Origin of the sequence: Dactylosporangium darangshiense (assembly GCF_039537565.1) — a bacterium.
GTDB lineage: Bacteria > Actinomycetota > Actinomycetes > Mycobacteriales > Micromonosporaceae > Dactylosporangium > Dactylosporangium darangshiense.
Window position 1 is genome coordinate 1 of sequence record NZ_BAABAT010000056.1, and the last position, 54,355, is coordinate 54,355.

The window sequence follows — 54,355 nt, forward strand, 5'->3', positions numbered from 1 at the left end:
CCGTGGCGGTGATCGGCGCGCGCGCCGCCGCCGGCGCGCTGCTGCGGCCGGGGCCGGTCCCGGTCGCCGGGCCGGCGTCCGGCGGCTCGCCGCCGCCGGTCGCGAGCGCCGACGGGCGGGTGCGCGCCACCCCGGCCGGGCTGCTGCAGCTGCTGCTGGCGCTGCTGCCGCTGGGGGCGACCAGCGGCTACGCGGCCGACCCCGCGCAGCCGATGGTGCAGGTGTACCTCGACGCCGGCGCCGGCCCGGGCATGCTGCGGGTGAGCGTGGCGCGCGTCGCGCCGCACGAGCCGATGTTCATCGGGCAGAGCGAGCCCGGTTTCGAGGTGCACGGCCCGACGGACCTGCCGGGCGGCTACCGCGTGCTGGTCCTGCAGATCGAGGACAACTGCGTGCAGCGCACCGTCGTGGAGGTGCGCCACCCGGACGGCACCCAGGTGCAGGTCGACATCGCCTCCTGCCTGGCGTGGGACGGCGAGCAGAACCGCCCGGCGCCGCAGGCGCTGAGCGTCGCGCAGGCCACCGCGGTGGCGAGCGACCCGCGGTGGGGGCTGCGCATCGACCCCGCCGTCGAGGCGGCCGGCGCCGGCCGCTTCCCCCGGCTGGCGGCGATCGGATGACGCGCGCCGATGAGGAGGAGTTCACCGAGTACGCCCGCGCCGCGGCCGCCCGGCTGCGGCGCACGGCGTTCCTGCTGTGCCACGACTGGCACCTCGCGCAGGACTTCACCCAGACGGCCCTCGCGCGGCTGTTCGTGCATTGGGGGCACATCCAGCGCCGGGAGAGCCCGGACGCCTACGCGCGCAAGGTGCTCCTGCGGGTGTTCCTCGACCATCAGCGCCGGGCCAGCAGCCGCGAGGTGGTCGTGGAGCGGCCGGCGGACCGGCCGGCGCCGGGCGGCCAGCCGGAGCTGCGGGTGACGCTGCTGGAGGCGCTGCGGCGCATCCCGCCGCGGGACCGGGCGATCCTGGTGCTGCGCTACTGGGAGGACCAGAGCATCGAGGCGGTCGCCGACCTGCTCGGCGTGTCGGAGGCGACGGTCAAGACGCAGAGCGCCCGCGGCCTGGCCCGCCTGCGCGCCCTGCTCGGCGCGGAGCAGCTCATCGGATTCTGAAGCCGGTGATGCCCTCGGCCGGCTCGTCGTGCACCGCCACCCCGGTCACCTGCGCCCACTCGGGCCCCTCACCCGCCCAGGTGACGAGCGCGCCGACCGGCTCGTCGCCGCCCTCGAACACCGCCTCGACCCGCCCGTCGGGCAGATTGCGCACCCAGCCGGCGACGCCGCGCGCCTCGGCGACGCGCCGGCACGTGTCGCGGAAGTACACCCCCTGCACCCGCCCGGAGACGAGCACCCGTTTGCGGATCATGCCTCGACCGTACCGCCGGAGACCTGGACCGCGACGTCATGATGCGCAACCCGCTCGTCCCAGCGCGTGAGCACCCGCCGGGCGGCGTCCTCGACGACGGCGGCGCCGGGATCGTCCCCGGCGAACCCGCGCACGTCGGCCATGCTCGCGAAGTAGGTGATCGAGGTGAAGCGCACCTCGTCGCCGTCGTCGAGGCGCAGCAGGCGCGCCCCACGGAACCCGGGCACCCGGCCCAGGTGGTCGCTGACCTCGGTCTCGTAGTGCCGCTGATAGGCCTCGGCGTCCGCGCCGCGGGCCGCCCATCCCTGCCATACGCGTGCGATCACCGGCTCAGCCTATCGCCGGGAGTGAATCGGCAGTGACCGCAAACCCGTTTGTCCGCTTCAGCTGCGGGCCTGCGGCCGCTGCCGTTCCCCCCTTCGCACCATCCTTGTCGTTCAGCACATTGATGTCAACGGGTGTTTCCACGCATACCGAAGGTTGTAACACTGGATTGCCAAGGTCGTGCTCACGGTCAGGTGCCGCGGCGCGGGGTGAGCGCGATGCGCGCCGCCGCGGCGCCGACCGCCTCGGCGACGGTGTGCGCGTCGCCGGTCACCGCGGCCGCCATCGCTCGCAGGCGGCCCAGCGCGGCCCGGTTCGCCGCGTCGGCGACGACCGGCTCCAGGCCGGTGGCCACGGCGAGCGCGGCGAGGGCACGGGTGCGCTCGTCGACGCGGATCGGGAACCCGCCGACGGCGCCGGTGAGGTCGGCCGCGTGGCGCAGCAGGATCCGGGGCGCGGCCGCGGCGAGCGCGTCCGCGGCGACGTAACGCGGGCGGGCCGCGGCGAGGCCGGTGCGCCCGGCCAGCCGCTCGAGGCGCCGCGGCGGGGGCCGGCGCACCACGCCGGCGCGGACGAGGTCGTCGCCGACCATGGCGTACGCCGCCGAGGCCAGCAGCTCGATCCAGCGTTCGGCGCCGTGCTCGGCGCCGCGCAGGGTGTCTGCCGTGGACGCCCCGACCGGGTCGGGCGGCGTGCCGGTGACGCGCACGGCGCCGTCGCCGAGGCGGATGTGCCCGGCGAGGGCGAGCTCGCCCAGCAGGGCGCCCGCGACGCCGGCGCCGAGCAGGGCGGCGTCGATGTGCGGCCGGCCCGAGTACCCGTCGTGCGCCAGCAGGAAGTACTCGGCGAAGAGCGGCGGGCGCGGCTGCATAGCGCTACCGGGCCGGCTCGGGCGCGACCCCGCGCAGGGTGGCCCGCACGACGGGCGAGCGGCGCAGGGCGCGACCCACGAGTACCAGATGCGGGATCGTCGCCGAAGGCGGAAGGTCGGCCGCCAGCAGCGGCTCGGCGGAGCGCTCGGCCGGCGGGGCCACGCCCGGGCCGCGCCGCGCGCGCAGGGCCACCGCGAGGACCGCCGCCTCGACCTGGACGTCCCGGTCGGCGGGCCGGCACCGCCGCTGCGCCTCGGCGCGGGCCACGAGCCACGCCTGCGGCGGCGCCCAGGGTGCCAGCACCGCGTAGGCGTCGAGGATCTCGACCGGCATGCGCAGGGCGGCGAGCGGTGCGTGCCGGGCGAGGGACCGCAGGGCGGCCGGACCGCGGTACCGCGGCAGGAGCTCGATCTCGGGCACCGCCGCCCGCACGCGGCGCCACAGCGGCCAGAGCCGGGCGACCGTGTACAGCGCGTGCAGCCGGTGCCCCGGCCGGCGCCACGCCGACGCCCGCGGCACCGCGTCGGGCACGCCCGGCGGGCCGCCCCCGGCCAGGACCAGCGGCGCGCCGGCGCTCGCGGCGCGCAGGGCGTTGGCGCCGACGCCCGCGTAGGCGGCCGGGTTGGAGCGGCGGAACAGCGGCGCGTAGAGGAACCCGGCGACGGCGCTGAGCGTGAGCAGGCCGGTGAGCACCCAGGCGTCCGGCGAGCCGCGGCCGGCGCCGAGCACCGTGCCGGCGTTGACGACGGTGACGGCCACGATCGGGGCCACGCCGGCGATCGCCAGCGCCGGCGCGTAGCGGGTCCGCCACCGCGACGCGCCGGGCCGGCGGGCGAAGAAGCCGATCACGGCCGCCGAGGTGAGCGCGAGCAGCGTCAGGACGCCGAGCGCGCTGAGGTACGACAGCCAGGCGAACAGGTTGAGCACCGGGTCCAGGCCGAGGACCGCGAACACCACCACCGACACCGCCGACGCGCCGCTCTGCGCGAGCGAGCCGGTGATCGGCGCGGCGTATCGGCGGCCGGTGCGGGCGAGCCGGCCGGGCAGCAGCCGGTCGCGGGACATCGCGAACGCGTAGCGGGCCACGCAGTTGTGGATGCTCAGCATGCACGCGAACACGCTGGTGACGAGCAGCGAGTTGGCGACCGCGGCCGGCACCGCGCCGAACGCGGCGTCGATGATCGCGAACGGCATCCCTGCGCCCGGGTCGCGGGCCAGGGCCACCACGTCGGCCGGGCCGGCGCCGACGGTCATCGCCCAGGCCGTGAGGGTGTACAGCCCGCCGGTGACGATGAGCGCCAGGTAGGTGGCGCGGGCGACGGTGCCGCTGTCGCCGCGGGTCTCCTCGCTGTACACCGCGCCCTGCTCGAAGCCGAGGTAGCCCGTCACCGCGAAGGCGAACACGACGCCGATGCCCGGCTGCAGCAGCTGCCGCGGCTCCAGCCCGGCGAGGCTCGCCGCGCCGCCGGCCGGGTGGGTCAGCGCGGCGGCGTCGAAGAGCAGCACCGCGCCGATCTCCAGCGCCAGCAGAGCGGCCAGGACCTTGGCGTTGAGGTCGATGCCGTACAGCCCGAGCGCACCGACCGCCAGCAGCGCGACGGCGGACCACACCCACCACGGCAGCGCCAGCCCCAGGCGCTCGGCGGCGTAGGCGCGCAGCAGGGCGCCGAACAGCCCGTAGAGCGCCGTCTGCACCGTGCTGTACGACACGACGGCCACGAACGACGCGGCGACGCCCCACCCGCGGCCCAGCCCCAGCGCCACGTACGGGTAGAAGCCCCCGGCACTGCGCACCCGGCGGCTCATCGCCGCGTAGCCGACGGAGAAGAGCCCGAGGACGGCGGCCAGCACCGGGTAGGCCAGCGGCGTGCCGACGTTGCCGCTCACCGCGAACGTGGTCACGAGCCCGCCGACGAGCACGGTCAGCGGGCCGGAGGCGCTGATCAGGATCATCGCCAGCCCCCTGGCGCCGAGCTCGCGCCGGCCGGGCCGGATGCGCGCCAAGATGTCCCCCCGCATCGATGATGTCCCATGCTAGCCTCTGGCCATGGCCACGTTCGCGGAGCGGCTCGATCAGCTGTTCCGCACCGTGTGCAGCCCCGTGACGGGCAAGCCCTACAGCGTGCGGCACGTCGCCGCCGCGTGCGGGCTGTCGCACACCCACCTCAACAAGCTGCGCTCCGGCCTGGCCAGCGACCCGCGCTGCTCGGAGATGGAGGCCCTGGCCCGCTTCTTCGGGGTGCCGATCGACCACTTCGTCAGCGGCGCCGACCGCGAGCCGGCCGCGCCCGACGAGCACAGCGCCGCCCTCGCGGCCGCGCTGCGCCAGCCCGGCGTCTCGCAGGTCATGCTGCGCATGGTCGAGCGGCAGCTGTCACCGCAGGGCGCGGCCGCGGTCATCCGCATCATCGACGAGGTGGCCAGGCTGGAGGCGGCGCAACGCCTCCGGGCGGCCGGCGAGGAAGACGTTCCCGACTGAGGCAGGACATGTCCCGGTACAGCGACGACGCGCTGGTGCTGACCCTGGTCCGCGAGGCCGGGGCGGTCCTGGACGACCTCGGCCTGCCCGGCTCGTTCACGCTCGCCGACCTGCACGCCCGCGTGGAGGCCCGCCGCGGCCGCCCGATCGACGTCCGGCCCTACCGGATGCCGGCCGAGGGCCCCCACGGGCTGTGGGTGATGGGCGAGAACGCCGACTACGTCTTCGTCGACGAGACCGCGCCGCCGCTGCGGCGCGCCCAGATCATCGGCCACGAGTTCGGCCACATGCTCTTCGACGACCGCGGCGCTCCGCTTCCCGGCGACCCGGCCGTGCGCGGCTGCACCCGATCCGGCTACGACGAGCTCATCGAGCAGCGCTGCGAGTGGTTCGGCACCGTCGTGCTGCAGCGCGTGCGCCTGACCTGAGAGTCGGCTCCCCGACCGTTCCACCGGTGCGGAACGCCCTGGAACGCCGTAGTGGGTGCGGCCCCCGATCACGCGGGGGCCGCTTCGCTGTCACTCCAGGGAGAAAAAGTCATGCACATGCGACGCGCATTCAGCGTGGTGGCCGGGCTCGCCCTCGCCGCCGCCGGCGTGGTGGGCCTGTCCGCGCCCGCCTCGGCGGCGCCGTTCTTCGCCACCCCGGCGACCTGCTCCATCCAGACCGTCAACACCCGCAACTTCCTGACCGCGGTCGGGGGCGGCGGGCGCACCAGCGACGTCATCCACAGCAACGCCACCGTGGCCAGTTCGTGGGAGACGTTCACGCTCGTCGACGCCGGCGACGGGGTACACGTCGGCATCCGGACCCTCACCGGCAACTTCCTGACCGCGGTCGGCGGCGGCGGGCGCACCACCGACACGATCCACTCCGACGCCACGCGCCTGCAGGCCTGGGAGAAGTTCAACGTGGTCCGTTTCGGCGGCGACGGCTTCGGCATCCAGACCATCGACGGGCACTGGGTGACGGCGGTGGGCGGCGGCGGCCGCACGAGCGACGTCATCCACACCGACGCCACCGTGGTCCGCTCCTGGGAGCTGTTCTTCTTCAACTGCCGCTAGACGTCGATGTGACTGCCCTGGCCATATATCGGATTTCGGTATATGGTCGGGGCATGCCCCTCAAGGAGTCCGCGTTCCTGATCCTGTCGGCGCTGGCCGCCGAGCCCACGCATGGGTACGGGATCATGAAGGACGTCGAGCAGCAGTCCGCCGGAGCCGTGCGCCTGCGGGCCGGCACCCTCTACGCGGTGCTCGCAGAGCTCGTCGAGGCCGGCCTCATCGAGGTCGAGCGCGAGGAGATCGTCCAGTCCCGCCTGCGCCGCTACTACCGGCTCACCGCCGCCGGCGCCCGGCAGCTGGCCGCGGAGGCCGACCGGCGCCGCGCCGCCGCCAACACCGCGGGCCGCCGCCTGCGCCGCAGCGGCCTGCTCGCCGAGGGCGGTGCCGCATGAGCGGCACGGAGCGAAGCGAAGGTATCGGCATGAGCGGCACGGAGCGAAGCGGAGCTGTCGGCATGACCACGCCGCTGGAGGCCCGCTACCGGCGCCTGCTGCGCGTCTACCCGGCGGCTTACCGCCGCGCGCACGGCCCCGACATGCTCACCACGATGCTCGCCGATGCCGCGCCGAATCAGCGCCGGCCCCGCCTCGGCGACGCCGCCAACCTCGTCTTCCACGGCCTGCGGCTTCGCCTGCTGCGCGCGCCGCGCGGCGGGTTCTTCGACACCGGCTGGGCCGACGCGTGCGCCCTGATCGGACCCCTCGCAGCGCTGCTGCTGCTCGCCGAACGGGTGCCGCTGCTGCGGCCGCACCTGGAGTCGAACTCCTTCAGCGCGCAGGCCGCCGCCTGGGCGCTTGTCGCGGCCGCCGCCCTGTCCGGTCTGCGCCGGATCGCGGCGGTGCTCGGCTGGGCCGCACTCCTCGCCGAGGCCGCTCCATTGATCCGTCTCTATGATTCGGCACCCGTACAGGTCATCGACGGCCTGTGGCGCCCGGCGCTCGCGCTGACCGGCGCCGTCGCGCTGACCGGCGCCGTCGCGCGCTCGGTGTGGTCGGCGTTCGGCCGTCGCCGCCTCGCCACGGTCCTCGTCGCGTTCGCCGTGTTGGATGCCGTCGCGATCGCCGGGAGCACGTCGCCCCGCGACCCCCTGCCGGTGGGCGGCACCAGGTACGTGTTCTCCCCCGGCGACCTCATCGGCACAGGCGGCCCGTCCGGCTTCACGATCGAATCGGCGTCCGGGCTGTCGCTCAGCCTGATGCTCGGCGCCTTTGGCCTATCGCTGGTCGCGCTCGCCGTCGCCGTGCTCACCGTGCCCGGCCGCATCCGCCGCCGGCTCGTGGTCGCGGCACTGCCGGTCGCCACCGTCGTCCTTCTCGTCGACCGCGGCCTGGCCGGCTGGGCGGTGTCCAACGCCAACATGGGCCACGCGATCCCGCTCGTGCCAATACAGTGGCTCGCCCTGGCGCTGCTGCCCCTGGCCGTGTTTACTGCCGGCCTGTGGTGGGTCCGCCGCCGCGACGAGACGCTGCGCCTGGCCGCCCTCGGCGCCACGATCGACAACTCGGACCCGGCCGCCTAGCCTCCGGTGGCGTGACGGATGAGGTGCTCTACCGCGACTTCCGCGGCGACGGGACCCTGGTCCTCGTGCTGCCGCAGCGGGTGGTGTCCGACGACGAGCGCGGCCTGCTGACCTGGCGGCCGATCGGCACGACGGGCCTGTTCCGCCGCACCGCCGACGGCCGCGACCGGCGGGCCGTCCCATTCCGCGAGCGGGACACGGTGGCGTGGCGGCTGGCCCCGCTGACGTGGACCGGGCGGCACGTGCTGCACCTGTTCCGCCCCGGCCGCGCACACTCGGTGTGGTGGATGTTCACGCCGGAGTTCGAGCTCGATCGGTGGTACGTCAACCTCGAGGCCGCGCCGGCCCGCTGGAGCGACGGCCCGGGCGCGCCGGCCGGCGTCGACACGTTCGACCACGCCCTCGACATCGTGGTGCCGCCCGACCGGGCCTGGCGGTGGAAGGACGAGGGCGAGTACGTCGAGCGGATCGGGCACCCCGCCTACTGGAATGCCGAGCAGGCCGCCGGGATCCGCGCCGAGGGCGAGCGCGTCGCCGCCGACGTGGAGGCCCGCCGCTTCCCGTTCGACGGCACGTGGCTGGACTTCCGCCCCGACCCGTCCTGGCCGGTGCCGCAGCTGCCGCCGTCCGGATGGGACCGCCCGCGAGTCCATTCGTCACTATGATTGCCGCATGATCGATGTCGCGCCGCTGCGGGCCGCGATCGACCGGGTCGCGCTGCTGCTGGACCCGCCCGATGAGACCGCGCTGCGAGCGGCGCTGGGCGAGCTCTCGGCGACGGTGATGTGCGAGCCGGCGCGGGCCTCGTTCGCGGTGTACTCGGACTCGTTCGGCTGCCGCTGCGACCTGTTCGACCTGCCCGACGACGAGTTCGAGGAGGCCCAGCGCCGCCTCTACGCCGGCGCCGACGAGGCCGCCGTCTCGATCGCCGCCGCCCTGGACCTCCCGCCCGCCGGTCCGTTGGACGTGGTCCCCCACCTCGGCTACGGCGACGCCGTGCGCCTGCGGGCCGGCCACTGGGTGGTCAGCGTGACCGTGCGCGCCGACGGCGACGACGTGCCGGTGTTCGTCGAGGTCTGCGTCGAGTACGGCGCCGGGCTGGGCGAGCGCCTGCTGGCCTGGGCTCCGCCTCCGGCCTCCCGCCCCGCGCCGGTCGACTGGTCCGCCGCCGGGGCGGAGCCGCCGGCCGAGTACCGCTGGCTGCTCGAGCACTACGGCCTCGGCACGTTCGGCTCGCTGGTGACGCTGACCGCTCCGGCCCCGTTGCGCCCCGCCTCCGCGAGGGGGTTCCTGCGCCTGGACTCCGACGCGACGTTGCCGGTGGCCACGGCCGGCGGCACGACGACGCTGGCGTACGTGGTCGCGTCGCCGACCCCGTCCGTCCGCGTGCACTTCCCGGACGGCGGCGACGGCGACACGGACGTCGGGCTGCTGCAGTTCCTGGTCGCGCTGCTCTGCGGCAACGCCACCATCCCCGGCCTGCCGTCACCCACGCCCGGGTTCACCCCGGCGCCGGCCGATGGCGAGCCGTGACGGCCCATAACCGACGTCATCGAGGACCGGCGCTGCCGTAAGGTCTTGGCACCGCGGACCTGGCAGCGGAGGGCCGCCAGGCCCGCAGCGGTGTCTGGTGGGAACTACGGTCGTCAGTTGGGCGGACCCGAGTCCCTATGAAGTTGTCGCGGCGGCGAGCTCCTTGTCCTCGACGGGCTCGTCCTCGACCCTGGCCAGGCGGCTCGGCCACCACATGCGGCGGCCGACGTCCAGGTTCAGGGCGGTGACCAGGACCGAGCGCACGATGATCGTGTCGAGCAGGACGCCGAACGCGACCGCGAAGCCGATCTCGGCGAAGGCGGTCAGCGGGAGCGTCGCCAGGACGGCGAAGGTGCCGGCCAGGACGAGGCCGGCGCTGGTGATGACGCCGCCCGTCGCGGCCAGGCCGACCAGTGCCGCGCGGCGGGTGCCGTGGCGTGTGGACTCCTCGCGGACCCGGGTCATCAGGAAGATGTTGTAGTCGATACCCAGCGCCACCAGGAACACGAACACGAACAGCGGGAACGAGGTGTCCGCGCCGTGGAAGCCGAAGACGTGGCGGAACACCAGGGCGCTGATGCCCATCGCGGCGCCGAAGGAGAGCACGACCGTCGCGATGAGGATGAGCGGTGCGACGATCGAGCGCAGCAGCAGGATGAGGATGAGCAGTACCACGGCCAGGACGACCGGGATGATGACGTCGCGGTCGCGGCCGGCGGCGCGCTGGACGTCCAGGTTGATCGCCGTGGTGCCGCCGACCTTCGCCTCGGCGCCCGGTATGGCGTGGACGCGGTCGCGGAGGCGGTCGATCGTCGCGTACGCGGCCGGGCTGTCGGCCTCGTCGACGAGGTAGGCGTTGACGTACGCGTGGCCGCCGACCGGCGGGATCGCGGTGACGGTCTTGGGGTCGAGGCCCTCGGTGCCGGCGGCCGCGGCGCGGATCTCCTCGGACTTCGTGGCGGCGCCGATGATCACGACCGGGGTGCCGGCGGCCGCGGCGCCGTGCCGGGCCAGGACCTCCTCGCCGACGACCGAGTCCTGCGTGCCGCGGAACGACTCCTTGTTGGTGAGGCCGGTCGCGCCGAGCTGGACGATGCCGATGGTGGCCACGCCCAGGATGAGGGCGGTGGCGACCCACACCGAGCGCGGGCGGCGGCCGATGCGCGCGCCGATGCGGGCCCACAGGCCGGTCGTCGTCGGCTCCGGCGAGCCGACCTTCGGGCGCAGCGGCCAGAAGATCCAGCGGCCGCAGATGGTGAGCAGCACCGGCAGGAGGGTGAGCATGACGGCCAGGCCGACCGCGATGCCGATCGCGGCGACCGGGCCGAGGCCCTTCGTCGCGTTGGTCTCGGCGAAGAACAGGCACAGCATGCCGAGCACGACGGTGGCGCCGCTGGCCACGATCGCCGGGCCGCCGCGGTGCAGCGCTTCGGTCATGGCCTCGTGCCGGTCGGCGTGGCGGCGCAGCTCCTCGCGGTAGCGCGCGATGAGCAGCAGCGCGTAGTCGGTGCCGGCGCCGAACACGAGCACGGTCAGGATGCCGGCGCTCTGGGCGTTGACGACCAGGCCGGCGTGCCTGGCGAGCAGGTAGATCACGGCCTGCGCGGCGAGCAGCGCCACGCCCGATGAGATGACGGGCAGCAGCCACAGCAGGGGGCTGCGGTACGTCACCAGCAGGATCACGACGACCACGACCACGGTGCTGGCCAGCAGGTTGGTGTCGATGCCGGCGAAGGCCTTGCTCGAGTCGGCGGCGGTGCCCAGCGGGCCGGAGATGTGCACGCTCATGCCGTTGGCGCCGGACTCGGCGGTCGAGCGCAGCTTTTCGGCGTAGTCGCCGGCCTTGTTCCAGCCGTCGCTGCCGAGGTTGATCGGCACGATGATCTGCGCGGCCTTGTTGTCGCCGCTGATCTGCGGCGCGGAGACCTTGCCGTCGATGTCGGGCAGGTTGGCGAAGGCCTCGGCGTCGGCGTCGAGCTTGTCCTTGTCGGGCCCGCTGAGCCCGGCCTCGCGCTCGTAGACGATGACCGCCGGGATCGTGTTCGGTGAGCTGAAGCTCGACTGGACGTCGAGGACCTGCACCGACTCGGCCGCCCCCGGCAGCCACGACTTGTTGTCGTTCTTCTCGGCGTCCGTGAGCTTCTGCGACAGCGGCAGGGCCAGCGCGATGACGGCCAGCCAGAAGACCACGAAGACGTACTTCACCCACCGCCCCGCGATGAGCCCCGCGACAGATCTGGTCATGGATCGATGCTGCCCTTCACCTAGGTAGCGACACTACATATTGTGACACGGGACACTGATCGATCCGTTGACCTGGGAAATGTCTGACGAATGCCGCTCGGCGCACTCCGGGCCGTCTGCGGCGTTTTGTTTCCGTGATCATGTGTTTCGACGCATCCACGGGGCCGCTTTCCATGATCGCGGAAACAAAACGTACCCCCTTGTGCGGTTTGTTTCCGCGTTGGTGCAGAACCGGCCTCCGACGGCCCGGAAGACGCATGATCACGGAAACAAAACGCCGGCCGACCCTGAAACCGCCGCGCCAAGGGCGGCCCTGCGGCATTGGTCCGGATTTATCGCCTGCCGACGGATAAATCGGATAAGTCGTGGCGCGCCAGCGTCCGACTTATCCGGAGAACGCGCGCCGGGACTCGAGGGTTGCGCGCATTTCCTCGATGCCGCGCGAGACCCGGGCGCGGACCGCTGTCTCGCGGTCGTGCGGCAGCACGTCGGTGGTCCAGACGAGGCGCGACCGGCCGCCGTCGTGGTCGAAAACCTGGAACGCGGCGTGGTGGTGCTCGAGCGCGAGGCGGCCCGGGCCCTGGACCGAGTAGGCCATCCGGCGCTCGGCGGGGTCGATCGCGACGATGAGCTCGCGCACCTCGGTGCCGTCGGGCATCGTCAGGATGCGGACGTCACCCTCGAGACGGGCGTCGAGCACCCGGCCGGGCAGGAGCCGCCGGTGTACCGCACCGACGTCCGCGATCGCCGCCCAGACCTCGCCGGCCGGCGCCGCGACGATCGTCTCCACCCGCACGGATGCCACGGCGAAATTCTAGGCGCCGGATGTCGAGCGGCCCGCCGCGGCTCCGACCACCGGGCAAAGACGAGCCGCGAGGGGCCGGACATGCGAAAGATCATCTACTGGGTGCACACGTCGGTCGACGGGTTCATCGACGGGCCCAACGGGGAGTTCGACTGGCCGCACATGGGGCCGGAGCTGTCGGCGTACTCCGAGTCGCTCGACGAGCGGGTCGACACGCTGCTGTTCGGCCGGCCGGTGTGGGAGATGATGGTCGGCTTCTGGCCCGACGCCGAGTCGATCTCCGACGACCCGCACACGAAGGCGTTCGCGCCGTTCTGGCGGGCCACGCCGAAGATCGTGTTCTCCCGGACCTACGCCGGCGACGAGTGGACCGAGCGGGTCATCCGCGACGACCTGGCCGCCGAGGTCGGCGCGCTCAAGGCCGCACCGGGCGCCGACCTGCTGCTCACCGGCGGGGCGGGCCTGGCCGCGGCGCTCACCGAGCACGGGCTCATCGACGAGTACCACATCGCGGTGCACCCGGTCGTCCTCGGCGGCGGCCGGCCGCTCTTCGGCCGGCCCGAAGCGCGGCTCGACCTGCGCGCCGAGGGTTCCCGGCTGCTCGACGGGCAGGTCGTCGTCACCACCTACCGGGCGGCCTGACCCAGCCGCCCGGCGGGCGGTCAGTGCGCGACGGCGACCGCGGGCTCGACGGCCTCGACCGGCAGGCGGCGGGGCCGCACGACCAGCCACAGCGCCAGGCTCGCGGCGGCCATGCCGCCGAAGACCACGATCGCCATGGCGACGGCGCCCACGCCGAGCACGCCGACCAGCGGCGCGGCGAGGGCGCCCACGCCGAACTGCACAGCGCCGAGCAGCGCGGCGGCGGTGCCGGCGGCCTCGCCGTGGCGGGACAGGGCGATCGCCGGCGCGTTCGGCATGGCCAGGCCGACCATGGCCAGGACCGTCCAGAGCGGCACGAGCACGCCGGCCAGGCCGCCGGTGTGTGTCGAGGCGAGCACGAGCATCACCGCGCCGGCGACGACGCCGGCCAGCAGCGCGCCGGAGAGGATGCGCTGCGGGGTGAAGCGGCGCAGCAGCCGCACGTTGAGCTGGGTGGCGCCGATCAGGCCGACCGCGCCGCCCGCGAAGACGACGGCGAACTGCTGCTGGCTCATGCCGAACTCGTCCTGGAACACGAAGCTCGAGCCGCTCACGTAGGCGATGAGCGCGGCCATCGCCAGGCCGGAGACGAGGATCAGCCCGACGTAGACGCGGTCGGTGAACAGCCGCCCGTAGTCGCGGACGGTGCCGCCCAGCCCGCCGGAGCGGCGCCGGTTGCCCGGCAGGGTCTCCGGCAGCGCGACCGCGGTCGCCACGAGGATCGCCAGGCCGGCCGCGCACAGCACCACGAACACGCCGCGCCACTGGGTCAGGCGCAGCACCTGCCCGCCGATCGTCGGCGCGAGGATCGGGGCCACGCCGACGACGAGCATCAGCCGGGAGAACAGGCGTGCCGCGGCGAGCCCGCTGAACAGGTCCCGCACGACGGCCATCGCGACGACGGACGCGGCCGCGGCGCCGAGGCCCTGCAGGACACGCAGCGTGCCGAGCGCGGCCAGGCCGGGCGCGAACACGCACAGCGCCGAGGCGAGCACGTGCACGCCGATGCCGGCCAGCAGCGGCAGCCGGCGGCCGAGCGCGTCGGAGAGCGGCCCGACGATCAGCTGCCCCACCGCCAGCCCGGCGAGGGTGCCGGTCAGCGTCAGCTGGACGGCCGCCGCCGAGGCGTGCAGGTCGGCGGTGATCGTCGGTAGCGACGGCAGGTACATGTCGATGGTGAGCGGCCCGAGCGCGGTCAGGAAGCCGAGCAGGAGCACGAGCCGGAACCGGCGCCCGACCGGCAGGAGCTCGCCGGGTGAACGCTCGGCAACGGGCGGGTTCGTCGTCAGGGTCTCGGCCACGACCAATGACAAGGCATCGCTCCCCCGCGATCTTCCGCCGCCCGGCTATTGGTAACGGTCCTCACTCTTGACCGATAAAGCTTGACAAGCTTCCGGGACAGCGGCGGCGCTCGCATCGTGGGATAGTGCGATGCCATGAACGGGTACCCGTGGGGCGCGCTGCGCGGGCTCGCCGTCGGCATCGTCGCGGGTGTCGCCGCGGTCGTGGTCGCCGCGCTGATCCTGTGGCTCCACCCGGTCGGCGACGGGCCGTGTGGCAGCGACCTCGCCTGCCTGGCGGACCTGGAGGGCGTGCTGCTGGCGATCGCCAGCGTCCCGGTCGTCGTCGCGATCGCCGCGCCGGTGGCGGCACGGCTGCTCGGCGCGCCGCTCGCCGGGCTCTACGCGGTGCCGGCGGTCTGGGTGCTGGTGGTCGCCTGCGTGGGCGTCGGCCCGGCCGACCGGCAGCGGGTGTGGCCGTTCAACTCGTTCGTGAGCAGCCTCGCGATCTACCTGGTGCTGTACGCGCTGCTCGGCCTCTACGGCGCGCGGGCCGGGGCGACGGCGCGCCCCGGCCCGCAGGCCGGCGAGGTTACAGGGTTACCGCCCGGCCACCCAGAGTGACCACCAGGCGGCCGTCCGAGGCGAACGACCAGGACAGGGCGCCCGAGTAGTTCGCGCAGCGGGAGCCGTTGGTGCCGGCGTAGAACTGGTTGGAGCTGTCGGCGTCGCCGACGGTCTTGTCGTTGGAGCCGCTGCCGGAGCGGCACGACGTGTTGTTGCGGAACACCGACGAGCCGCCGTCGAAGGAGAAGTTGCGCTCGGTGTTGTCGATGCTCAGGTTGTTGGAGATCGTCATCGTGCCGAGGTTGCGGTTGTACGTGAACCCGTGCTTGCCGTTGTCGAAGGCGATGTTGCGGCGGATCACGTGATTGACGGAGATGTCCTCGCCGCCGAGCTTGTAGCCATTGCGGTCGCCGTTGCTGTTGACCGTGCCGTTGCTCAGGGTGCCGTTGTTGTAGGACAGCGAGTCCTCGATCGTGACCGGGCCGATCGGGCCGGTGTCGGTCTTGGTGTACAGGTCCCAGCCGTCGTCGATGTTGTTGTGCGACACGGCGTAACGGAACACATTGCCGTTGCCGACGGTGAGCTTGGCCGCGAAGCCGTCCGCGTCCTCGCCGTCGGCGTCGGCGTTGTCGTGCGACTCGGCGCTGAGGATGAGGTTGTTCGACGGCCACTGGCTCTGCGGCGTGTCGGAGGCGATGCGCGAGAGCTGCAGGCCGCTGTCGCGGTTGTACCGCGTGATCGTGCGCTCGATGACGTTGTTGCTGCCGCCGACGAAGATGCCGTTGTCGCCGGCGCGCTCCACGACGATGCCGTACAGGTGCCAGTAGTTGCCGTTGACGGCGAGGCCGCGGTTGGCGGGGTCCTCGGTCTGCGCGGAGAAGTTCAGCACCGGGGTTTCGCCGGGGTACGCCATGAGTGTCTTCGTCGCCCCCGACGTGCCGTTGTTGCCGGGCGCGATGGTGATCGTGCTCGACTGCGCGTAGGTGCCGCCGCGCAGGTAGATGGTCCCGCCGGCGGTGACGCGGGTGATCGCCGACGCGAGCGTGGTCGGGCTGGACTGCGTGCCCGGCGCGCTCGCGCTGCCGCTCGGCGACACGTACAGCGTCGAGGACGGCGGCTGGCTGTTGGACGGCGACGGGCTGGCGGAGGCCGAGGCCGAGCGGGTCGGCGAGGCCGACGCGGACGGCGAAGGCCCGCCGGTGGTCGCCGACGGCGTCGGGCTCGTCCCGCCCGTGGTGACGACGACGTCGTCGAAGCCGGCGGTCGAGTACGCCGTCTGCAGCCCGATGCGCCCCTTGGCCACGACGCTGCTGGTGCCCGAGCCGACCGCGGTGCCGTCGACCGCGGCGCTGATCTGGGTGCCCTTGACGGTGAGCGACAGGGTGTACCACGTGCCGGTCGCCACCGTGCGCGAGGCGCTGGCCAGGACGGTGACGGAGCCGCCGTTCACGGCCTGCAGCTGCACCGCGTTGCCGGGCAGCAGCGCGAGCCGGTAGAACGTGGTGGCGCCGCCGGCCCGGGCGAGCAGGCCGGCGAAGCCGCCGGAGCCGAGCGAGAGCGGCTTGACCCGGGCTTGGACCGTGTAGTCGGTCCAGTTGCTGTCGCCGGCGAAGAAGCGGGCGTTGTTGGTCGTGGCGTTGGACTGCTGCAGCACCTTGCTGCCGTCGGTGACGACGGTCCAGGTGCCGCCGGACTTCGACCAGGCGCTGGTGGACCCGTCCTCGAAGTTGGCGCTGAAGGCGGTGTCGGCGAACGCGGCCTGCGTTGCGGTCACCACGCCCACGGCCAGGGCCGCGGCGGCGGCCGCGACCAGCCACCGGCGCGCGCGCAGCCGGGCTCGGAGCTGGGATGTCATGGAACCTCCTGGGGCAGCATGCGCCGACACGCTTGAGGAAAGCGCGTTCCCGGGCAGGCGGGCCACGGACCGGCACATATCGACGGAACACGATTGTAAGGAAAGCGTTTTCCTGGCGACAAGGCCGCGCGTTTGCAGGTTTGTTGCAGCGCGTTACCGCGGCGGCGCGGTGATGCCGCGCCCGCCGGCCGACGACGAGCGCGTCAGAGGCCGAGCTCCTCGCAGATGTCGGCGTAGCGCTCGATCTCCTCCGGTGTCTGGCGGTGCCGCCCCAGCCCGGCCTCGTCGAACTCGTCGACGGCGCTCGCCGCCTCCTCGTCGCAGGGGGCGGGCAGGATCAGGGCGGTGATGTTGTGTCCCAACGCGCCGATGCTAGTGACCCCGGAACTCCGCGGCGTGCTCCTCGGCCCAGTCCGCGAACGGCCGGGCGGGCGCGCCGGTGAGGCGCTCCACCTCGCCCGTGACCGGCTCGGGGGTCTCGGCCATGGACGCCCAGTGGCGCAGTACCTCCTCGGCGCCGTCGCCGGCCCAGCTCGCCTGGGCGAGGGCCTCCTCGTGCGTGGCCGCCTCGACCGTCACGTCGCGACCGGCGGCCGAGCCGAGGGTGCGGATCTGCTCGGCCTGGGTGATCGCGGCCGGGCCGGTCAACGCGTACGCCCGGCCGGCGTGGCCGGGCGTACGTGCTGTCAGCACGTGCGCGGCGACGGCGGCGATGTCGCGCTCGTGGATGAGCGAGCGGGCCGCCTGCGGGTACGGCACGCGGACCGTGCCGCCGGCGCGGATGTCCGCCGCCCACTGCCGGGTGTTGGCGGCGAACCCGCTCGCCCGCAGGAACGTCCACGCGTCGCCGTGGCGGCGCAGCGCCGCCTCCACCTCACCCCAGACGCCGCTCTCGGCCGGCGGCCGGTCGTCGCGGACGGCGAGGGAGGACACGTAGGCGACCGGTCGCCCGCCGATCGCCGCGGCGATGTCGCCGATGCCCGCGGCGGACTGGAACGGCCAGATCAGCAGGACCGCGTCCACGCCGTCGAGGGCCCGCGCGAGCACCCAGGGGTCGCGCACGTCGCCGACCGCGCGGGACAGCCCGCGCACCTCGGCGCCCCGCTCCGCCAGCAGCTCCACGGCCGGCCGGCCCACGTTGCCGGTCGCGCCGATCACCAATGCCCGCAGTGTCTGTGCCATTCCGGCATCCTGCGACCTCAACCGCGCTTCAGGTCAAACCCGCCGAGCCCGGGCGACGAGGAGCACGGCGAGGGTGAGCGCCTCGGCGGCCGCGGTGGCCTCGGCCGCGCCGGCGGCGCCGAAGGCGGGCACGCCGACCGCGACGCAGACCGTGAGCACCGCGGCGAGCAGGGCGAACGCGCGGGTGGCGCGGCCGTAGTGCGCGTCGCCGATCCAGTCGAACAGCAGCGCGCGGGTGACCGCCATGAACGGCAGGGCGAGCATGAACAGCGCCAGCCAGCCGGCCGCGCCCGGGTGCGGCAGGGACAGCACGGTGCGGGTCAGCACCGGCGCGAGGACGGACACGACGGCGGCCATCGGGACCGCGCAGGCCAGGGCGACCGCGACGGCGAACCACGCCGGGTGGTGGGAGTAGCCGATACCGAGCCGGGCGCGGGCTCGGGCGATCATCGGGACCTGCAGGGCGGACTGCACGACGCCGCCGATGGCCTGGTACGCGGCGGCGACCGCGCCGAAGGAGCCCATGACCGCCGGGCCGGCGACCAGCGAGAGGGCCACCGTGCCGGCGCGGGCCACGTACAGGTCGCCGGCCGCGTACCCGAACAACGGGCCACCGGCTCGATAGGCCGCGGCGACGTCCCGCAGCATCGAGTACCGCGGAAAAATCTGGCGGCGCAGGGAGCCGTCCTTGCCGAGGACGAGCTCGCCCGCCGCGAGCTGGGCCAGGCCGGCGACCGCGAGCGCGACCGTCAGGGGCACGCCGGCGACGACCAGCAGCAGGGACGCCGCCTTGCTGCCGCACTGCAGCAGGGCGTTGGCGAGAAAGCGCATCCGGCGGGTGAAGTCGGCGATCTGCAGCTGCGCGAGGGCGTTGCCGAGCGCGACCACGCCCGCGGCGGCGAGGGCGGACGGGTCGTACCCCCGCCCGGCGTAGAACGCGCCGACCGCTACGGCGCCGAGGAGCAGGCCGGGCACGACGACCAGGGTCCACTGGGCGCGGACGAGGGCCCGCTGCGGCTCGGTGCCGTTGAGGTACAGCATCGCCGAACCGCCGGCGAGGCCGATCTGCACGAACGCCAGGGCTGAGGTGACGACGGTGTACGCGGCGATCTGCGCCGTCTGGCCCATCGCCGCGCACACGGCCAGGACGGCGGCGCTGAGCAGGCCGTTGGCGACGACGGCGCCGCCCGCGATCGCCGAGCTTCGCGCGAGCCCGAGCAGGCCGCGCTGGTCGGCCGGGCTCGGCAAGGTCACCGCCGCATCGTAGCGGCTCGAGGGGCCTGTCCGACCGAACCTGGGGTGAAGTCCCAGTTCAGCTCGCACAGCCGCAGCGTGCGGTCGTAGGCGCCCCACGCGACGGAGGTGCCATCAGTAGCTTCTGCGATAGGCGGTGTGCACGGTCGAACCGACTGCGGCAAGGTGAGGAAGCTCAGCTCTCCTTGTCTGGAGTTCTGGGCTTGGATCGCGTCAGCCGGTGATCGAGTATGCAACATGGCGAAGAAGAAGAGGACGCCGCAGATCACCCATGTGGTTCTGAAGTACGCGTCGCCGGGTAGCTTGCCACTGGACGCCTCGATCACCCAGGCGATGTTCAATGCGAGACCGATCGGCCCGATCAGCCACCAGGCCAGAAACGCGTTGATGGAGGCGACAACTGACGCGACGCTGGTGTCCTCCAAGTCAGCAGACTTGTACAACTGCCTCAAGCTCACGGCCGTCAACATGAGATAGGCGAGGAAGCCGGCAGCCGAAACCAGCGGCAGGCGCGCGAAGAGCGCCAAGCCTGCCGCGGTGACGATGGTCAAGGCGATCGAAACCACGGCTAGGGCGGACACGGGGCCGAGTCGCACTCGCAACCGACGGGCGGACGGACTCCAACCTGACCGCGAGCCCGCAGCACGTCACGGTCCCGTCGGGTTCGTGGGTAGATCAGCCGTCAGTGGGTAGCTTCCCGTCGTGCGGATCTGCGACGCGGTCGTCATTGGCAGCGGGATCAACGGGCTGGTCGCGGCGGCGATGCTCAGCCGTGCCGGTTGGGATGTCGTGGTACTCGAGGGAAACGCAGTGCTCGGCGGTGCGATCCGGACCGCCGAACTCACCGCGCCGGGGTACCGGCACGAGGTCTTCTCATGCTGGCATCCGCTGTTCGTCGGCGGGCCGGCGTACCCGCGACTCAAGGACGACCTGGACCGGCGTGGTCTGGCCTACCGCAACACCGCCACCCCGACCGGCGTCGTGATGACCGACGGGGCGACCGCTGTTTTGAGCACCGACGAGGATGCCCTGACCGCCGAGCTGGACCGGCATGCCGACGGTGACGGCGCGGTGTGGCGGCGGGAGATGGGCGAGTTCGGCGCTCGGTCCAAGCTCGCGTTCGGGGCGCTGGGCACTGAACTATGGTCGACGGCGGGTGTCCGGCTCGGGCTGCGCGCGCTGTTGTCCATGAGGGCCAGTGGGACATTGGCGTTCATGGAGTCGGCTCTTGAGCCGGCCACCGCCTGGCTGCAGCGGACCTTCCGCAGCGAGCAGGCCCGTGCACTGTTCGCGCCGTGGATCAACCACAACGGCATGGGGCCGGACGACGCCGGCTCGGCGTTCATGCTCAAGGTGATCGCGTCGGCGACGGTGCAGGGTGGCATACCGGTGCCGGTTGGTGGTGGTGTCACGCTGGTGGAGGCGCTCGCGTCGATCGTGCGTGACAACGGGGGTGAGCTGCACACCGGCGCCACCGTGGATCGGATCGTGGTGCGTTCCGGCCGGGCGGTGGCCGCTGTGACAGCCGATGGTACGCGCTACGGCGCGCGGCACGCGGTACTGGCCAGCACCACGCCCCAGGCGCTCTACCTCGACCTGCTGCGCAACGCCGAGCTGCCGGCAGTGGTACGCGACGCCGCCCGCCGCTACCGGTGGGGACGCAGCGACATGCAGATCCACGCGGCGCTGCGCGAACCGCTGCGCTGGCGCGACAGCAGGCTCGACAGCGTGCCCCTGGTACATGTGACGCCGGGCCTGGACGGGGTGCGCAAGGCCGTCGGCGAGGCGGGCCGCGACGTGTTGCCCGCACGGCCGTCGATCGCGGCGGGACAGCCCACCGTGCTCGATCCGTCCCGGGCGCCCGACGGCGCCGCCGTGCTGTGGATCCAGCTGCTGGAGACCCCGTACCGGCCGAGCGCCGACGCCGCCGGTGAGATCGATGTAGGCGACGGCACGTGGACGCCGCAGCTGACCGAGGCCTACGCCGACCGGGTGTTGGCCCAGCTCGGCGAGCAGGTGACCAACCTCGACCGGGCGGTGCTGACCCGCGCGGTACTCAGCCCCGCCGACCTGGAGCGGGAGAACCCCAATCTGGTGCACGGCGACCCGTACTCCGGCGCCTGCACCCTCGACCAGTTCCTGCTCTGGCGGCCGATACCGCCCCACCCGGGCCACCAGACACCGGTCGAGCGGCTCTGGCACATAGGGGCCGCGACCCACCCCGGACCCGGGTTGTCCGGCGCGTCAGGTCACATCGTCGCGACCCACTTGCTCCGCCGTGGCCCCCTCGAACGGCTGCGCGGCCTGCTCGCTGCGCGGTAACAGCTCTGAGGGGGAAGGACTGGCATGTCTGCTCGCGATGACGCGGTGGTAAGGCCGCCGGGTGACAGCATCATCCGGACTCCCGACCAGCATCTCCGGGTGTTCGTGAGTTCTACGCTGGATGAGCTGGCTGATGAGCGACAGGCCGTCTCTCGCGCCATCTCGACGCTCAGGCTCACGCCGGTGATGTTCGAGTCCGGGGCGCGGCCGCATCCTCCCCGCGACCTGTACCGGGCATATCTTGCGCAGAGCGATGCCTTCATCGGGCTGTACTGGCAGCGCTACGGGTGGATCGGCGCAGGCATGACGATCTCGGGTCTGGAGGACGAGTTCGAGCTGTCTCGCGCGTTGCCTCGGCTGCTGTACGTCAAGACACCGGCGCCCGATCGTGAGCACCGACTCACCGACCTGCTCGACCGCATCAGGCAGGAGGCCACGGTCTCGTACCGAGCCTTCCGCACGCCCGGTGAGCTCGGCCGGCTGGTGCGCGACGACCTCGCGATGCTGCTGAGCGAACGGTTCGCCGCCACCCGCCCCTCGGCAGCGGAACCTGCATCGGTACCGGCGCGGTCGGCGACCCCGCGCGGCCCGCGTCCGCTGCCCGCGGGCACGACTTCGCTGGTCGGACGGGATCAGGCCATCAGCGAGGTAGCCAACTTGACGGGGCGGCCAGACGTGCGGCTGGTAACGCTGACCGGCCCGGGCGGGATAGGCAAGACCCGGCTGGCGGTAGCCGTGGGCGAGCGCCTGCGTGACCGCTTCGACTCGGGCACCGCGTTCGTCCCCCTGGCGGCGATAAGCCAGCCCGACCTGGTCATGGCCGGCATCGGCCGGGCGGTAGGGGCCGACATGGCGGGAACGAACGCGCCACTGGATGCCTTGGTCGAGCAGTTCGGCGACGGCCGGTGGCTGCTCATCCTTGACAACCTGGAGCAGGTCACCGACGCCGCCACTGAACTCAACGACCTGCTGGCTCGCTGCCACGGCGTTACGATCCTGGCCACCAGCCTGACCGTGCTGCGGCTGCGGGCCGAGAGAGAATACCCGGTGCCCCCGCTGCCGTTGCCGGCTGATCCCAGCACGGTACCGGTCGAAGGGCTGATGTCGTCGTCGCCAGCGGTGGCGCTGTTCGTGGATCGAGCCCGCGCCGTGCGCTACGACTTCGCCCTCACCGAGGGCAACGCCACGGCGGTGGTGGGGATCTGCCAGCGCTTGGAGGGCCTGCCGTTGGCCATTGAGCTGGCTGCCGCCCGCACCCGGGTGCTGGAACCCGCCGCGCTCCTGCGCAGGCTGGGGCGGTCGCTTGATGCACTGGGGCCGGGCATGGTGGATATGCCCGAGCGCCAGCGCACCCTGCGGGCAACGGTCGACTGGAGCATGGGCCTGCTCGACGATGCCGAGCGGTCGCTGCTGGAGATCATGGCCGTATTCGTCGACGGCTGGACCACCGAGGCCGCCGCCCAGGTGGCCGGGCTCGACGAGGAACGGGCGCTTGCGTTGGCCGAGACGCTGGCCCGCCACAGCCTGATCCAGCTTGACCGCACCGGGCTCGGCCCCCGATCGCGGATGCTCGAGACCGTCCGCGAGTTCGTGGCCGAACGGCTGAAGGCCCGGCCCGACGTCGCCGAAGTCGGGCGCCGCCACGCCGAGCACTACCGGGCGCTGGCCGAGCAGGCGGACCGGCCGTTGCGGGGCGTCGGTCAGTACGAGTGGACCGAGCGGCTGGAGTCCGAGGCGGGCAACCTGGCCGCCGCCGTGCGCTGGTACCTGGCCCACGATCCCGCGCCGCTGCCGCACCTGTTCCGGGTCCTGTGGCCCTTCTTGTTCCTGCGGGACCATCTGGGCGAAGCCCGATCCTGGGTCGATCAACTCGTGCCCTCCGCCGACTCCCTGAACCCACAGGCCCGCGCCGAGCTGATGTGGACGGCGGCGGTGACCGCCAGCGACATGGGTGACGACCGGGCGGCGCTGGCGGCCGGCCAGCACCTGGCGCCGCTGCTCGACGGGGTCGAGGATCCCTACCTCCACGCGGTCTGCCAGCTGGCCATCGCGTGGACTTCGCCGATCGTCGGCGACTTCGACAATCTCCTCCTCGAGGCGACGGCGAGCCTGGAGCGGCTCCACAGCCAGGACGAGCCGTTTTTGACCGCCCTGGCCGCGTTCACCGCCGGCGTCGCGGAGACGACCGTCGGCCGCTACGACGATGCCCTGCGCCACCTCCGCGAGATGCGCGACCTGGCAGAGCGATTCGACAACACCTGGCTCGCCGCCTGCTCCCGGGTGCAGTTGGGCGCCTTGGCCGCCCTTCGGGGCCGGCTGGACGAGGCCTCGGCGCTGCTGGATGAGGGGCTGGCCCTGAGCTTGGCGACCCACAGTACCCACAATGTGTCCATATGCCTGATCGCGTTCGCCCGGTTGGCGTTCGTGGAGGGCGACCCCGAGAAGGCGGCGCTGCTGGCAGGGGCGGCCGAGGGCCCGCGTCGGCGGGCCGGCCTGCGGGCGTGGCCGATGCTGCGGCGGGGCGAGGCCGAGCTGAGGGCCCAGATTCGTCAGACGTTGGGCGCGGATCGGTTCGACCACGTGTACGCCGCCGGCTCCCGGCTCCACCAGCGGGAAGCGGCAGCCGTTATCCGGGACCCACGCGCGTCCTCCGTAGCCCCGATCGTTCGCTAACTGTTGATCAAGTTGCCTGGCCATGGGTTGATCGTTTCCGGGTAGCACAGGCCGCCTCTATTATCGACAATCATGAGGTTCCGTGGGTACCGCCGGCCGGGTCGGCACTCCGCGGGCCGGTGGATCGTCGCGGCGCTCGGACTGGGCCTGCTCGTGGCGGCGCTCGTCGTGGCAAACGGTCCATACCGGCAGACCCGGGAGTTCCGCCGGGTCGCGGCGTGCCAGGCGGGCGGCACCGAATGCTTCGCCGGTGAGCCGGGCACCATCCGCGGCCGCGACGAATACACCACCACCGACTCGAACTCCAACGGCAGCACCAGCACGACCACCCACTACGAGGTCACCTGGGAGGAGTCCGGCGGCGGCCGGCAGACCCGCGAGGTGTCCTGGGACCTGTACCGCCACGCGGAGGACGGGGCCCCGGCGACGCTGCGCCGGTGGCGTGGCGAGGTGGTCGCGCTGGAGACGGGCGGCACGACGGAGTGGTTCGTGCCACGTGCCGGCCAGATGCTGTGGTTGTGGCTGATCCTGGCCTGGTTCGGGCTCGGCGTCACGCTGTGGGGGCTGCTGTTCGGCTGGTGGGACGGGTTCTTCTTCCTCGGCTACCGCACCTTCTGCTGGATGTTCGTCAGCCTCGTCCCGGTGGCCATGACCGTCGATGCGCTGGCGTACGGCCTCCACGTAGGCGCCATCTTCGTTGGCGAGCTGCTGTTCGGAATCTTTGCCACGGCCATCGGCGGCTGGATGCTGGTCTCGACGTTGAAGCGATGGTGATGCGACGGCCCCCGATCGCGCAACGCGGCGTGCGCGGGTTGGGTACGGTATGCCGGGTGGTCGATCCGGAGCAGGCGATGAACCGGCTGAACAAGGATGTCGGCGCGGTCGTGCGGCCGCTGGGGTTCCGCGGCTCGCGCGGCAACTGGGTGCTCGTGACGCCCGACGGGGTCGCGCAGGTGGCCACGAGCCGGCGCAGCCTTTCCGGCACCATCTTCGCGCACGTCGGGATCGTCGTGGTGCCGGTGGCATGGTGGGAGTACGTCAACTGGCGCAACGCACACTGGGGCCGGCCGTCGGTCGCGTTCGGCAAGGACGCGCTGCGGCACGACATCGGCTTCGTCGAGACCCGCCGCCGCCCGCCGACCGCCTACTACCACATGCGCGTCGACCCGGGCGCGTACCCGGCGAACGTCACCACCGCCGAGGAGCTCGAACGGGCCGCGGCCGCGCTGAGCGGCGCCGCCGGCGTCCTCGCCCGCACCGCGATCGACCTGCTGCCGCCCGGCCGCTACCTCGACGCGCTGCTGTCCATTCCCGACATCGGCTACGGCATGTGGGAGCCCGTCGTGGTGCTCCTCGCCGACCGTGGCCCCTCCGACGAACTGGAGCAGGCGATCGACGACATGTGCGCCTCCTACGCCGAGCACGGCGCAGAGCGACCCGACCTGGTCATCGAGTACGCCCGGGCACGCGCCGCGGACCGGGTGAGCGCATGAACGGCGAGTGGCACACCGGCGCGATCGTCGCCGGAACGTACGAGGTCCTCGGCGAGCTCGGCCGCGGCGGGATGGGCGTCGTGCACCGCGTCCGCCACCTCGGCTGGGGGGTCGACCTCGCCGTCAAGGCGCCCTTGCCCGGCACGGCCACCTCACGGGACCTCTTCGTCGCCGAGGCCGAGACCTGGGTGTCGCTCGGCCTGCACCCCAACGTGTGCGCGTGCCATTACGTGCGCAACCTCGGCGGCGAGCCGCGGCTGTTCGCCGAATACGTGCCCGGCGGCACGGTCAAGGACCAGATCAAGAGCCGGATGTTGTACCGCGGGAGCTCCGACCGAGCGCTGGCGCGCGTCCTCGACCTCGCCGTGCAGGCCGCGTGGGGCCTCGCGCACGCGCACGGCCGTGGCCTTGTGCACGCCGACGTCAAGCCGGCCAACGTGCTGCTCGACGACGACGGCAACGCCAAGGTGACCGACTTCGGCCTGACCCGCGCGGCCGGCCTCGCCGTGGGCGGGCTCACCCCGGCGTACGCCTCACCCGAGCAGGCGGCCGGCCGCCCGGTCGGCCCGCCCGGCGACGTCTTCAGCCTCGCCGTCTCCGTCCTGGAGATGCTGGTCGGCGACGTCACCTGGCCGGCCGGCTCGATCGCCGGCGCCGCGCTGCGCGAGGAGATGACCGACCCGGGCGGCACCCTGCCGATCCCTCCGGCGCTGGGCGAGCTGCTGCTGCGCTGCCTCGACGACGACCCGCAGCGCCGCCCGTCGGACGGCGCCGCGTTCGCCGCCGCCCTCGTCGAACTGTGGCCGGCGGTCGTCGGCGCGGCGTACCCGCGAACGGCACCGCGCGAGGCGGACCTTCGCGCCGACGGCCTCAACAACCGCGCACTGTCCGAAGTGGACCTCGGCCGCCTGACCGAGGCGTCGCGCAGCTTCGCCGGCGCCCTGGACGCCGACCCGCGCCACCCGGCGGCGGCCTACAACGCCGGCCTGCTGCACTGGCGCGCCGGCAACACCACCGACGTCGAGCTCGTCGACGCCCTGACGGCCATCAGCGGCGAGTCCTCGGTCTCGTCCGAGGCCCGCGAGCTGCTCGGCCACGTCCACCTCGAGCGCGGCGACGTGACCGCGGCCCGCGAGTGCGGCGTCGAGCCCCCCGACGGCCTCCCCGACGCCGCGCTGCTCTTCGAGGAGCGCCTGCCGTGGCGGCCGCCGCCGCGCAACAACCGGGAGCTGCCGGACGTGGCGGTGGCGTACGACCGCGAGGGCCGCCGCGCCGTGTCCGGCTACCACGACCGGGTCCTGCGCGTGTGGCGCGACGGCGCTGTGGAGCGCGAGCTGACCGGCCACACCGCCGAGATCCGCGCCGCGCTCATCCACCCCGACGGCCGGCTGGCGATCTCGGGCGGCCGCGACGCCGTCATCCGCCTGTGGGACCTCGACACGGGTTCGCCGGTGGGCGAGCTGCACGGCCACGCCCGCGACGTCATGACCCTTGCCCTGAGCCCGTCCGGCGACCGCCTGCTCTCCGCCGGGTACGACGGCACGCTGCGCCTGTGGTCGCTGCCCGGCGGCGCGCCCGGCCCGGTCATCGAGCAGCCCGACGCGATCCAATGCGTCGCCCTGTCCGACGACGGCCTGGCACTGTCCGGCGCCGGCGACGGCTTCCGCGTCTGGCGCGTCGACACCGGCGAGCTGCTGCACCACTGGCCGACCAACGGCCGCATGACCCGCGTGGCCGCGCTCACCCCCGACACCCGGTACGCGATCGGCGGCGACTACACCGCGCTGTACGTCTGGGACGTCCGCGACGGCCGCACGCTGCGCACCATGCGCGGCCACGCCAACGGCCCGAGCTCGATCGCCGTCGCACCTGACGGCCGCCACCTGCTCACCGGCGGCACCGACGGCACCGCCCGCTACTGGGACCTGGCCGCCATCGTGGCCGGCGACGTCCAGGCGGCCCGTTGCGTGCGCACGTACAAGTGCGGCGGCGAGGTGACCGCCGCGTGGATCTCCGCGGACGGCCGCACCGCCCGCACCGGCTCCGTCACCGGCTGGTCGCGGCACTGGCGCCTCCCCGAGCCGTACCGCGCCCCCGCCCGCCTCACCCGCCCGCGCTCGGCGGCGTCGCTGGCGGCCGGCTCGGCCCTCTTCGAGGAGCTCCTGACCGCCGCGACCCGCCCCGGCGCCGACACCCTGGAGGTCCTGCGCGCCGCACGGGCCGTCCCCGGCCACGAGCGCGACCCGCGCGGCCTGGCCGCCTGGCAGCAGGTCGGCCCATGCGTGCGCACCGGCCTGCGCGCCGCCTGGACTTCGCGCACCCTCACCGGCCACACCGCCGGCATCTCGGCCGTCGCCCTTGGCCGCCACTGCGCCGTGACGGGCAGCCGGGACCGCACCGTGCGCATCTGGCACCCCGGCGGCGTGCACATCCTGGAGGGCCACGAGCACACGGTGGAGTCGGTAGCCCTGGGCCCCGACCGCGTCCTGAGCGGCGCCGCCGACCGCACCGCCCGCTTCTGGTCGATCGCGACGGGCGAATCCCAGGCGGTGCTGGAGGGCTTCGACCACGGCGTGTCCGCGGTCGCCCTGAGCCCCGACGGCCGCCTGGCCCTGATCGGCACCGCCTTCCGCAAGCTCATCCTGCTCGACGCCGTGGCGATGCGCGTCCTGGCCGACCTGGAGGGCCACCGGGACCGCATCACGTCGGTCGCCTTCAACCCGGACGGCCGCTACGCCCTGAGCGCCTCCTACGACGGCACCATGCGCCTGTGGTCGATGCCGTCGGGCGAGCTTGTCCAGGTGTACCAGGGCCACAAGGGCGCGGTGACTTCGGCCGCTTTCGGCACCGACTTCCTGGTCTCCTGCGGCCACGACCGCACGGTGCGCCGCTGGGCCCCCGTGTCCGGCGAGTGCTCCCTGCTCTTCGACGCCCCATCGTTCGGCGCCAACGCGGTACGCGTAACGGGCGACGGCCGCTACCTGATCACGGCCGGCATCGACCCGATGCTCCGCGTATTCTCGACCATCGACGGCACCCTGCTGCGCACCGTGCCCGGCCACACCGACGGCGTCCAGGACATCACCCTGTTGCCGGGCGACTGGCAGGCCCTGTCGGGCGGCTTCGACAAGGTGGCCCGGCTCTGGTACCTGGACTGGGACCTGGCCACACACCGTCCGTGATGGGTTGCTACGGTTGGTTACTGCTCCGCCTGGCGATTTGGTGACGTGGGGTAGGGTGGGTTAGACGGAGCGCCCGCCGCCGAGGTCCGCGACGAACGCTCATGGCGCAGTCGCTCGCTGACGCCAACGGCAATCCGGCAACGCATTGAGCCCGGCCACGTCACGGCGCATCGCGGCCGCGCCCGCGCGCGGGGCCGCGGCCACGGCCCGGGACGGTGACAATGGCCCGGGCGCTGTGCCGATGGCTCGCCGTCGCGCGGGACCGGATCTCAGACGGGACTGCTTGGGCGCGGTGGATGCGGGGCGGTCCGGGGCGGACGCGGGCGGTGGGTCGGGGATAGCATTCGGTCAGGCACTCGGTTCGGCAACGGCGCTGCGGTCGGGGTTCACACACTGCACTCGGTCGGGCGCGGCACTGGAGTCGTGGGCGCATGTCGGAGCGGGCGACGACGGCGGACGAGTATCGTTTCTTCGCCACGGCGATGGCGCGCGGGAGTTCGCCGTTGTACGAGCGCTTGGCCCTCGGCGTCGCCGACGACCCGAAGATGCTCCAGATGCTCGACGGCCTGCCGGTCGCCAAGCGCCAGCCCAACCTGCTGCTCGCGGCGGCGCGGTACGTGGGTGGGACGCCCGACGGGTACGCTCACTTCCGCGACATCGTGTTCGGCAACCTCGACGCCGTCGTGGGCATCATGCTTTCGCGGCGCACGCAGACGAACGAGCCAGGGCGGTGCGCGGGGCTGTACCCGGCGCTTGCCTCACTTCCGCAGCCGCTGGCGCTGGTGGAGGTGGGTGCGTCGGCGGGGCTTTGCCTGCTGCCGGATCGGTACGCGTACGAGTACGTCCGCGCGGACGGCGCCACGGTACGCGCGGGCGACGAGGCAAGCCCGGTGCGGCTGCGGTGCCGCGTCGACGGGCCGGCACTCGCCGTCGGGCCGGATGCGGTGCAGGTGGTATGGCGGGCCGGGGTCGACCTCAATCCGCTGTCCGTTGTGGACGAGGACGACGTGCGGTGGCTGCGGACGCTGGTCTGGCCCGAGCAGCACGATCGGCTCGCGCGGCTCGACGCGGCCCTCACCGTCGCGCGGCGCGATCCGCCCCGGGTCGAAGCGGGGGATCTCAATGAGCGCGTGGACGAACTCGTCGGGCAGGCGCCGCGTGGGGTCACGCTCGTGGTGTTGCACACAGCGGTGCTCGACTACGTGCCGGAGCCCGGCCGCGGGGCGTTCGTGGACCGGATGCGGCGGCTTGACGGGCACTGGCTGTCGCAGGAGCTGCCGAGCGTGTTTCCGCAGTTCGCGGGCCAGCTGCCAGCCGAGCCGCCGGGCGGAGTCGTTGCGTACGCGCTGATGCTCGACCGTCGGCCGCTTGCCTTCACCGCGGTGCACGGCGCGTGGATGCGCACGTTGAGGTGACCTCAGCCAGATAGGTGATCATAGGCGGTCGGACGCTGCCGGTGAGGGCGTGAGGCCTCGGTTGATCAGCCGGTGTGACCGCTCCTGCGTTTCGCCTGGAGGCGGCGCCGCAGGTACAACACCGGGCTGAGGCGGAGGTCGACTCGGCGAGGTCGTGGTCCACCTCCCTCGGTGTCAGCGGACGGCGTCGGTGAGTCGGGTGGCGAGGTCGCGGATGTGTGCGATGAGTTCGGGTGGTTCGTGGATCTGCAAGCGGAAGCCGAACGATGCGACGTAGATGGCGAGTTCGTCGAGGGAGTTGGATCCGGTGTGCAGTAGGCAGGTGTGCGGGTCGACTGCTTCGATGACACCGACTGTGGGCGGGATCCGTTCGGCGGCCGTCGCGGCCGGCACGTCCAGAGTGATCCGAGCGCGGTAGCGGTAGGGGGCGGTGGAGACGCCGTGGTTGAGGTAGCCGGCGAGGTCGACGTCGGGTGCCGGTCGGGGGGCGAAGCGAGGGCCGGTCGGGATGCGGGGATGCATTCGGTCGACCCGGTAGGTGCGCCAGTCGCGCCGGTCGGTGTCCCAGCCGACCAGGTACCAGCGCCGGCCGGTGTGGACCAGCCGGTGGGGTTCGGTGTGGCGTACCGAGTCGGTGCCGTCGTGGCTGCGGTAGTCGAAGCGGAGCCGCTGGTGGTCGCGGCAGACGGCGGCGAGGACGGTCAGCACGTCCGGGTCCACGGTGGGGCCGGCGGCGGGGACCGTGACGGTGACCGAGTGCAGCAGGTTGACCTGGTGGCGTACGCGCGACGGCAGTACCTGTTCGAGCTTGGCCAGCGCGCGTAGCGAGGTTTCCTCGATGCCGGTGACCGTGCCGCTGGCGGCGGTACGTAGCCCGATGGCGACGGCCTCCTCGTCGTCGAGCAGCAGCGGCGGGAGCTTCGTTCCGGCGCCGAGCCGGTAGCCGGCCGCGCCGGGGGTGGCGTGCACCGGGTAGCCGAGGTCGCGCAGTTTCTGGATGTCACGCCGCACGGTCCGCACATCGACATCAAGGCGCTGCCCGAGCTCAGCGCCGGTCCAATCACGCGGGGTCTGCAGCAGTCCGAGAAGCCGCAGCAGTCGGGCGGAGGTTTCCAACATGCCCGAAAGTTTGCCAGGCACCTAGGACGGGACCTGTCCTAGGTGCGTCATAGCGTGGCTGCCATGAGCGAAGAGATCGCCCCATTCCAGATCAGCATCCCGCAGGACCACCTGGACGACCTGCGTCAGCGGCTCGCCCACACCCGTTGGCCGGGCGAGGTGCCCGGGGCCAGCTGGACGGCCGGAGTGCCGCTGGACTACCTGAAAGATCTGGCCGACTACTGGCAGACCAAGTACGACTGGCGCGCCCACGAGGCACGGCTGAACGAATTTCCTCAGTTCACCACCGTCATCGACGAACAGACCGTGCATTTCCTGCACGTGCGTTCGCCCGAGCCGGACGCGCTGCCGCTCATCCTCACTCACGGCTGGCCCGGCTCGGTCGTGGAGTTCATGCAGATCATCGGTCCGCTGACCGATCCCGCCCGGCACGGCGGCGACCCCGCCGACGCCTTCCACGTCGTGGCCCCGTCACTGCCCGGCTTCGGCTTCTCCAGCCCACTCGCCGCCCCGGGCTGGAACACCAACCGGGTGGCCCGCGCCTGGGCCGAGCTGATGAACCGCCTCGGCTACCACCGCTACGGCGCGCAGGGCGGCGACACCGGCGCGATCGTCTCCCCCGAGCTCGGCCGCGTCGACCCTGCTCATGTGCTTGGCGTGCACGTCAACAACCTGGGCACCTTCCCGTCCGGCGATCCGGCCGAGCTGGTCGGCATCACCGAGGCCGACCAGGCCCGCCTCGCGCTGATGACGACCTGGGGCCGGGACATGAGCGGATACGCCATCGTCCAGTCGACCCGCCCGCAGACAATCTCCTACGCCCTCACCGATTCACCCGTCGGCCAGCTCGCCTGGATCGTCGAGAAGTTCAAGGAGTGGACCGACCCGGCCGCCGCCCTACCCGAGGACGCTGTCGACCGCGACCTGATCCTCACCGACGTCTCGGTCTACTGGCTGACCGGCACCGCCGGATCCGCCGCCCGCCTCTACTACGAAGACGCCCGCACCTGGGGCCAGGCCCAGCCGCGCTCCTCAGTACCGACCGGGGTGGCGGTGTTCCCCAACGACATCACCATCCGGCCCCTCGCCGAACGCGACCACAACCTGGTGCACTGGACCGAGTTCAGCCGCGGCGGCCATTTCGCCGCCATGGAAGCACCCGACCTCCTCGTCGGCGACGTGCGCGAGTTCTTCCGCAAGGTCCGCTGACCGCACTCAGCCGGGCCAGCCGTCTCGTCGCCCGGACGCCTGAACCGGGCGACGAGACGGCACGTTCCGCGGGCATCCGAGCCTGGGAACGGCCGCGCGGTTACTCGGCTCTGGGTATCGCCGAGATTAGGGCCATCCGCCGGCGTGCCCAAGGGCAGCTTCTGGCCCATGCACATCTCGGCGGCAAGCGCGCCAGCGGTCCGCCCGGCGATGGTGGCGTCATGGCTCACCGCGCGCCGTCGTCGGCCCGGCCGGGATCGTTGGGGTGGGACTCCAACGGGGTGACCCTGACGGTCATCCAAGGACGCAGCGGCTGACCGGCGTCCTCGCTGCTGGTAGGCGCAACCTTCCACCCTTCGTAACATGGCTGACGTGGAGCTGCGCCAACTCCGGTACTTCGTCGCGATCGCCGAAGAGCTGAACTTCGGCCGGGCCGCCGCCCGGCTGCTGATCGCCGGGCCGTCGCTCTCCCAGCAGATCAAGGCCCTGGAACGGGATCTCGGCGTGCTGCTGTTCGACCGCGACCGGCGCTCGGTGTCACTGACTCAGGCCGGCGCGGCCCTGCTCCCTTCCGCCCGTGCGCTGCTGGCACAGGCCGACGAGCTGCGCGGGCAGGCCCAGCGGTTGGCCGGCTCGAAGCCGGTCCGCCTAGGGTACGTCAACTGGATCCCGCCCGACCTGGCGGCCCGGACCGCGGCACTGGCGCAGGTGCACGTCGACGCGTGGGTGGCCCCGTCCCACGCTCAGGCCGCGCGGGTCGCCGACGGCAGTCTGGACCTGGCGATCTGCTGGGTCCGGACCGAGGACCTGGACCGACTGGGCCTGAAGGCCCGGCTCCTGGGCGCCGATCGCCTGCACGCCGTGAGCGTCGGCGACGCTTCCGATAGCGGCCGCGAGGTCGCCGCCCGGGACACCGTCGTCCTGCTCGACGACGACACCACCTCGTGGTCGTCCTGGAATGCCTACGCCGAACTGCTCGCCCGCGAGACCGGCGCCCAGGCCGCGCGCATCGGGGATGGCGGTATCACCGGACCGGCTTTCCACGACCACGTCCGCCGCAGCGGACGTCCCGTCGTGAACTCCCCCAAGGGCCAAGCCGCGCCGCTGCCGCCCGGCCTGATCCGGCGACCGATCGTCGCGCCCGAGGTCTACTGGACCTGGTCGCTGGTCTGGCGGACCCGCCGCCTCGCCGACGACGTCCTCCTCGCCTACCTGCACGTCGACTTCTCGTTCACCGACCGCCCGATGCTCGGCGTCAAACTCAGCGTGCTGCTCCAGCGCGAGGCCGACGGCTGGGCCATAGGCCACTACCAGGTCTCCAAGCTCGACTGAACAGGCCGCGGGATACGCGAACCGTGCACTCGTACCTTCGCCGCCTTGGCTTGTCGCTCAGGCTGGCCGTTCCTGGTCTACCCGACGGGCTGCGGCAACGCGATCCAGGTCGCCCGGGCCGTGGCCAGGATCGTGCCCTGTGGACCGTACACAGTGGACAGAACCTCGGCCTTCCGGCCCTCGCCGCCGGTGTAGACGCCCATCACGACGCACGTGTCGTCCGGCGACGGCAAAGTGTCGAGCCAGACCGCGAGGCGGCCCAGGACGTACGGGCGGCCGCCGTTCGGGGCGATCACCGACCAGCCGCCGGGGCAGTCCAGCGCGGCCCACATCGTCACCGGGGACACGTCCGCGGGGACCCGCCACGGTGCGGCGGTCCGGCCGTCGGGCAGGACGCCGGGGAACAGCGCCAGGCCGTCGTCGCGGGCGGGGCCGCACACGTAGCAGGTGGGGAACGGGTGGTCGGTGAGGCCGGGGTACCGCGTCGCGGCGTCGGCGGCCTCGGGCAGCCGGGCGGGGGGTACCGGGGAGGGGCGCTCGCCGACGACCGGGCGCGCCTCGGCGATCAGGTCGTCGCCGGCGAGCGCCCGGACCGAACCGGTGGCGTCGCGGACGATGGTCAGCTCGGTCTCCAGCGGGGGCGGGCGGCGCAGCGTCACCTCGGCGGGCGCGCCGCCCAGCTCCGCGGCCACCAGGCCCGCACTGTAACCGCCGTTGCCCGAGCCGGGCGGACCGTTGAACCGCGCCGCGATGCGCATCCCCAGCCTCCATTCGTCCCCTACGGTCTATCAGACTGGTATTTCACCTCGTAGGAGCGCTCCGCGAACCGCCATCCGGCATCGGTACGCCGGTAGCGATCGTGGTACACGGAGTAGTTCGCGTGGAACTCGCCGGTGCGGAAGCGGCCGAGCTCGCTGACGTACACGCGCGCGGTCGCGGTGTCGCCGGTGATGCTGATGCCGCCGGGGTGGACGTTCTGGATGAAGAACTCCCAGGCGGACTGGAGGCGCTCGATGCCGGCGCGGATCTCGGGGCGGCCGTGGAAGTCCACGCCGGCGCCGGGGATGCGCCAGATGCCGTCGTCGGTGAACAGGGCGGCGAAGCGGTCGTAGTCGCGGACCGAGGCCGCGTCGGTGAACTCGCCGGGCAGGGCGGCGATCTCGACGCGGTCGGACAGTGCCTGCAGGTCGGTCATGACGCGCTCCTCAGAAGCGGCCCGCCGCCACGAAGGCGGCGAGGGCGAGCAGGGTGACGGTGACGGCGATGCCCTGGGTCTCGCGCCGGCGGACGTGGACGATGAGGGCGCCGGCCATGAGCAGCACGAGGCCGACGGCGGCGACCGGCACGAGGACGGGGGCGATGTCGAGCGCGGCGGGCAGGATCAGGCCGACGGCGGCCAGGATCTCCAGGACACCGATCGCCTTGACGGCGCCGTCGCCGAAGTCGTCGGCCCAGCCCATGCCGGACGCGGCGAGCTGGGCGCGGGAGCGTGCGAGCTTCAGCACCCCGCTGCCCAGGAAGGATACGGCCAACAGGCCGCCGAGGATCCACAGCGCTAGGTTCATACACAGTCCGACGACACAGCGCCGCGGACTGTGAGGCTCACAGTTCGGTGGGCTGTCTCGTCGTACCGGATGACGGAAGCAATGCGGACGGGGGCGGCATGAGCCTGAGCGCGATCATGAACGAGCGGCGGCAGCTGATGAACCTGGCGTACCGGCTGCTCGGCTCCCTCGCCGACGCCGAGGACGTGGTCCAGGAGACGTACGCGCGCTGGTACGCCATGTCCCGCGCACAGCAGGACGCCGTGGAGTCGCCGGGTGCCTGGCTGACGACGGTCGCCAGCCGGATCTGCCTGGACCTGCTCGGCTCGGCCCGGGCGCGGCGGGAGCGCTACGTCGGCGAGTGGATCCCGGAGCCGCTGCCGGAGCGCTCCGACGGGATCAGCGGCGACCCGGCCGACCGGGTGACGCTGGACGAGTCGGTGAACATGGCGTTCCTGGTCGTGCTCGAGTCGATGACGCCGGCCGAGCGGGTCGCGTTCATCCTGCACGACGTGTTCCGCTACCCGTTCCCGGAGGTGGCCGAGATCGTCGGGCGCACGCCGGCGGCGTGCCGGCAGCTGGCGACGTCGGCCCGCCGGCGCATCCGCGAGGCGCACGCGCCGGCGATCCCGGCCGGGCGGCGGGCCGAGGTCGTGCGGGACTTCAAGCGGGCGTGGGAGGCGGGCGACATCGCCGCGCTCATCGGCCTGCTCGACCCGGACGCGACCATCGTCAGCGACAGCGGCGGGCTGGTCCCGGCCGTGCTGGTGCCGATCGTGGGCGGCGAGCGGATCGCGCACGCCGCCGTGGAGCTGCTGTCGGTCGCGCCCGGGTTGCGGTTCGTCGAGCGGATGGTCAACGGCGAGCCGGGGCTCGTCGCCGAGCACGAGGGCGCCGTCGCCACGGTGTTCGCGTTCGGCTTCGCCGGGGACCGCATCACCCACATCTGGGCGGTGCGCAACCCCGAGAAGCTCCGGCCGTGGACGGTCTAGAAGATCGCGGTGGGGTCGCCGGTGTACCAGACGTTGTCGATGCGGACGCGGCGCATCACCCAGCGGGCGCCGTCGCGGACCAGGCCGACGTCGTAGCGGTTCTTCAGCAGCGCGAACGTGGCGTGGTCGGCACGCAGCAGGTGCTGTGCCTCGACCAGGGCGGTCAGGGCCGCGGTGTCGCCGTCGAGCGCGATGCGCGGGTTGGTGACCTGGTGTGTGGTGTCGACCCGGCCGGCGAACCCGGCGAGGATCTGCTCGACGATCGCGTCCCGGCCGGTCATGAGCGGCGGCGCGCCGCCCCAGCGGGCCGCGGCCGGGCGGAAGTCGAGCTCGGCGTCGGCGGCGAACGAGGAGGCGAAGAGCTCCCGGTCGGCGAGGTCCTGGCCGAGGCCGAAGCGCAGCAGGGCGTCGACGATCTCGGTCCGGTCGCGCAGCTCCTCCAGTGAAGCGCTGGTCAGGGCGCGGTGCGTGGTGACGTACATGACGGCAACTCTTCGCCGGCCGGGCGGGCCGATCAACGCGGGATCGTGCAACGATCGTGAAGCGAGGGTTCACGATCGGGGGCGGCGATGCTGGAGCGGCACGAGGTGGAGGCGTTCCTGGCCGTCGCCGAGGAGCTGCACTTCGGCCGGGCCGCGGCGCGCCTGCGGGTGTCGACGACCCGGGTGAGCCAGATCATCCGCGGGCTGGAGCGCCGCGTCGGGGCGCCGCTGTTCCGGCGCACGAGCCGCAGGGTGCTGGCGACGCCGATCGGGCTCCAGTTGTACCGCGACATCTCCCCGGCCTGGACCGAGCTCACCGCCGCCGTCGAGCGGGCCGTCGCGGCACGCCCGCCCCGACGTCGCCTACGAGTTCCTCGACACTGCGCCCCCGGTCGAGTGGGGTCTGCTCTGGCGGGCGGACGCGGCGACGGCCCGGGTGCTCGCGTTCAACCGCGCCGCGCTCGACCTCGTCGGCGCCGGAGCATCGACGGCGGCAGCGCCACGGCCATGAGCCGGACCCGGCGGGACGCGTGCGCGGCGAGGCCGGCGCGCACGGCCGCGACGGCGGCGCGCAGGTCGATGGCGGCGAGCGGGCGGGCGGCGTACCGCGCGTGCTCCTCGGCCCTCGTCAACGCCCGCAGCCCGTCGCGGCCACGCTCCCCCAGCGCCGCCACGGCGGCGACCCACTCGGCGGTCGCCCGCGGCGTCGCGGAGCGCGCGACCGGCACACGGTAGTCGGTCAGGACGTCGAGCAGCTCGTCCCAGGCGTCGTGGGCCCCGCCGCGGGCGTCCGCGCCGACGACGGCGAGCCGTCGGCGGCGGACGCGGGCGCGGGCCAGGGCCGGCAGCGCCAGCAGCGTGAGCAGCAGCCCGCCGAGCGTCCACGGCGCCGCATCGAGCAGCGCCGGCTCGGTGGCCGGGCCGGCGCCGTCGGGAGGCTCGTGGCGCGCCGGTCGGCTCGCGGAGGACGCGAGCGCGGCCGGGCCGGCGCCCAGGGCCGGCGGGGTCGGGCTGGGAAGGGTGGAGGCGGCCGGTGTCGGCTGGGCGGCCGGGCCGCCGATGGCGCCGGGCGGGGTGGCGTCGAAGGGCAGCCAGCCGAAGCCGGGGAAGTACACCTCCGTCCAGGCGTGCAGGTCGTGGTTGGTGAGCGTGGTCGTCCGGCCCTGGTGTGCGGTGCCGCGGGAGAAGCCGATCGCGACGCGGGACGGGATGCCGGCCTCGCGCAGCAGCCAGGCGAAGGCGGCGGCGTACTGGGCGCAGAAGCCGCGCCGGTTGCGCAGGAAGTCGGTGATGGCGGCGCCGCCGGTGTCGGGGCCGGTGCTGGTGTCGTAGGTGAAGTGGTTGGCCGGGGAGAAGAAGCCGAGGACGGCCATGACCTTGTCGTACTCGGTGGTCCGGCCCTCGACGAGGCCGCGGACGGTGTCGCGCACGACCAGGTTCGGCGGCGCGGCGAGGACGTCGCGCAGCGCGGGGTCGGACGGGTCGACGGCCGCCGCGCGGCGCAGGTCGTCGGGGGTGGGCTCGGCGCGCACGTAGTCGACGGTGTAGCGGCGGTTCGCCGTGGTGCGCAGGCCGGAGTACACCGCCTGGGTCCGGGTGTCGAAGGCCGAGTCGCGCTCGACGCCGCCGACGCGGGTCGGCCAGGTGTAGATGGGCAGCCGGTCGGCCGTGAACCGGTCGCCGATCTCGATCTCGGCGTGGTGCGCGGCGGCGGGGACGCCGGGGCCCCAGCCGGGGCGGGGCAGGGCGGTGAGCGGCGCAGCGGCGCCGGGCGGCAGCGGCTCGAAGCCGCGGGCGGTCAGCTGCTCGAGGGCGTCGAGGCGCAGGTAGTGCGGGCGGGGGTCGTCGAGGTCGGTGACCTTCAGCAGGTCGATCGTCGCGCCGCGGTTGAGCTCGCCGGAGAGCAGGGCGAGGAGGCTCACCGGGCCGGCCTGCCCGCCGAAGCCGCCGGGTCCGGTGCCGCCGCGGCCGAGCACGCCGGAGGTCAGGGCGGCCGGCACCAGGAACGGCAGCGTCACGGCGAGGGCGACGCCGGCGAACCCGAGGCGCCGGCCGGCGACCGCGAGGGACGTCGGGCGGCGCGGGTCGGCGGCGCGGCCGTCGACGGTGAGGCGGCGGCCGAAGCGGCGGATCATGGCCTGCCGGTCGGCGACGAGCAGCCACACGAAGCCGAGCGCGCCGAGCGCGAACGGCGCCCAGCCGGTGCTGTCCGGCATCACGGCGACCGGCACCGTGTACACGGCGAGCATCGGCAGGCCCGCGAGGGCGGGGCGGCGCAGCTGCACGACGAGGGCGTCGACGAGCAGGGCGAGGGCGGCGACGCCGGCCGCGGCGAGCAGCAGCAGGCCGTCGTGGTCGCCGACCGGGGCGGCGAACCGCCGGGCCTGCGCGACGCCGTCGGCGAGCAGGGCCGCGAGGTGCCGGGCGCCGCCCGGGAACAGCAGGAGCAGCGCGAGCAGCGCCGAGGCGGCCATCGCGGCGCTGGGCGCCCACGCCGGCGCGCGCACCAGCCGGGTCAGCACGCCGGCCGTGCCCATCAGCGCGAGGACCAGCGCCGTCTGGGCGGTCCAGGTGTACCGCGCGAAGACGTTCAGCAGCGGCAGCGCGGCCAGCGCCGAAGCGCCGAGGGCGATGAGCGTGAGCCGGGCTCGCTCGTTCATATCGACTCAACGCTCGGTGCACCGCGGCGGGTTGCCGCGCTCGAGCGGTCAGGCGACGCCGGGGCGGACCAGGCCGCTCTCGTAGGCGAAGGCGACCGCCTGGACCCGGTCGCGCAACCCGAGCTTCGTGAGCATCCGCGACACGTAGGTCTTCACCGTCGCCTCGCCGAGGAACAGCGCGGCGGCGATCTCGGCGTTGGACAGGCCCCGGGCGACCAGCCGCAGCACCTCGGCCTCGCGTTCGGTGAGCTCGCCGAGGCGGGCCGCGGCGCGCGGGTCGGCGACCGCGGCGCCGGCGAAGGACTCGATGACCCGCAGCGTCACCGCCGGGTCCAGCAGCGCCTGCCCGGCCGCAACAGTGCGCACCGCGTGCACGAGCTGCTCCGGCGGGGCGACCTTGAGCAGGAACCCGCTGACCCCGGCCCGCAGCGCCTCGCGCACCGCGTCGTCCTCGTCGAACGTGGTGAGGACGATGACCTTGGCGGCCGACTCGGCGAGGATGTGCCGGGCGGCGGTGATCCCGTCGGTCCTGGGCATCCGCACGTCGAGCAGGACCACGTCGGGTGCGGCGCGGCGGACCTCGGCGCGGGCCTGCTCGCCGTCGGCCGCTTCGCCGACGACCTCGATGTCGCCCTGGTGGTCCAGCAGCATCCGCAGGCCGGCCCGGATCATCGCCTCGTCGTCGGCGACCACGACCCGGATCATGCCGCCACCGCTTTCCAGGCCCCGGATTCGGTACCGAGGGGGAAGACGGCCTGCACCGTGAACCCGCCCGGGCGCGGTCCCGCGCTCAGCGTGCCGGAGAACGCGGCCACCCGCTCCCGCATGCCGATCAGCCCGTGGCCGCCGGGGGAGGCTCCCGCCGTACCACCGGCGGGGTTTTGGGCTTCGTTGTCGACGAGGACGGAAACCCGGCCGGGTTCGCGGCGCAGGTAGACCGTGGTCGGGGCGGGCCCGGCGTGACGCAGGACGTTGGACAGCGCCTCCTGCAGCACGCGGTACGCCGAGATGTCCTGCGGCCGCGGTATCCCGCCCAGCTCGCCGTCGACGGTCAGCTCGATGGGCAGCCCCGCGGCGCGGACCTCGGCGACGAGCTCGGCGGCCCGCCCCAGCGTCGGCTGCGGCGCCGGCCCGGTGGCCTCGGCGTCGCGCAGGATGCCGACGAGCGCGCGCAGCTCGTGCACCGACTCGCGCCCGAGCCGCTCGATGCCCTCCATCATCTCGGCCTGCGCCGTGCCCGCCGCCAGGGTGCTGCGCACGGCCCCGAGCTGCAGCACCATGACGCTGATCGAGTGCGCGACGGCGTCGTGCATGTCGCGGGCGATGCGGCGGCGCTCCTCGGCGACGGCGGCGTGCTCGCGGGCCTCGCGCTCGGCATCGAGGGCGGTGTTGAGCCGGGCGAGCAGGTCGGCGCGCTCGCGTAGCCGCCGGGCGAGCAGCCCGACGCCCCATGCGCCCCAGCACAGCAGCCCGAAGAACAGGTTCTCCCACGCCTGGCTGCCGAGCCCGGCGACGCTCGAGCCGGCGGCGCGCCCGGCGACCCACGTGCCGAGGCTCGCCATGAGCTGCACGGCGAGCGGCGCCGGCCACGACGCCTGCGCCTTGCGGTAGCCCGCCCAGCCGGGCGCCACGAAGAACCCGAGGACCGCGGCGCCCGTCGGCCCGTCGAGCCCGCCGACGACGGAGATGGGGAACGCGAGGCTGACGACGGCGGCGCCGGTGATCGGCCGCCAGGCGCCCAGCAGCATGCCGCCGGCCACCGCGGCCAGGGCCGCGGCCGGTGTGGCGGGCGCGGCCGAGAACTGGGCGTCGAGGAGGATCTCGGCGGTGCCGATGAGGGCCAGCGCGGCGGCGAGGACTGCCGCGACATTCGGGCGGTGCATGCCGGCGATCGTAATCGGTGCTGGTCAACCGCCGGGTCGGCCGCACGACGGACAGCGTGACGGCCCCGCGTCCACCGCGCGGCGGACGGCGTTTTCCGACGTGCGCAGGCAGCGTCGCGGTGGCCTCCGCCCATAGCGTTCAGGCCATGACGAACACCAACTCCCCCGCCAAGCGGGTCATGCAGATAGCCGCCGGCACCGCCCTCATCGCGGGCGCCGCCTCCTTCTTCGCCGGCCTCGCCACCTCGCCGCCGCAGGGCGACGACAGCAAGGCCACCTACCTGCACTCCCTGGCCGCCGACCCGTTCACCACCCAGCTGTCGGCGCTGCTGCTGCACTACGGCAACCTGCTCATGGGCGTCGGCCTGCTCGCCGTGCCGCTGCTGGTCCGCGGCCGCCGCGGCGGCGTGCTCACGGTGCTCGGCGCGCTGCTCGGCGCGCTCGGCCTCATCGAGATGTCCGGCGCGCTGATGTCCGACTGGTTCCACATGGAGCTGGGCCGCAACCTGCCGATCGAGCAGGCCGTCGTCGTGTCGGACAAGGTCCTCGCCCACCCGGCGCTGCAGCTGGCGTTCAGCCCCGGCCCGCTGGTCTCGCTCGCGCTGCTGCTGACGTTCGTCGGCCTGTCCCGTGCCGGTGTGGTCGGCTGGTGGACGGTGCCCGCCATCGTGGCCGGGTACGCGGGGCTGCTGTTCATGCCGTACGACACCCCGGTCCTGCCGGCCGTGGGCACCCTGCCGATGCTGGCCACGCTGGCCTTCGCCGGCACCCGCGTCCTCGGCCGGGCGCGCGTCGCCGAGCCGGCCGAGCCCTACACGGTCTCCCTCGCGTCGTAGTCCTCGCGGGCCTGCAGGATCTCGCCGATGTTCGACTCCGACCAGCTCTTGAGGGCGGCGAGGATCGGCACCAGCGTGTGACCCAGCGCCGTCAGCTCGTAGTCGACCCGCACCGGCACCGACGGGGTGACGGTGCGGGTCACGAGCCCGTCGCGCTCCAGCGTCCGCAGCGTCTGCGTGAGCATCTTCTGGCTGGCCCCCGCGATGCGCACGCGCAGCTCCCCGTGCCGCCGCGGCCCGTCGGCGAGGGCGTTGACGACCAGCCCCGCCCACTTGTCCCCGATGGTGGCGAACACCTGCCGGGTCGGGCAGGCGGCCATGAACGCGTCGTACAGCACCCGCTCGTCGAGGCGTCGCTGCTCGGCCGTCTTGGTCACGTTCGGGGCTCCTCCCGGTGGGATAGGCACTAAAAGGTACCTACTTACCGACAGTACCTGCCCCGGTGGACGCTTGGCCACGTAGCCCACTGGAGGAGGAACGATGTTCGTAGTCGAGGTCTCGCGGTTCGGCGACGCCGGCGTCCTGGTCGGCACGCAACGCCCCGACCCGGCACCGACCCCAGGCCGCGTCCCGGTCCGCGTGACGGCGGCGGTGGTCAACCCCGTCGACGTGGTGACCCGGGCCGGCCTGATCCCCGGCCTGACCCCGCCGTTCGTGCTCGGCTGGGACTTCGCGGGCGTCACGCAGGACGGCACCGCGGTGGCGGGCCTGGTCCCGTGGTTCGCGGAGGCCGGCGCGACCGGCACCTACGCCGACGTGGTCCTGGCCGACCCCGCGTGGCTCGCCCCGATCCCGGCGGGCGTGGACCCGGCCGAGGCGGCGACCCTGGCCCTGAACGGCCTGACGGCCCAGCAGGCCCTGGCGCTGGCGGCCCTCCCAGCGGGCACCCGCCTGTTGATCACGGGCGCCAGCGGCGGCGTCGGCGGTTTCGCGGTCCAGCTGGCGGTCGCGGCGGGCCTGTCGGTGACCGCGATCGCCTCCCCCGGCGACGAGTCCTACGTCGCGTCGCTGGGCGCGAAGGAGGTCCTGACCCGCGGCACCGCCCTGCAGCCGTCCTCGTTCGACGCGGCGCTGGACGCCGCCTCGTACGGCGGCGTGCTGCACGCGGTCCGCGACGGCGGCACGTGCATCTCGGTCACCGACCCGAGCACGCCGCCGTCGGAGCGCGACATCCGGGTCGCCAAGGTCGGCGTGGTGCCGTCCTCGGAGGGCCTGGCGGCGCTGCTGTCGGAGCTGGCGGCGGGCCGACTGGTGACCCGCGTCGCGGATCGCCTGCCCCTGTCGTCGGCGGCCGAGGCGCACCGCCGCGCCGAGGAAGGCGGCCTGCGCGGCAAGCTCGCCCTGCTCCCGTAGCGCCCGGGAGCGGCTTCCGTTCTTTCTCCCTAACGCTAGCAGACCCCAAAAAGTTAGATCTTGCGATGCGACTCAGCGTAGTCACCACGCTACAACGTGGGGCCGCGGGCGATCAGCGGGGGGTCGCCGCCGAGGAAGACGACGATCGAGCGCCAGTTGCCGTACAGGACGTCGGCCAGGCTCACGTGCTCGTTGCGGGAGAGAGCGGCCGCGACCGCCGGGACGTTCTCGGTCAGCTCGTCCAGGCGGGCGGATTTCGCCAGGGAAGGGCCCAGGCTGCCGAGCCACAGCGTGATCTCGGTGCCCTGGGTCAGGGCCGCGGACAGGTCGTCGCGCAGCGGGCCCGGCTCCGCCGAAGCGATCAGGTGGTGGAGGCGCTCCTGGGCGCTCGGGCGCTTCGGGGCGGCGGCGACCAGCTCGTCGCAGCGGGGGCAGGGACCGGGCCCGTAGTGGTGGAGGTAGACCTCCAAGGCCTCCTCGGGGAGGCCGCACAACGAACCCGTGCCGTCGTAGGCGTGGAACACGCGGTCTGCCGAGGACGCGGCCGCGAACACGGCCGGCTCGCGGGCCGACTCGAAGCTCCAGCCGGGTGCGAGCGGGCGGGCGCGGCGGCGCGGCGAGCTACGGACGACCGCCGGGCGGCCGGTCTCGGGGATGATGGCGACGAAGGTATGTGACTCGGTGCGCACCATGGCCACGCCCACCGGCGACGACGACTGCAGGGCGGCCTCGGCCTCGGCCAAGCCCTCCAGGGCCTCATGCAGGCGCGCCGAGTGCCGCGCTCTGGCGGAGGTGGCGCCGTGGGTCCACGGGTTCACCGGGGCGCCGGCGAGCAGGGCGGCGGACAGCTCCTCGCGCAGGTGAGCCGGCTCGGCGCCGGCGATCTCGTCGCGCAGCCGCTCGGCGACCGTCCGGCGGGGTGGCGCCGCGGCGGCCAAGGCGACGCAACGCGGGCAGGCGTCGGGTGCTTCGGGCGCGAACGAGCCGGCCATGAAGGTCATCGGGGGTAGGGGCGTGCCGCACAGCAGGACGGTGCCGGTCTCCGTGGCGTGGGCCACGCCGTCGACGAGCTTCCGGTAGAAGCTCACTGCGGCCAGCCGACGAAGGCGCGGGCGATCACGGGTGGCCGACCGTCGCGGAGCACGATCGTTGAGCGCCAGTCGCCGTACAGGACGTGGGCCAGGCCGACCCGCCCGTCCGACTCCAGGGCCGTGACCACCGCCTTCCGGCCCTCGGTCAGGCGCTCCAGCCGGCCGTGGTGCTTGATGAAGCCGGACCCGGGGCCCTCCATCCACAGGCTGATCTCGGCGCCGCGCTCCAGGGCCGCGGCCAGCTCGTCGCGCAGCGGGCCGGGGGCCGCGGCGGCGATCAGGCCGTGCAGGCGCTCCTGGGTGCTCGGCCCGGAAGGAGCATCGGCCGACAGGTCGCCGCAGCGGGGGCAGGAGCCGGGTTGGCCGGGGCGGAAATGGTGGCGGTACAGCTCGACGTTGCGCCGCGGAAGGCCGCACAGGGTCGCGCCGGCATTGCCGAGCGCGTGCTCCACGCCGTCGGGCGACTCGGCCGCGGCGAACGCCGCGGGCACGCGGGCCGACTCGAAGGACCAGTCGGGCGGGAAGGGGGCCGCGCAGCGCTCGACCGTGCTGCGCACCACGGCGGGGCGGGCCCCGTCGGGCAGGATCGCCACCAGGCGCGAAGTCTCGAGCGCAACCTCGGCGATCCCGACGTTCTTGGCCGGGGCGGCCAGGGCCGCCTCGGCCTCGGGGCGGCCCTCGACGACCTCGTGCAGGCGGACGGCCGGCGCGGCCTGCGAGGCGGGCACGACGCTCCATGGGTGCACGATCGCGCCGGAGCGCAACGCGGCCGCCAGCTCCTCGCGCAGATGGGCGGGCTCAGCGCCGGCGATCTGGAGCAGCAGGCGCTGGGCGGACGAGGAGGCACTCACCAGGCAGTTCTACACCAACGACGCCTCACCGGCTGCCCGGTGCGCCGCCGCGGGCGGGGGTGGTGCGGGTGTCGACCGGCACCGTCAGCGACACCGCGTAGCCCGACGACACCGAGCCCGTTGCCGTTCCCAGCTGATGTGCGGCGCCGTCGTCGCCGAAGACGTTGTCGTTCTGCAGCGACACGCGCGCGAGGTTCGTCACCGATGCCTCGTAGCCGGACTGCGCGTACACCGTCTGGCACGTCTCCTTCGGCAAGGCGACCTGGGACGTGGCGATGGCGTTGGAGGCGGACGAGATCGCGTCCTGGTTGCGGTACACCTCGAAATGGATGTGCGGCCAGCGCCCGTCGTAGCAGGCGGGGAAGATGCTGGTGAACCGCACCTTGCCCGACGCGTCGGCGACCTGCACGCCCCGCAGGTAGTTCTGGTCGGTGACCGCCTGCGAGTACAGCGAGTAACGGCCCGCCCGGTCGCAGTGCCACACGTAGACGGCGACACCGGCGAACGGGCCTCCCCCGCCGGCAAGGTCCACGATGGACAGTTCGAGCGTCATCGGTACACCCTCAGCCATCCCGGTCGACCCGCCGAAGCTCGACGTGATGTCGCTGCGCACGATCCCGCTCTGCGTGAGCACGTTGGGCCCGTTGGAGCCGTCGCCCGGGTAAGGCCCGGCGGTCTCGTCGGGAATCTCAGCCGACGACGAAGACGGAGTCGAGGACGAACCGGACGAATCCGAAGAATCCAAAATATCCGAAGAGTCTGAAGTGTCCGAACAGGCCGCGAGGCCGGCAACGGTGACCGCGCCGAGCCCGAACGCCCGCAGCAGGTGCCGCCGGCCCAGCACCGTCTCCAGGTCGAAGCCGAGCCCCTGGTCCTCGATGTGCGCATCGGGCCGCCGGAGCGGCCGCCCTTCGTAAGTGTCCGTCATGCACGTCAGCGTCCAGGGCTCGCCTGCGCGCCCGCTCCACCCAACCTGTGAGCCACCTATGGGGCAGAATGCTGGGATGCGTCGCGCCGCCGCCCTGCTGATCGCCGCCCTCGCCCTCGCCGGCTGCGGCGGCGGCACGCCCGCCGGGACCCCGACACCGCCGGCCGTGCGAATCCTGCCGCTCGGGGACTCCATCACCGACGGGCGCACCGTGCCCGGCGCCTACCGCACGGCGCTGTGGAAGGAGCTGACCGGCGCCGGCGCCCGGATCGACTTCGTCGGGTCGCGGCAGAGCGGGCCGGCGGACCTGCCGGACCAGGACAACGAGGGCCACCCGGGCCTGCGCATCGACGAGATCGACGCCGACGTCACCAAGTGGGTCAACGCCACCGACCCGCGGTTCGTGCTGATCCATCTCGGAACGAACGACGTGTTCCAGGAGTACGAGCTGGCCGGTGCGCCGCAGCGGCTCGCGAAGCTCGTCGAGCACGTGCAGCGCACGGCGCCCGACGCCGACGTGTTCGTGGCCACGCTCATTCCGTTGCAGGACGCCACGGCGCAGACGCGCGTCGCGGCGTACAACGCGGCGCTGCCGGACGCGCTGCGGGCCCTCGGGCCGAAGGTGCACCTGGTCGACATGCACGCGGCGGTGACCGTCGCCGATCTCGCCGACGGCGTGCACCCGAACGAGGCCGGCTACGCGAAGATGGGCGCCGCGTGGGCCGCCGCGCTGCGCCCGCTGATGCCGATCACTCGTCCAGCCACGTGATGACCCGGGTCTCCGGCTCGGGTTCCGGCGGCGGCGGTCGTTCGGCCCGGGCGTGGCGGGGCTCGGGCTGCCGGTAGTTCTCGTAGCGGAACTCGGCGACCGGCTGGGCCGGGCGGTGGAAGATCCCCGCCGCGGTCTCCCGGTTGGCGTACCAGGCGGGCTCGCGAGGCTCGGGGCGCCGATCTTCGCGGTCGTCCTCGCCGCGCCGTCTCCTTCGGGTCACGATGCACCTCCCGCCCGGTTGTACGGGCGGGACCGCCGCCGGGATCAGATCGGCTGCTCCCAGGGGACCAGCTGGTGGGACGCGCGGCCCAGGATCCGGCGCAGGCCGGCCGCCTGCCGGTTCAGGTGCGGCAGGAGCGGCGCGCCGGGCCGGGGCGGTTCCGGCAGCTCCGCCGGGTCCAGATCGCACAGCCGCAGCAGCGGACCGGGCCCGGCGGCCGGGTCGTCGAGGGTGGCGAGCGCCGCGCGCAGCTCGTCCGGGTCGGGCGGGGCCGGCCGCTCCCCGTCCCACCATTCGATCGTCAGCCAGTCGCCGGGGAACCACGGCAGTGCCTGGCGGAGCAGGTCGGCGTGTGCGGACACCGGCGGGCCGAAGAGCCGGTCGAGCGCCGGCACGGCGGCGGCGAGGTTCGCCAGGGCGCGCTCCCGGGTGGCGAGCGGCGCGGTGCCGGTCGCCTCGTCCTCGCTCAGGTCGGCCGGGCGGAAGAGCGCCAGCCACAGCAGCGGTACCGCACCGTCGGCCTCGGCCACGACGTTCTCCGCGTCGAAGCCGGCACGCCGGTCCGACGGGTAGACCTCCGGCCATGAGCTCACGCACAGGAACGGCCTCAAAACCAGGGCTCCAGGTCGACGCCGGTGCCGGGGGCGGGCGGCAGGGTGACGGCGTCGCCGGAGTAGCGCAGGCCGCCCGCGATGATGCCCGGCGGCATGAACAGCGGCGTGTCGAGGTCGACGTACACGCACAGTGGCTGCATCGCCTCGGCGAGCGCGGCCGAGAAGGACATCGACGCGGCCGTCTCCACCATGCCGCCGATCATGCACGTCATCCCGGCCGAGCGGGCGATCGCCAGCACGTCGAGGGCGTCGACGACGCCGAACTTCATCAGCTTGACGTTCAGGGCGCTCACGCCGCCCATCGCGGCGATGCGCAGGGCGTCGGCGGGGCTGCGCACGGACTCGTCGGCGCACACCGGGACGCCGAACTCTGCCTCCAGGTCGCGCAGCCGCTCCGGGCGGTCGGCGGGGACCGGCTGCTCGAACAGCTTCAGGCGGACGCCGGCCCGGGAAAGGGCCGCGAGGAAGACGCGCGCCTCATCGAAGGTGTACCCGCCGTTGGCGTCGACGATCAGCCCGGCCTCCGGCGCCGCGTCGCGGATGGCCAGCAGGCGCGCGACGTCGGACTCCCAGCCGGCGGCGCCGGTCTTGACCTTCAGCGTGGCGAAGCCCTCCGCGGCGGCCCGCCGGGCCGAGCGCCGCGCGTGCTCGGCGTCGCCGGCGGGGATGGTGACGTCGGTGCGCAGCGGTCCGGCCCGGCCGCCGAAGAGGTCGACGAGCGGCAGGCCGGCGTGGCGGGCGAGGGCGTCGAACAGCGCCTGCTCGATGCCGCACAGCGCGGCGGGCGCGCCGGCCAGGCGCGGGCGCAGCTCGGCGTGCAGCGCCCGCCACTGCGCCACGTCGCGCCCGGGCAGCAGGCGCGCGGCGGCCTCGGCGGCAGCGAGGGTCCCGGCCTGGGTCTCGCCGGAGACCGCCTCGAACGGCGCGGCCTCGCCGTAGCCGACGGTGCCGTCGCGCAGCGCGACGCGGACGAACACGTTGCGGGCCGCGGAGGGCGCGCCGCCGGCGATCGCGAACGGCTCCAGCAGCGGCACCTCGACCGCCCGGAACCGCACGTCCTCGATGAGCCGGCCGTCACGCACCGCGGCCACCCGCAGACCCGATCTGGCGGCGGATGTCGGGGTCGGTGATGGTGTCGTCGGCGGCGAGCAGCAGCGCCTTGGACAGGATCAGCGACAGCATCGGGTCGTCGTCGAAGGGCAGGTGGATCGTCCCGGTGGCGCGGCCCGGCGCCGCGACGATGCACAGATACGTGTCGCCGGGCTCCATGAGGATGTTGCCGGAGCCGAGATGGATCCGGTACGCCCGCAGCTTGCCCCGCACGCACAGGTACCGCTGCTGCAGCTCGCACCGCTCGGCGATCCGCAGCCGGGGCACGATGCGGGCGAGGGCCTCGCGGCGCACCTCGGCGATCGGGGTCAGGTCCCGGAATCCGGCGCGCTCGCGCCGCTCGGCGAAGCGCACCGGCCAGGCGTCGTCGGTGCCGATCGAGGTCACGCCGACGAACAGGTCGACGTCGCGCATCGCCTCGCTGAACACCGCCGGCGGCACGTCGGCGAGCGCCGTGCGGGCCCACAGCGCGCCGTCGCGGCGGTCGAAGGCGACCGTGCCGGCGGTGCAGAACTCGACGTCGTACCGCGGCGCGACCACGTCGCCCGCGCTCTCGTGCTCGAACGTCGCGCGCCACCGCCCGGCGCCGAACACCTTCGTCGCGTCGGTGTCGGCGCCGCTGGACCAGGTGCCGAGGTAGGTCGCCTGCCAGCCGCGGGCGCGCATGAGGGCGCTGGCCTGGCGGTACCGCAGGACGTGCCCGGCGAAGCGCATCGACCGCTCGCCGGCCTGCTCCTCGGCGGGGGTGACGATGTACGACTCGCGGTATGCCTGCTTGAACGGCTGGCGCAGCCCGCTCCCGGCGACGTGGTCGCGCCACGCGGCGACGTCACCGGGCCGGGCCGCGAGGGGGCTCCACAGTGCGATGCGGGCGCTGGGCGTCGCCTCGGCCGGCTCGCCCGCCGGGTCGAGCAGCACCCAGGCGCCGTCGCGCCGTTCGGGCAGCCCGGCGGCTCCGCCGGCGGTCCAGATGAGGCGGCGCCCGTATACGCCGGTGACGGGGTGCTCGAGGTAGCGGCGGGCCCAGTCGGCGGGGTCCCAGTCGCCCCCCTGCGACAGCAGCCCCTCGACCCGGCCCTTCTCGGCCGCGAGGGTCGCCGCGACCCGTTTGCGCAGCTCCTGGGCCTCGGCCAGCGCCGGGGTGCCGCGCACGGCGGCGGGTGCGCTGCGCAGCGGGGCGCCGGCTCTCTCGTACCGTATCCGCGGCTTGTCCTCGGCGATCTCGAGGACGATCGCGTAGTCCTCGTGCGCGAATCGGCGCCGCCGGTCGCGGTCCAGGCCGTGGTCGTCGACGGACAGCTCGGCGGCCTGGCCGGGGTCCCAGCCGCGCAGGGCGCCGAGGCGCTGCAGGGCCTCCTGGACGCGGCCGAGCAGGGCCTTGTTCTTGACGGTGAGCGACAGCGCGGCGAGCACCCGGACGGGTTCGTCGCCGCCGCGGCCGGCGAGGATGTGCACGGCGGCGGCCGCGGTGCGGGGCGCGCGCGGGAACCCGAGCGACTTCGGGTGCGCCGACCCGGCGGCGCGGGCGACGGCCCCGACGAGCGCGGTGGTCTCCGCGGCGTCGTCGAGGGCGAGCATGCACGTGAGGCCGCGCACGAGCCGGTCGGTGCTGTCGTGGAGATATCCGTGGTACCGCGAATAGCGCTCCAGAATCCCCCGCACGGCCGCGCGGGCCGGTGGCAGCAGCCGCGCGGCGGTCGCGGTCCAGCCCGCCGGCGGCACCGGCCGGCTCAGCGTCACGGCGTGCAGCAGCGCGTCGGCCACGCCCGGGACGGCGAGCTCCGCGCGCAGGTCGCGGCGGGCGGCGGGCCCGAAGGAGTCGCCGGCGTGCAGCAGGTCGCCGGGGATCGGGTCGGCGGTCGCCCGGGCGATCGCCGCGCCGTAAAGTGCGGCGATCTCGGTGCGCGCCGCGACCGGGATGGCGTTGATGCCGCGCCGGTTGACCGCGGCGAGGACCGCCCGCAGCGCGTCGGCGAGCCCGTCGAGCGCCTCGGCGTCGAGCGCGGCCGCGACGACGCCCGGCACCCGGAACGCCTCGCCGTCGTACAGCATCGCGCCGGTGAGCCGGTGCAGGCACCAGACGAGCTCGTCGCGCGACCACGCCAGCCCGCCGGCGCCGAGCTCGTGCAGGGCGGCCATGACGTTGGAGTAGCCGGAGGTCGGCGGCCCGAGGTCGTCGACGGCGTCGGCGTGCACCCGCAGCGCGGCGGCGCGGCGCCGCTCGTCGTCCCAGCCGGCCGGGTCGATGTGCGGCGCATAGGGCGGGGTGGCGGCGACGATCGCTGCGAACCGGTCGTCGGCCGGCGGCAGCAGTCGCGTCCAGGTCGTCTCGCCCATGCTGAAGATCAGAACACAGGTTCGGCGACAATGCGGTGGTGTATCCGCCGATCGAACCGTATGACTCGGGGCTGCTGGACGTCGGCGACGGGCAGCTCGTGTACTGGGAGGCCGGCGGGAACCCCGCCGGCAAGCCGGCGCTCGTCGTGCACGGCGGCCCGGGCTCCGGTAGCGCCGCCGGCTCGCGCCGGCTGTTCGACCCGCAGCGGTACCGCGTGGTGCTCTTCGACCAGCGCGGCTGCGGCCGCAGCACGCCGCACGCGAGTGACCCGGCCGCGGACATGCGCCACAACACCACCTGGCACCTGGTCGCCGACATGGAGCGGCTGCGCGAGCACCTGGGCGTCGAGCGCTGGCTGCTCCTCGGCGGCTCGTGGGGCTCGACGCTGATCCTCGCCTACGCCGAGCGGCATCCGGACCGGGTGTCCGAGGTCGTCATCCCGGCGGTGACGATGACCCGGCGGGCCGACACCGACTGGCTGTACCGCGGCGTCGGCCGTTTCTTCCCCGAGCAGTGGGAGCGTTTCGCCGCGGGCGCCGGCGTGCCAGGCGAGGGCGACATCGTCGGCGCCTACGCCCGGCTCATGGAACACCCCGACCCCGACGTGCGGTGGCGGGCCGCGCAGGACTGGTGCGCGTGGGAGGACGCCGTGCTGTCCGGCGAGACGCGCGGCGCGAGCAACCCCTACGGCGACCGCCCCGCCCTGGCCCGCCTGGCGTTCGTGCGGATCTGCGCGCACTACTTCGCCAACGGCGCCTGGCTCGACGAGGGCGTGCTGCTGCGCGAGGCCGGCCGCCTCGCCGGCATCCCCGGGGTGCTGATCCACGGCCGGCTCGACCTGGGCGGACCGCTGCGCACGGCCTGGGAGCTGCACCGCGCCTGGCCCGGCTCGCGCCTGCACGTCGTGGAGGCCGGTGGCCACCTCGCCACCGACGAGACGCGCGAGCACGTGCTGCGGGCCCTGGCCGAGTTCGCGTCGTAGCGGCTACGTCCGGCCGGTCCAGGGCGTCGCACCGCGCGGCTTGTACACCGACAGCACCAGCGCGACGAGCAGCAGCCCGATCGCGGCGGCGGCGTGCACGACGGGCGACGCGCTGCGCAGCGCCGCCGTCGCGACGCCCGGGTCGCGCGCCATGTCGGCGAGCATCCCGAGCGTCTGCATGTACAGCAGCAGGACCCCGGTGGCGAACAGGTTCATCACCAGCTTGACCAGCACCCAGTAGTGCCGGGCGAGCCCCCAGCTCGTGCCGAGCGACTGGACCAGACCGGTCACCAGGCCGGCCACGCTGAACGGCAGCAGCGTCCACCAGCCGACCGGCTCCAGCACCAGGTACGCACCGCGGACCACGCCCGGGTCGGTGGCGGCCAGCCCCACCACCCCCAGTGCCAGCGAGGCGGACACGGCGCCGAGCCAGCCGACGGACGCGCCGACATGCAGCACCAGCCCGATCCGGCGCACCGGCGGGCGCATCGTCACCGCGCACCGCCGTGGTGCATGTGCTGCCCCGGCCCGTGCCCGCTCACGAGCATCACGACCACCAGCACGGCAACGACGATCCCGGCGACCACGAACGCCTTGACCCAGCGAGGGGTCGGTTCTCTCATCACGGGCTCCACTTTGCAATACACATTGTCTTTTTACAAGACAGAGTGTCGCGGTCGAGTCGCGGTGTACGATGAGCGGGTGCCGAGGCTGTGGAACGCGACCATCGACGAGCACCGGCGCACCGTGCACGCGGCGATCCTGGACACCACCGCGGCGCTGGTCGCCGAGCAGGGGCTGGCCGGCGTGACGATGTCGCAGATCGCCGCCCGGGCCGGGATCGGCCGGGCGACGCTGTACAAGTACTTCCCGGACGTGGAGGCGATCGTCGTCGCCTGGCACGAGCGGCAGGTGGGCGAGCACCTGGCGCAGCTCACGCAGGCCGCGTCGGCCGACGCCGAGCCGGGCGAACGGCTCCGGACCGTGCTGAGCACCCTCGCCGAGCTGACCGGCGGGCGGCACCAGCCCGGCACCGCCCCGGTCGGCCACGGGCCGGACCTGGCCGTGCCGTTGCACCGCGCCGAGCACCTGCACCACGCCCGCCACCAGCTGCACGCGCTGCTGACGGGCGTCGTGCGGGCCGCGGCCGAGGCCGGCACCGTGCGCACCGACGTCTCCGCGGCCGAGCTCGCCGCGTTCTGCCTGCACGCCCTAGGCGCCGCCGCCGACCTGCCGGCCACCCGCGCGGCCCGCGGCCGCCTCGTCGACGTGACCCTCGCCGCCCTGCGGCCCGCCTGACCGTCGCCGGGTCGCTCAGGCGCCGGCCGGCTGGAACAGCTCGACCGGGTTGCCGGCCGGATCGTCGAAAACGATCTGCCGGCCGCCCGGCCCGGTGACCACGTCGCTGCGGAACTCGACGCCCTCGGCGCGCAGGCGGGCGACCTCGGCGTCGATGTCCGCGACGAGCAGGTGGATGCGGTTCCAGCCGCCGGGGTGGGGCGTGCGGCCGTCCGGCATCGGGCGGCCCGCCGAGCTGGCCGGACCGGACAGGAGAAGGCGCAGGTTGCCGCGGCGCACGTCGGCGAAGGCGGGCAGGAACACGGTGCCGGCCGTGAAGCCTAGGTGCGCGGTGTAGAAGTCCAGCGCGGCCCGCACGTCGTCGACGAGGTACCGGACGTGGACGGTGCTGTCGGTGATGCCGGTCGTCATGATGCCTCCAATGCGAAGAGCAGGAAACCGATCCGCTCGGCGAGCTCGTCGGCGACGCGGTCGAACGCCGGGCGGCCCTCCGGGTCGGCGGCCGGGTCCGGGACGCTCCAGTGCACGGCCGCCGGCTCGCCGGGGAACTCCGGGCACACCTCCCGGACGCGGTCGCACAGCGTGATCACGTGGTCGAAGCGCTGCCCGGCGAGCTCGTCGAGGTGCTTCGGCCGGGCGATGGAGAGGTCAATGCCGCGCTCGGCCAT

General features: G+C 73.7%; 57 protein-coding genes and 1 pseudogene (1 of these 58 cut by a window edge). 26 read left to right on the forward strand and 32 right to left on the reverse strand.

The genetic code is table 11. The features are described 5' to 3' along the window. The coding region (locus ABD901_RS50635) for a hypothetical protein (RefSeq protein ID WP_345140795.1) at positions 1–620 on the forward strand (620 nt) is incomplete at its 5' end. After that, complete coding sequence (locus ABD901_RS50640; RefSeq protein WP_345140798.1) at positions 617–1,114, forward strand: SigE family RNA polymerase sigma factor; 498 nt, start codon at positions 617–619, stop codon at positions 1,112–1,114. The genes ABD901_RS50635 and ABD901_RS50640, both read left to right, overlap by 4 nt. On the opposite strand, the gene ABD901_RS50645 is transcribed toward ABD901_RS50640, so the two are convergent. From ABD901_RS50645 to ABD901_RS50660, 4 genes are all read right to left on the reverse strand, one after another. Continuing rightward, a complete protein-coding gene (locus tag ABD901_RS50645; RefSeq protein ID WP_345140801.1) occupies positions 1,101–1,367 on the reverse strand; it encodes an acylphosphatase in 267 nt (88 codons plus the stop codon). The genes ABD901_RS50640 and ABD901_RS50645 overlap by 14 nt on opposite strands. Continuing rightward, positions 1,364–1,693: an antibiotic biosynthesis monooxygenase family protein gene (locus ABD901_RS50650; protein WP_345140806.1), complete on the reverse strand. Its 330-nt coding sequence runs from the start codon at positions 1,691–1,693 to the stop codon at positions 1,364–1,366. Before ABD901_RS50650 ends, ABD901_RS50645 begins: the two co-directional genes overlap by 4 nt. Positions 1,694–1,881: 188 nt before the next feature. Then, positions 1,882–2,562, reverse strand: coding sequence for a GOLPH3/VPS74 family protein (locus ABD901_RS50655; protein ID WP_345140809.1), 681 nt, complete (start codon positions 2,560–2,562; stop codon positions 1,882–1,884). Positions 2,563–2,566: 4 nt separating this feature from the next. Further along, a complete protein-coding gene (locus ABD901_RS50660) occupies positions 2,567–4,582 on the reverse strand; it encodes a DUF6545 domain-containing protein (RefSeq protein WP_345140812.1) in 2,016 nt (671 codons plus the stop codon). Between the two features lie 28 nt (positions 4,583–4,610). On the opposite strand from ABD901_RS50660, the gene ABD901_RS50665 reads away from it, so the two are divergent. The 7 genes from ABD901_RS50665 (at position 4,611) to ABD901_RS50695 (ending at position 9,158) form a co-directional block, all read left to right on the forward strand. Further along, positions 4,611–5,042 (forward strand): hypothetical protein, encoded by a 432-nt coding sequence (locus tag ABD901_RS50665; protein ID WP_345140816.1) that lies wholly within the window; start codon positions 4,611–4,613, stop codon positions 5,040–5,042. 8 nt (positions 5,043–5,050) lie between these two features. Next, entirely contained in the window at positions 5,051–5,470 is a 420-nt protein-coding gene (locus ABD901_RS50670) for a M78 family metallopeptidase domain-containing protein (RefSeq protein ID WP_345140819.1), read from the forward strand. A 117-nt stretch (positions 5,471–5,587) separates the two neighbouring features. After that, on the forward strand, positions 5,588–6,106 hold the full coding sequence (locus ABD901_RS50675) for a fascin domain-containing protein (RefSeq protein WP_345140822.1): 519 nt from the start codon (positions 5,588–5,590) through the stop codon (positions 6,104–6,106). A 53-nt stretch (positions 6,107–6,159) separates the two neighbouring features. Further along, on the forward strand, positions 6,160–6,498 hold the full coding sequence (locus ABD901_RS50680; RefSeq protein ID WP_345140825.1) for a PadR family transcriptional regulator: 339 nt from the start codon (positions 6,160–6,162) through the stop codon (positions 6,496–6,498). 62 nt (positions 6,499–6,560) lie between these two features. Continuing rightward, positions 6,561–7,625 carry a hypothetical protein gene (locus tag ABD901_RS50685; RefSeq protein ID WP_345140828.1) on the forward strand — a complete coding sequence of 355 codons (1,065 nt, stop codon included), beginning with the start codon at positions 6,561–6,563 and terminating at the stop codon, positions 7,623–7,625. 11 nt (positions 7,626–7,636) lie between these two features. Continuing rightward, entirely contained in the window at positions 7,637–8,290 is a 654-nt protein-coding gene (locus tag ABD901_RS50690; protein WP_345140831.1) for a ribonuclease FAU-1 family protein, read from the forward strand. Positions 8,291–8,297: 7 nt separating this feature from the next. Then, positions 8,298–9,158 (forward strand): hypothetical protein, encoded by an 861-nt coding sequence (locus tag ABD901_RS50695; RefSeq protein ID WP_345140834.1) that lies wholly within the window; start codon positions 8,298–8,300, stop codon positions 9,156–9,158. Positions 9,159–9,293: 135 nt separating this feature from the next. Here the strand turns inward: ABD901_RS50695 and ABD901_RS50700 are convergent, their stop codons facing one another. Further along, the gene (locus ABD901_RS50700; RefSeq protein ID WP_345140837.1) at positions 9,294–11,402 is read right to left on the reverse strand and encodes an MMPL family transporter; all 2,109 of its coding nucleotides are present in this window, start codon (positions 11,400–11,402) and stop codon (positions 9,294–9,296) included. Positions 11,403–11,787: 385 nt separating this feature from the next. Continuing rightward, positions 11,788–12,207: an SRPBCC family protein gene (locus tag ABD901_RS50705; RefSeq protein WP_345140840.1), complete on the reverse strand. Its 420-nt coding sequence runs from the start codon at positions 12,205–12,207 to the stop codon at positions 11,788–11,790. An 81-nt stretch (positions 12,208–12,288) separates the two neighbouring features. On the opposite strand from ABD901_RS50705, the gene ABD901_RS50710 reads away from it, so the two are divergent. Next, on the forward strand, positions 12,289–12,849 hold the full coding sequence (locus ABD901_RS50710; RefSeq protein ID WP_345140843.1) for a dihydrofolate reductase family protein: 561 nt from the start codon (positions 12,289–12,291) through the stop codon (positions 12,847–12,849). Between the two features lie 20 nt (positions 12,850–12,869). On the opposite strand, the gene ABD901_RS50715 is transcribed toward ABD901_RS50710, so the two are convergent. Next, positions 12,870–14,150: a multidrug effflux MFS transporter gene (locus ABD901_RS50715; RefSeq protein WP_380139629.1), complete on the reverse strand. Its 1,281-nt coding sequence runs from the start codon at positions 14,148–14,150 to the stop codon at positions 12,870–12,872. A gap of 135 nt (positions 14,151–14,285) precedes the next feature. Between ABD901_RS50715 and ABD901_RS50720 the strand changes: the two genes are divergently transcribed. Then, entirely contained in the window at positions 14,286–14,753 is a 468-nt protein-coding gene (locus tag ABD901_RS50720; RefSeq protein WP_345140850.1) for a hypothetical protein, read from the forward strand. On the opposite strand, the gene ABD901_RS50725 is transcribed toward ABD901_RS50720, so the two are convergent. The 5 genes from ABD901_RS50725 to ABD901_RS50745 all read right to left on the reverse strand — a co-directional run bounded on the left by ABD901_RS50725 (position 14,722) and on the right by ABD901_RS50745 (position 19,538). Further along, positions 14,722–16,551 (reverse strand): 3-keto-alpha-glucoside-1,2-lyase-like domain-containing protein, encoded by a 1,830-nt coding sequence (locus tag ABD901_RS50725; RefSeq protein WP_345140853.1) that lies wholly within the window; start codon positions 16,549–16,551, stop codon positions 14,722–14,724. The genes ABD901_RS50720 and ABD901_RS50725 overlap by 32 nt on opposite strands. 203 nt (positions 16,552–16,754) lie before the next feature. Then, positions 16,755–16,913, reverse strand: a complete 159-nt coding sequence (locus ABD901_RS50730) for an SGNH/GDSL hydrolase family protein (RefSeq protein WP_345140856.1) — start codon at positions 16,911–16,913, stop codon at positions 16,755–16,757. A 10-nt stretch (positions 16,914–16,923) separates the two neighbouring features. Then, entirely contained in the window at positions 16,924–17,733 is an 810-nt protein-coding gene (locus ABD901_RS50735) for an SDR family oxidoreductase (protein ID WP_345140858.1), read from the reverse strand. A gap of 33 nt (positions 17,734–17,766) precedes the next feature. Beyond that, positions 17,767–18,987, reverse strand: a complete 1,221-nt coding sequence (locus ABD901_RS50740) for a hypothetical protein (protein WP_345140861.1) — start codon at positions 18,985–18,987, stop codon at positions 17,767–17,769. Further along, positions 18,984–19,538: a hypothetical protein gene (locus ABD901_RS50745; protein ID WP_345140864.1), complete on the reverse strand. Its 555-nt coding sequence runs from the start codon at positions 19,536–19,538 to the stop codon at positions 18,984–18,986. The genes ABD901_RS50740 and ABD901_RS50745 overlap by 4 nt, the downstream gene beginning before the upstream one ends. Before the next feature lie 151 nt (positions 19,539–19,689). On the opposite strand from ABD901_RS50745, the gene ABD901_RS50750 reads away from it, so the two are divergent. The 6 genes from ABD901_RS50750 to ABD901_RS50775 all read left to right on the forward strand — a co-directional run bounded on the left by ABD901_RS50750 (position 19,690) and on the right by ABD901_RS50775 (position 30,072). Further along, entirely contained in the window at positions 19,690–21,309 is a 1,620-nt protein-coding gene (locus tag ABD901_RS50750) for a phytoene desaturase family protein (RefSeq protein ID WP_345140867.1), read from the forward strand. Positions 21,310–21,333: 24 nt separating this feature from the next. Continuing rightward, entirely contained in the window at positions 21,334–23,982 is a 2,649-nt protein-coding gene (locus ABD901_RS50755) for a DUF4062 domain-containing protein (protein WP_345140870.1), read from the forward strand. A 72-nt stretch (positions 23,983–24,054) separates the two neighbouring features. Continuing rightward, a complete protein-coding gene (locus ABD901_RS50760) occupies positions 24,055–24,756 on the forward strand; it encodes a hypothetical protein (protein WP_345140873.1) in 702 nt (233 codons plus the stop codon). A gap of 56 nt (positions 24,757–24,812) precedes the next feature. Continuing rightward, positions 24,813–25,475, forward strand: coding sequence for a hypothetical protein (locus tag ABD901_RS50765; protein WP_345140875.1), 663 nt, complete (start codon positions 24,813–24,815; stop codon positions 25,473–25,475). Next, complete coding sequence (locus tag ABD901_RS50770; protein WP_345140878.1) at positions 25,472–28,657, forward strand: protein kinase domain-containing protein; 3,186 nt, start codon at positions 25,472–25,474, stop codon at positions 28,655–28,657. Before ABD901_RS50765 ends, ABD901_RS50770 begins: the two co-directional genes overlap by 4 nt. Positions 28,658–29,088: 431 nt before the next feature. Further along, entirely contained in the window at positions 29,089–30,072 is a 984-nt protein-coding gene (locus tag ABD901_RS50775; protein ID WP_345140881.1) for a DUF2332 domain-containing protein, read from the forward strand. A 174-nt stretch (positions 30,073–30,246) separates the two neighbouring features. On the opposite strand, the gene ABD901_RS50780 is transcribed toward ABD901_RS50775, so the two are convergent. Next, positions 30,247–31,191: a helix-turn-helix transcriptional regulator gene (locus tag ABD901_RS50780; RefSeq protein WP_345140882.1), complete on the reverse strand. Its 945-nt coding sequence runs from the start codon at positions 31,189–31,191 to the stop codon at positions 30,247–30,249. 75 nt (positions 31,192–31,266) lie between these two features. Between ABD901_RS50780 and ABD901_RS50785 the strand changes: the two genes are divergently transcribed. After that, positions 31,267–32,400 carry an epoxide hydrolase family protein gene (locus ABD901_RS50785; RefSeq protein ID WP_345140983.1) on the forward strand — a complete coding sequence of 378 codons (1,134 nt, stop codon included), beginning with the start codon at positions 31,267–31,269 and terminating at the stop codon, positions 32,398–32,400. Between the two features lie 363 nt (positions 32,401–32,763). Continuing rightward, positions 32,764–33,732 carry a LysR family transcriptional regulator gene (locus ABD901_RS50790; protein WP_345140885.1) on the forward strand — a complete coding sequence of 323 codons (969 nt, stop codon included), beginning with the start codon at positions 32,764–32,766 and terminating at the stop codon, positions 33,730–33,732. A gap of 77 nt (positions 33,733–33,809) precedes the next feature. On the opposite strand, the gene ABD901_RS50795 is transcribed toward ABD901_RS50790, so the two are convergent. From ABD901_RS50795 to ABD901_RS50805, 3 genes are read right to left on the reverse strand one after another with little or no spacing between them, the layout of a single operon-like run. Further along, entirely contained in the window at positions 33,810–34,490 is a 681-nt protein-coding gene (locus ABD901_RS50795; RefSeq protein ID WP_345140888.1) for a hypothetical protein, read from the reverse strand. A 20-nt stretch (positions 34,491–34,510) separates the two neighbouring features. Next, entirely contained in the window at positions 34,511–34,927 is a 417-nt protein-coding gene (locus ABD901_RS50800; protein ID WP_345140892.1) for a nuclear transport factor 2 family protein, read from the reverse strand. Positions 34,928–34,937: 10 nt separating this feature from the next. Beyond that, positions 34,938–35,297: a DoxX family protein gene (locus ABD901_RS50805; protein ID WP_345140896.1), complete on the reverse strand. Its 360-nt coding sequence runs from the start codon at positions 35,295–35,297 to the stop codon at positions 34,938–34,940. Between the two features lie 98 nt (positions 35,298–35,395). Here ABD901_RS50805 and sigJ point away from each other — a divergent pair, with 98 nt between their 5' ends. Next, on the forward strand, positions 35,396–36,268 hold the full coding sequence (gene sigJ / locus ABD901_RS50810; protein ID WP_345140899.1) for an RNA polymerase sigma factor SigJ: 873 nt from the start codon (positions 35,396–35,398) through the stop codon (positions 36,266–36,268). Here sigJ and ABD901_RS50815 read toward each other — a convergent pair. Continuing rightward, complete coding sequence (locus tag ABD901_RS50815; protein ID WP_345140902.1) at positions 36,265–36,750, reverse strand: nuclear transport factor 2 family protein; 486 nt, start codon at positions 36,748–36,750, stop codon at positions 36,265–36,267. The genes sigJ and ABD901_RS50815 overlap by 4 nt on opposite strands. Positions 36,751–36,837: 87 nt before the next feature. Between ABD901_RS50815 and ABD901_RS50820 the strand changes: the two are divergent. Further along, positions 36,838–36,963 (forward strand): annotated as a pseudogene (locus ABD901_RS50820) (LysR family transcriptional regulator); the annotation flags it as partial. 233 nt (positions 36,964–37,196) lie between these two features. On the opposite strand, the gene ABD901_RS50825 reads toward ABD901_RS50820, so the two are convergent. From ABD901_RS50825 to ABD901_RS50835, 3 genes are read right to left on the reverse strand one after another with little or no spacing between them, the layout of a single operon-like run. Beyond that, on the reverse strand, positions 37,197–39,410 hold the full coding sequence (locus ABD901_RS50825; protein WP_345140905.1) for a transglutaminase TgpA family protein: 2,214 nt from the start codon (positions 39,408–39,410) through the stop codon (positions 37,197–37,199). A 48-nt stretch (positions 39,411–39,458) separates the two neighbouring features. After that, the gene (locus tag ABD901_RS50830) at positions 39,459–40,115 is read right to left on the reverse strand and encodes a response regulator transcription factor (RefSeq protein WP_345140907.1); all 657 of its coding nucleotides are present in this window, start codon (positions 40,113–40,115) and stop codon (positions 39,459–39,461) included. Next, a complete protein-coding gene (locus tag ABD901_RS50835; protein ID WP_345140910.1) occupies positions 40,112–41,293 on the reverse strand; it encodes a sensor histidine kinase in 1,182 nt (393 codons plus the stop codon). Before ABD901_RS50835 ends, ABD901_RS50830 begins: the two co-directional genes overlap by 4 nt. A 146-nt stretch (positions 41,294–41,439) precedes the next feature. Here ABD901_RS50835 and ABD901_RS50840 point away from each other — a divergent pair, with 146 nt between their 5' ends. After that, positions 41,440–42,129, forward strand: a complete 690-nt coding sequence (locus ABD901_RS50840) for a hypothetical protein (protein ID WP_345140913.1) — start codon at positions 41,440–41,442, stop codon at positions 42,127–42,129. Here ABD901_RS50840 and ABD901_RS50845 read toward each other — a convergent pair. After that, positions 42,105–42,449, reverse strand: coding sequence for a winged helix-turn-helix transcriptional regulator (locus ABD901_RS50845; RefSeq protein ID WP_345140986.1), 345 nt, complete (start codon positions 42,447–42,449; stop codon positions 42,105–42,107). The genes ABD901_RS50840 and ABD901_RS50845 overlap by 25 nt on opposite strands. A 160-nt stretch (positions 42,450–42,609) precedes the next feature. Here ABD901_RS50845 and ABD901_RS50850 point away from each other — a divergent pair, with 160 nt between their 5' ends. Beyond that, positions 42,610–43,482, forward strand: a complete 873-nt coding sequence (locus tag ABD901_RS50850; RefSeq protein ID WP_345140917.1) for an NADP-dependent oxidoreductase — start codon at positions 42,610–42,612, stop codon at positions 43,480–43,482. An 89-nt stretch (positions 43,483–43,571) separates the two neighbouring features. Here ABD901_RS50850 and ABD901_RS50855 read toward each other — a convergent pair whose 3' ends face one another. From ABD901_RS50855 to ABD901_RS50865, 3 genes are read right to left on the reverse strand one after another with little or no spacing between them, the layout of a single operon-like run. Next, a complete protein-coding gene (locus tag ABD901_RS50855; RefSeq protein ID WP_345140920.1) occupies positions 43,572–44,570 on the reverse strand; it encodes a hypothetical protein in 999 nt (332 codons plus the stop codon). Then, a complete protein-coding gene (locus ABD901_RS50860; RefSeq protein ID WP_345140923.1) occupies positions 44,567–45,424 on the reverse strand; it encodes a hypothetical protein in 858 nt (285 codons plus the stop codon). The genes ABD901_RS50855 and ABD901_RS50860 overlap by 4 nt, the downstream gene beginning before the upstream one ends. A 25-nt stretch (positions 45,425–45,449) precedes the next feature. Beyond that, on the reverse strand, positions 45,450–46,352 hold the full coding sequence (locus ABD901_RS50865) for an intradiol ring-cleavage dioxygenase (protein ID WP_345140926.1): 903 nt from the start codon (positions 46,350–46,352) through the stop codon (positions 45,450–45,452). Positions 46,353–46,428: 76 nt separating this feature from the next. On the opposite strand from ABD901_RS50865, the gene ABD901_RS50870 reads away from it, so the two are divergent. Continuing rightward, positions 46,429–47,121, forward strand: coding sequence for an SGNH/GDSL hydrolase family protein (locus ABD901_RS50870; RefSeq protein ID WP_345140930.1), 693 nt, complete (start codon positions 46,429–46,431; stop codon positions 47,119–47,121). On the opposite strand, the gene ABD901_RS50875 is transcribed toward ABD901_RS50870, so the two are convergent. From ABD901_RS50875 to ABD901_RS50890, 4 genes are read right to left on the reverse strand one after another with little or no spacing between them, the layout of a single operon-like run. Further along, positions 47,102–47,344, reverse strand: coding sequence for a hypothetical protein (locus ABD901_RS50875; RefSeq protein WP_345140933.1), 243 nt, complete (start codon positions 47,342–47,344; stop codon positions 47,102–47,104). The two genes, ABD901_RS50870 and ABD901_RS50875, sit on opposite strands and share 20 nt — an antisense overlap. Positions 47,345–47,388: 44 nt before the next feature. Beyond that, positions 47,389–47,937, reverse strand: a complete 549-nt coding sequence (locus ABD901_RS50880; RefSeq protein ID WP_345140936.1) for a hypothetical protein — start codon at positions 47,935–47,937, stop codon at positions 47,389–47,391. Between the two features lie 14 nt (positions 47,938–47,951). After that, positions 47,952–49,049: a dipeptide epimerase gene (locus ABD901_RS50885; RefSeq protein WP_345140939.1), complete on the reverse strand. Its 1,098-nt coding sequence runs from the start codon at positions 49,047–49,049 to the stop codon at positions 47,952–47,954. Then, entirely contained in the window at positions 49,033–51,405 is a 2,373-nt protein-coding gene (locus ABD901_RS50890) for a DUF4132 domain-containing protein (protein ID WP_345140942.1), read from the reverse strand. Before ABD901_RS50890 ends, ABD901_RS50885 begins: the two co-directional genes overlap by 17 nt. Before the next feature lie 38 nt (positions 51,406–51,443). On the opposite strand from ABD901_RS50890, the gene pip reads away from it, so the two are divergent. Then, complete coding sequence (gene pip, locus ABD901_RS50895) at positions 51,444–52,388, forward strand: prolyl aminopeptidase (protein WP_345140945.1); 945 nt, start codon at positions 51,444–51,446, stop codon at positions 52,386–52,388. A 3-nt stretch (positions 52,389–52,391) separates the two neighbouring features. Here the strand turns inward: pip and ABD901_RS50900 are convergent, their stop codons facing one another. Together ABD901_RS50900 and ABD901_RS50905 are read right to left on the reverse strand one after the other, a co-directional pair. Continuing rightward, a complete protein-coding gene (locus ABD901_RS50900; RefSeq protein ID WP_345140988.1) occupies positions 52,392–52,877 on the reverse strand; it encodes a DUF2269 domain-containing protein in 486 nt (161 codons plus the stop codon). Between the two features lie 2 nt (positions 52,878–52,879). Beyond that, a complete protein-coding gene (locus ABD901_RS50905) occupies positions 52,880–53,011 on the reverse strand; it encodes a hypothetical protein (protein WP_345140949.1) in 132 nt (43 codons plus the stop codon). Between the two features lie 79 nt (positions 53,012–53,090). Between ABD901_RS50905 and ABD901_RS50910 the strand changes: the two genes are divergently transcribed. After that, entirely contained in the window at positions 53,091–53,687 is a 597-nt protein-coding gene (locus tag ABD901_RS50910; protein WP_345140952.1) for a TetR/AcrR family transcriptional regulator, read from the forward strand. Between the two features lie 15 nt (positions 53,688–53,702). Here the strand turns inward: ABD901_RS50910 and ABD901_RS50915 are convergent, their stop codons facing one another. Together ABD901_RS50915 and ABD901_RS50920 are read right to left on the reverse strand one after the other, a co-directional pair. Continuing rightward, positions 53,703–54,098, reverse strand: a complete 396-nt coding sequence (locus ABD901_RS50915) for a VOC family protein (protein ID WP_345140955.1) — start codon at positions 54,096–54,098, stop codon at positions 53,703–53,705. Beyond that, positions 54,095–54,355: the 3' portion of a metalloregulator ArsR/SmtB family transcription factor gene (locus ABD901_RS50920; protein WP_345140958.1), read on the reverse strand. 456 nt of this gene lie beyond the right edge of the window; the window shows 261 of its 717 coding nt (coding positions 457–717); the start codon falls outside the window, past its right edge — the gene reads right to left on this strand; the stop codon is at positions 54,095–54,097. The genes ABD901_RS50915 and ABD901_RS50920 overlap by 4 nt, the downstream gene beginning before the upstream one ends.

Bases quoted from the DNA above. Each gene is read 5' to 3' on its own strand.
- ABD901_RS50640 (WP_345140798.1), top strand. From the start codon at position 617: ATGACGCGCGCCGATGAGGAGGAGTTCACCGAGTACGCCCGCGCCGCG.
- ABD901_RS50645 (WP_345140801.1), bottom strand. From the start codon at position 1,367: ATGATCCGCAAACGGGTGCTCGTCTCCGGGCGGGTGCAGGGGGTGTAC.
- ABD901_RS50655 (WP_345140809.1), bottom strand. From the start codon at position 2,562: ATGCAGCCGCGCCCGCCGCTCTTCGCCGAGTACTTCCTGCTGGCGCAC.
- ABD901_RS50660 (WP_345140812.1), bottom strand. From the start codon at position 4,582: ATGCGGGGGGACATCTTGGCGCGCATCCGGCCCGGCCGGCGCGAGCTC.
- ABD901_RS50665 (WP_345140816.1), top strand. From the start codon at position 4,611: ATGGCCACGTTCGCGGAGCGGCTCGATCAGCTGTTCCGCACCGTGTGC.
- ABD901_RS50670 (WP_345140819.1), top strand. From the start codon at position 5,051: ATGTCCCGGTACAGCGACGACGCGCTGGTGCTGACCCTGGTCCGCGAG.
- ABD901_RS50675 (WP_345140822.1), top strand. From the start codon at position 5,588: ATGCGACGCGCATTCAGCGTGGTGGCCGGGCTCGCCCTCGCCGCCGCC.
- ABD901_RS50680 (WP_345140825.1), top strand. From the start codon at position 6,160: ATGCCCCTCAAGGAGTCCGCGTTCCTGATCCTGTCGGCGCTGGCCGCC.
- ABD901_RS50685 (WP_345140828.1), top strand. From the start codon at position 6,561: ATGACCACGCCGCTGGAGGCCCGCTACCGGCGCCTGCTGCGCGTCTAC.
- ABD901_RS50695 (WP_345140834.1), top strand. From the start codon at position 8,298: ATGATCGATGTCGCGCCGCTGCGGGCCGCGATCGACCGGGTCGCGCTG.
- ABD901_RS50700 (WP_345140837.1), bottom strand. From the start codon at position 11,402: ATGACCAGATCTGTCGCGGGGCTCATCGCGGGGCGGTGGGTGAAGTAC.
- ABD901_RS50710 (WP_345140843.1), top strand. From the start codon at position 12,289: ATGCGAAAGATCATCTACTGGGTGCACACGTCGGTCGACGGGTTCATC.
- ABD901_RS50720 (WP_345140850.1), top strand. From the start codon at position 14,286: ATGAACGGGTACCCGTGGGGCGCGCTGCGCGGGCTCGCCGTCGGCATC.
- ABD901_RS50725 (WP_345140853.1), bottom strand. From the start codon at position 16,551: ATGACATCCCAGCTCCGAGCCCGGCTGCGCGCGCGCCGGTGGCTGGTC.
- ABD901_RS50735 (WP_345140858.1), bottom strand. From the start codon at position 17,733: ATGGCACAGACACTGCGGGCATTGGTGATCGGCGCGACCGGCAACGTG.
- ABD901_RS50755 (WP_345140870.1), top strand. From the start codon at position 21,334: ATGTCTGCTCGCGATGACGCGGTGGTAAGGCCGCCGGGTGACAGCATC.
- ABD901_RS50760 (WP_345140873.1), top strand. From the start codon at position 24,055: ATGAGGTTCCGTGGGTACCGCCGGCCGGGTCGGCACTCCGCGGGCCGG.
- ABD901_RS50770 (WP_345140878.1), top strand. From the start codon at position 25,472: ATGAACGGCGAGTGGCACACCGGCGCGATCGTCGCCGGAACGTACGAG.
- ABD901_RS50775 (WP_345140881.1), top strand. From the start codon at position 29,089: ATGTCGGAGCGGGCGACGACGGCGGACGAGTATCGTTTCTTCGCCACG.
- ABD901_RS50780 (WP_345140882.1), bottom strand. From the start codon at position 31,191: ATGTTGGAAACCTCCGCCCGACTGCTGCGGCTTCTCGGACTGCTGCAG.
- ABD901_RS50790 (WP_345140885.1), top strand. From the start codon at position 32,764: ATGGCTGACGTGGAGCTGCGCCAACTCCGGTACTTCGTCGCGATCGCC.
- ABD901_RS50795 (WP_345140888.1), bottom strand. From the start codon at position 34,490: ATGCGCATCGCGGCGCGGTTCAACGGTCCGCCCGGCTCGGGCAACGGC.
- ABD901_RS50800 (WP_345140892.1), bottom strand. From the start codon at position 34,927: ATGACCGACCTGCAGGCACTGTCCGACCGCGTCGAGATCGCCGCCCTG.
- ABD901_RS50805 (WP_345140896.1), bottom strand. From the start codon at position 35,297: ATGAACCTAGCGCTGTGGATCCTCGGCGGCCTGTTGGCCGTATCCTTC.
- sigJ (WP_345140899.1), top strand. From the start codon at position 35,396: ATGAGCCTGAGCGCGATCATGAACGAGCGGCGGCAGCTGATGAACCTG.
- ABD901_RS50815 (WP_345140902.1), bottom strand. From the start codon at position 36,750: ATGTACGTCACCACGCACCGCGCCCTGACCAGCGCTTCACTGGAGGAG.
- ABD901_RS50825 (WP_345140905.1), bottom strand. From the start codon at position 39,410: ATGAACGAGCGAGCCCGGCTCACGCTCATCGCCCTCGGCGCTTCGGCG.
- ABD901_RS50830 (WP_345140907.1), bottom strand. From the start codon at position 40,115: ATGATCCGGGTCGTGGTCGCCGACGACGAGGCGATGATCCGGGCCGGC.
- ABD901_RS50835 (WP_345140910.1), bottom strand. From the start codon at position 41,293: ATGCACCGCCCGAATGTCGCGGCAGTCCTCGCCGCCGCGCTGGCCCTC.
- ABD901_RS50840 (WP_345140913.1), top strand. From the start codon at position 41,440: ATGACGAACACCAACTCCCCCGCCAAGCGGGTCATGCAGATAGCCGCC.
- ABD901_RS50845 (WP_345140986.1), bottom strand. From the start codon at position 42,449: ATGGCCGCCTGCCCGACCCGGCAGGTGTTCGCCACCATCGGGGACAAG.
- ABD901_RS50850 (WP_345140917.1), top strand. From the start codon at position 42,610: ATGTTCGTAGTCGAGGTCTCGCGGTTCGGCGACGCCGGCGTCCTGGTC.
- ABD901_RS50865 (WP_345140926.1), bottom strand. From the start codon at position 46,352: ATGACGGACACTTACGAAGGGCGGCCGCTCCGGCGGCCCGATGCGCAC.
- ABD901_RS50870 (WP_345140930.1), top strand. From the start codon at position 46,429: ATGCGTCGCGCCGCCGCCCTGCTGATCGCCGCCCTCGCCCTCGCCGGC.
- ABD901_RS50890 (WP_345140942.1), bottom strand. From the start codon at position 51,405: ATGGGCGAGACGACCTGGACGCGACTGCTGCCGCCGGCCGACGACCGG.
- ABD901_RS50900 (WP_345140988.1), bottom strand. From the start codon at position 52,877: ATGCGCCCGCCGGTGCGCCGGATCGGGCTGGTGCTGCATGTCGGCGCG.
- ABD901_RS50905 (WP_345140949.1), bottom strand. From the start codon at position 53,011: ATGAGAGAACCGACCCCTCGCTGGGTCAAGGCGTTCGTGGTCGCCGGG.
- ABD901_RS50915 (WP_345140955.1), bottom strand. From the start codon at position 54,098: ATGACGACCGGCATCACCGACAGCACCGTCCACGTCCGGTACCTCGTC.